Here is a 54,649-nt window from a genome sequence, read left to right on the forward strand (position 1 = left end):
CGGGTCGTTGAGCAGCGCCCCGCCCAGGCTGCGAAAGCGCAGCACGCCCTCGGGCAAGAAGCGGCCGTTCATCAGCGGCCACTCGTCCGTCACCAGCCCGGCGTTGAGCCCGGCGGTGAAGGCGCCGAACATCAGCTGGACGAGCAGCACCAGCCCGACCACCACGCCGGCGCCGGTGAGGCGGGCGGGGCGGGCGGCGGGATCGCGCGCCAGGTCGCGCAGGTCGAGCGCGGTCCACACCAGCCCGGCGAGAATGAACAGCGCGGTCAGCAGGTGAGTCGCGAGACGGAAGTGGCTGACGTCCGTCCGCTCGACCAGCCCCGAGGCGACCATCCACCAACCGATCGCACCCTGCAGCCCGCCGAGCGCGAGCAGCGCCACCAGTCGCCAGCCGTAGCCGCGCGGAATCGCCCGCCGCAGCGCGAACCACAGCAGCGGCAGCGCGAAGACGACGCCGATCAGCCGCCCGAGCAATCGGTGGAGATATTCCCAGAAGAAGATCGCCTGGAAGCCGGCGAGCGTCATCCCCTGGTTGAGCTGCTGATACTCTGGGATGCGCTTGTAGTTGTCGAACTCGGCCTGCCACTGTTCGGCGTTCAGCGGCGGCACGATGCCGGTCAGCGGCTTCCACTCGGTGATCGACAGCCCCGACTCGGTGAGCCGGGTGATGCCGCCCACCACCACCATCAGCACGATCAGCGCGGCCACGGCGAACAGCCATGCGGCGATGGCGGCGGGACGGGCGGGGCGGGGGGCGGTTGCCGCGACGGGCGCGATCAAGGGGCTTTGTGCCATGCGCCCGCTCTACGCCGCGCGGCGCCGCGCGTCGATGCTGTGGCGTGCCGACAGCGCCGCAGCAGAAATCGAAAAGGTGATGTTGTAACGTGTGTCCGACGGCGCTATCTGGCGATGCATGTCCGGCAGCATCTTCTTGCAGCGCGACTCCCTGCTCGATCGGTTCGCGATCGGGTTGTCGGGGCTGTGCGTGGTGCATTGCCTGGTGAGCGCTGTGCTGATCGGGCTGGCGGCATCCGCCGCGGGCGCGCTGATGAACCCGCTGTTCCACGAAGTCGGGCTGATGGTCGCGATCGGCTTCGGCGCGGTTGCGCTCGGCCGCGGCATGATGACGCACGGCTATATGATGCCGGCGGCGGTCGGCGGGCTCGGCCTGGGCGTGATGATGGGCGCGCTCCAGCTGCCGCACGGCGGCGGCGAGACGCTCTGGACGATGATCGGCGTCGGCCTGCTCGCGCTCGGCCACGATCTCAACCGCCGCGCGATCTCCTGACCGCCGACCCGCGTCGCGGGTTGCCGCAGGCCCGGCGGGGGCTTATTTCACCGCCATGCACACGCACGACCATCACGAACATCAGGGCGAGGCGCTGTCGCGCGTTGCGGAAGCCACGCTGGTCCGATCGGGCGAGCAGTGGACGGCGATGCGCGCGCGGATCTTCTCGGTCCTCGCCGGCTTCGACAAGCCGGCATCGGCCTACGACATCGCCGACGCGGTGTCGCAGGCGGAGGGGCGCCGTGTCGCGCCCAACAGCGTCTATCGCATCCTCGACCTGTTCGTGACCGCGAACCTGGCGCGGCGAGTCGAGAGCGCCAACGCCTATGTCGCGAACGCGCACCCAGACTGCGTGCACGACTGCATCTTCCTGGTGTGCGACAGCTGCGGCCAGACCACGCACATCGACGACGACCGGATCACCGGATCGGTGCGCTCGGCGGCGGAGCATGCCGGCTTCTCGCCGGTCCGCCCGGTGATCGAGGTGCGCGGCAAGTGCGCGGCCTGCGACTGAGGGGCGCCCGCCACTTTTATCCATAGCAATCGACACTTGGCGTGGGGCGCGCTAAGCCCCGCCGATGGTAGACGTACCCCATACGCCGCTGCTCGACACGGTCCGGACGCCGGAGGATCTGCGGGCGCTGAAGCCCGCGCAGCTGCGCCAGCTTGCCGACGAGCTCCGCCTGGAAACCATCTCCGCGGTCGGGACCACCGGTGGCCATCTGGGCTCCGGCCTCGGCGTCGTCGAGCTGACGACGGCGATCCACTATGTGTTCAATACGCCCGACGACCGGCTGATCTGGGACGTCGGCCATCAATGCTATCCGCACAAGATCCTGACCGGCCGCCGCGACCGCATCCGCACCATCCGCCAGGGCGGCGGGCTGTCGGGCTTCACCAAGCGTAGCGAGAGCGAGTACGACCCGTTCGGCGCCGCCCACAGCTCGACCTCGATCTCGGCGGCGCTCGGCTTCGCCATCGCCAACAAGCTGGCGGACCGCCCGGGCAAGGCGATCGCGGTGATCGGCGACGGATCGATGTCGGCGGGCATGGCCTATGAGGCGATGAACAACGCCGAGCAGGCGGGCAACCGGCTGGTCGTGATCCTCAACGACAACGACATGTCGATCGCGCCGCCGGTCGGCGGCCTTTCGGCCTATCTGTCGCGGATTGTCTCCAGTCGCGGCTTTCTGGGCCTGCGCGAGACGCTCAAGAAGGTCGCGCGCCGCCTGCCGCGGCCGCTGCACTCCGCCGCGCGAAAGACCGACGAGTTCGCCCGCGGCATGACGATGGGCGGGACGCTGTTCGAGGAGCTGGGCTTCTATTACGTCGGCCCGGTCGACGGCCACAACCTCGACCACCTCATTCCGGTGCTCGAGAACATCCGCGATGCGGAAGAAGGCCCGATCCTGCTCCACGTCGTCACGCAGAAGGGCAAGGGCTATGCCCCGGCTGAGGAGTCGGCGGACAAGTATCACGGCGTCCAGAAGTTCGACGTCATCACCGGCGCGCAGGCCAAGGCGCCGCCGGGACCGCCGAGCTATACCAGCGTCTTTGCCGAGGCGTTGATCGCGGAAGGCGGGCGCGACGAACGCATCTGCGCGATCACCGCGGCGATGCCGGCGGGCACCGGCCTCGACAAGTTCCAAGCGCGCTTCCCCAAGCGCAGCTTCGACGTCGGCATCGCCGAGCAGCATGCGGTGACCTTCGCCGCCGGGCTGGCGGCGCAGGGGATGCGTCCGTTCTGCGCGATCTATTCGACCTTTCTTCAGCGCGCCTACGATCAGGTGGTCCATGACGTCGCGATCCAGAACCTGCCGGTCCGCTTCGCGATCGATCGCGCCGGGCTGGTCGGTGCCGACGGCGCCACCCATGCCGGCAGCTTCGACGTCGCCTATCTCGCCACGCTGCCCAACATGGTGGTGATGGCGGCGGCGGACGAAGCCGAGCTGGTCCACATGACCCACACCGCCGCGCTGTATGACGACGGCCCGATCGCGCTGCGCTATCCGCGCGGCAACGGCACCGGCGTGCCGCTACCCGCCACGCCCGAACGGCTCGAGATCGGCAAGGGGCGGGTGGTCCGCGAGGGCAAGAAGGTCGTGATCCTGTCGCTCGGCACGCGGCTGGAGGAGGCGATGAAGGCCGCCGACCAGCTCGAGGCCAAGGGGCTGTCGACCACGGTCGCCGACCTGCGCTTCGCCAAGCCGCTCGACCAGGCGCTGATCCGCCGCCTGCTCACCACCCACGAGGTGGCGGTGACGGTGGAGGAGGGCGCGATCGGCGGCCTCGGCGCGCACGTCCTCACCTACGCCAGCGACGAGGGGCTGGTCGACGCGGGGCTCAAGCTGCGCACGATGCGCCTTCCCGACGTGTTCCAGGATCAGGACAAGCCCGACAAGCAGTATGACGAGGCGGGACTCAACGCGCCGCAGATCGTCGACACGGTGCTGAAGGCGCTGCGCTGGAACGAGCATGGCGCCGAGGAAGCGAGCGCCTGAAGCTTACATGAAGCCGTGCCCCTGCGCAGGCAGGGGCCCAGGGCGTCAGACGCCGGCGTTCGTGACTCTAGGCTCCTGCCTGCGCAGGAGCACGGCATTGGACAGAAAGGCGAGGGATCCCGCTACGCCGCCGCCTCCTCCACCCGCGGGATCATCGCATTGGCCATGCGCAGGAACGACTGCTGCATCTGCGCGCCCAAGGCCGGCTCGACCCGGTTCTCGACCAGCGCGCGACTCATCGCGTGGACCCATTGCGCGGCGGTGTCGCGGGTGATCGGCATCGCGCGGTGCATCGACATGATGCACGCGCCCGGACGCGCGACGAACCAGTCCCTGGGGCCGCCCAGCCACGCGGTGAGGAACTGGGTGAGCGACACACGCGTCGGCATCAGGTCCGCCTCGTGCATCGCGCGCAGCGGCGCGTAGCGCGGCTCGTGCTCCATCAGGTCGTAGAAGCGATCGACGACCAGCCGGACGCCGTCGCTGCCGCCGATCCGGTCGTACAGGCTCGGCGGCGTCTCGGCAGGAGCGGGGGCGGCGGTCATCGGCTTCTCCAGGCGCGGGCGGGCAGCGTCGACTCTGCCCGCCCGCGCGCCCAGCCGCCTTGATCCCGCGCAAACCCCGTGCGGGTCAGGGGCGCATCGACCCGGTGTCGAGGAACCGCTGGTGCCACGACAGCGCCTCACCCGGCAGCGACGGCGCGTGCAGGCCGTAACTGCCCTGCTGCGCGCGGGCGAAATAGTCCGCCAGCATCGGCTGATAGTCTGGGTGGGCGCAGTTCTCGATAATCAGCCGGGCGCGCTGCTTGGGGCTGAGCCCGCGCAGGTCGGCGAGACCCTGTTCGGTGACGATCACCTGCACGTCCTGGTTGATGTGATCGACATGGGCGACCTGCGGCACGATTGCCGAGATCTGGCCGTTCTTGGCGGTCGAGGGGGTCATGAAGATCGAGATATAGGCGTTGCGCGCGAAGTCGCCCGATCCGCCGATGCCGTTTTGGATGCGCGAGCCCATCACGTGCGTCGAGTTGACGTTGCCGTAGATGTCCGCCTCGATCAGCCCGTTCATCGCCAGGCAGCCGAGCCGGCGGATCAGTTCGGGATGGTTGCTCATCTCCTGCGGGCGCAGGATCATCTTGTCGCGGTAGCGGGCCATGTCCGCGTTGAGCCGCTCGGCGGCTTCGGGGCTCAGCGAGAACGCCGTCGCCGACGCCATCCGCAGCGTGCCGCTGTTGAGCAGGTCGAGCATGCCGTCCTGGATCACCTCGGTGAAGGCGGTCATGTTCTCGAACGGGCTGTCGACCAGGCCGGTCAGCACCGCGTTGGCGATGTTGCCGACGCCGGACTGGATCGGCAGCAGCGAGGTGGGAAGCCGCCCACGGCGCACCTCGTGCCGGAAGAAGTCGAGCAGATGCCCGGCGATCGCCCGCGCCGTCGCGTCGGGCGGGGTGAAGGGCAGGTTGCGGTCGGGGGAGTCGGTCTCGACGATCGCGACGATCTTGTTCGGGTCGCAGCGGAAATAGGGTTTGCCGATGCGGTCGTCGGGCCGCAGCAGCGGGATGGGCACGCGCGCCGGCGGCAGCGCCGTGCCGTAGTAGATGTCGTGCATCCCCTCCAGCGCGGGGTTTTGCCAGCGATTGACCTCCAGGATCACCTTGTCGGCGCGGTCGATCCACGTCTTGTTGTTGCCGACCGAGGAGGAGGGGATCAGCGACCCGTCCTCGCGGATGCCCGACACCTCGATCACCGCGACGTCGAGCGGGCCCAGGAAGCCCTCCCACGCCATCGGCGCCACCTGGCTCAGGTGCATGTCGAAATATTCCATCTCGCCCGCGTTGATCTTCTGCCGAGCGGTGGGATCGGAGTTGTAGGGCAGGCGGAACTCGATGCCGTCCGCCTTGGCGAGCGCACCGTCGAGCTCCGGGCCGGTCGAGGCGCCGGTCCAGATGCGGATGCGGAACGGGCGGCCGGCGGCGTGTTCGGCCTCGATCCGCTCGGCGAGCGCCACCGGCACGGCTTTGGGATAGCCGGATCCGGTAAACCCGCTCATGCCGACCGAGGTGCCGGAGGTGATGTGGGCCGCGGCTTCGGCGGCGGTGCAGATCTTGGGTCGAAGCGCCTGGCACGCGATACGATCGGACATGTCGGGTCGGGGTTCCTCGTTCAGCGCTGCATGAGCATGGCGGTGATCGCCTGTCGCGCGAGTGGCAGGCGGCTGCCCGCGCGCAGCGTCGCATGGCGGGCGATCCGGGCGCCGGGGCGCTCGTCGGTGTAGAGCCGCACCAGCCAGTTGGTCGCGGCGTAGATCGGCCGGCTGGCGAGCCGGTGCGTCATCTCGTAGCGGCGCAGCAGCGACGGCGCGGCGATGTCGCGGCCGCGCTGCGCCGCCGCGATCACCAGCTTCGCCAGCGTCGCCTGGCTTTGCAGTCCCAGGTTGAACCCGTGCGCGGTGACGGGGTGCATGCCCACCGCCGCGTCGCCGATCAGCGCCGCGCGCGTGGCCGCGAAATGGCGCGACCAGGTGGTGGCGAGCGGATAGACGTGCGCGGACGCGTCGACCTCCATCCGTCCGAGCTTGCCCTGATAGCGGCGGGTCAGCTCCGCCCCGAGCGCCGCTTCGTCGAGCGCGGCGATGCCGTCCATCTCGGCGGCCGGCAGCGTCAGCACCGCCGACGAGCGCCGGCCGTTGAGCGGCAGCATCGCCAGCGTCTGGTAGTGATCGAACCATTCGGTGGCGACGCCGTGGTGCTCGCCGTCGTGGCGGACGCGGCACACCATCATCGAACGGCCGAGCCGGTTGACCTCGGCGCCGATGCCGAGCCGATCGCGCACGCCGGAGAAGCGCGAATCCGCCGCGACCAGCAGCTTGGCCGACAGCGTGCGCCCGTCGTCGAGCGTCACCTCGGCGGCGCGGGCGCTGGTCTTGAGCGCGGCGACGCCCACGCCGGCGAGCAGGGTCAGGTTCGGCTGGTGTTCGACCGTGCGGAACAGCGCCTCGCGGATGCGATGGTTGGGGACAATGAGGCTGAGCGGCCCGCCGCCGTGACTGGCCGGATCGAACGACAGCGCGAAGGGCGAGGCGCCGTTGAGCACCCGCGCCTCGTCGAGCGGCGAGACGTCCTCGGGTGGCAGCAGGTCCCAGGCGCCGAGCGCCTTCAGCGTGCCGATCGAGCGGTGGGTGAGCGCGATCTCGCGCCCGTCGTACCCCGGCGCTTCGAGGGCGGCGTGCGGCTGTTTCTCCACCACGATCACGCGCAGCGGCGCGTCGGCCAGCGAGCGGGCCAGGCTCAGCCCCGCCGGGCCGCCGCCTACGATCAAAACGTCACAATCCATCGCCGAACCTCCCGTGGGATGGGCGCTATGCCGGGCCTGACTGCGGCGATCCTTGCGCAGGATCAAGCTGTCCGCGGCGAACGACGCCAGCCGCGCGGCCGCGCGCGGGAGGGGCGCCGGTCGCTGGGCTCGACTTTTCGGCGCCGGCGGGCCAGGGGGAGCGCCATGAACGGCACCGCACCTGCGCCGGCCCGGCGCGCTCCGCATCCGACAGGACCCCGCGCATGACGCTGATCGGGGTCGACTGGGGATCGAGCAATCTTCGCGCCTATCGGTTCGCCGCCGACGGCGCGGTGATCGACCGGCGGGAGTCGCCGCGCGGCGCCGCCCGACTGGCGCGCGCGGAGTTTCCGGACGTGCTGCGCGAGACGCTCGACGGCTGGCTGGAGGCGGATACGCTCGTGGTGCTCGCCGGCATGGTCGGCGCGCGGGCGGGCTGGCACGAGGCGCCCTATCTGCCGTGCCCGGCAGACCCCGCGGGACTGGCGGCGGCGGCGCTGCGGGTCGACGACGCGCCGGCGCGCTGCTTCATCGTTCCCGGCCTGTCGGCGCGCACCGCGGCCGGCGTCGCGAACGTGATGCGCGGCGAGGAAACCCAGATCCTCGGCAGCGGCCTGTCCGACGGGACGATCGTGCTGCCCGGCACGCATAGCAAATGGGCGCGGGTCGAGGGCGGCCGGATCACCGGTTTCTCGACGGTGATGACCGGCGAGCTCTACGCGCTGCTGCGCACCCAGTCGCTGCTCGGCCAGCTGGCCGAGGGCGACGAACCCGACGAGGCGGCGTTCACGCTCGGCGCCCAGCGCGCGCTCGACAACCCGGCGGGTCCGCTGCCTTTGCTGTTCTCGGCGCGCGCCGACGTGCTGCTCGGCAGCCTCGCGCCGACCGCGGTCGCCAGCTATCTCTCGGGCCTGCTGATCGGCGGCGAGGTCGCGGCAATGCGCGACGCGGCGAACGACGGGCTGGTGCTGATCTGCAACGCAGCGCTTGCGGCACGCTATCGGGTGGCGCTCGCGCTGGCCGGGGTTTCGGACGTGCGCGTGGTCGACGGCGCCGATGCGGTCGCCGAGGGGCTGTGGCGAATTGGAGAATTGCTGAAATGACGATCGAAACGCTGCTGAACGGCCTGCCGCTGGTCGCGATCCTGCGCGGGCTGACCCCGGACGAGGCGCCGGCGATCGCCGACGCGCTGTTCGACGTCGGCTTCCGCTGCCTGGAAGTGCCGCTCAACTCGCCCGATCCGTTCGACAGCATCCGCCGCATCGTCGACCGCGTCGGCGACCGCGCGCTGGTCGGTGCCGGCACCGTGCTGACCGTCGCGGACGTCGGCCGGGTCGCCGATGCCGGCGGGCGGATCGTGATTTCGCCCAACGCCGACGTCGAGGTGATCGCCGCGACCAAGGTCGCCGGGCTCCAATCGCTGCCGGCGTTCTTCACCCCCACCGAGGCGTTCCGCGCGATCGACGCGGGTGCCGACGCGCTCAAGCTGTTCCCGGCCGAACTGGCCGGCCCGGCAGGACTGAAGGCGGTGCGCGCGGTGCTGCCGAAGAGCTTTCCGGTGTTCCCGGTCGGCGGCGTCGATCCCGACACGATGGGCCCGTACCTGCAGGCGGGCGCCGCCGGCTTCGGCATCGGCTCGTCGCTCTACGCGCCGGGCCGCAGCGTCGAGGACGTGCGCGCGCGCGGCGAGGCGCTGGTCAAGGGCTATGAGGCCGCACGCGCGGGGTGAACGTTTATGGTCCCGCTGCCCGACGGCGGCGAGTCCGGAGCATGGTCACCCAAGCCAACCCGTTTGTGCTGAGTAGGGGCTGAGCCTAGCGAAGACCCGTATCGAAGTACCGCACGCGCGATCCTTCGATACGCCATTTCGACTTCGCTCAATGGCTACTCAGGACGAACGGGGGTTCGGAAGCTATTTTCCCTCAGCCCGCCTCGACCGAATCGAGGATGCGGCCGCCGGCCATGAACACGGCGATCGGGCAGACCGCGGCCATCGCCCATCCGCCGGCGCCGGGGTAGAGCTCGACATAGTGCACCCCGCGCTCGACCGCGCCCATGCTCAGGCCGTAGATCACCAGATAGGCCTCGAACTTGGTCTTGATGGCGAACAGGCGGGCGACGCGGTTCCACATGGCCGGTGACAAGCAAGCCGCGGGCCAGTGGCAGAATAGCGCGGATTCGCGCCAGCTAATCGTGGTTACCTGTCAATTAACCCGACAAGGTCGAGCGCCTCCAGCAGGGCAGTATGTGCCGCTTCGATGCGGCCGATCAGCGCCGCGTCGGCGATCGCGTCATGGGCGATCCGCTCCGGCCAATGTGCTTCGATGACGTCGGCGATGCAGTCGAGCTTGGCGGCGTCCACCAGGAAGCGGGGATCGACGGTGGCGGGATCGGCGACCACGCGCAGCCGCAGGCAGGCGGGGCCGCCGCCGTTCGCCATCGATTCGCGGACGTCGACCACCTCCAAGCGCCGGATCGGGCCGTTGCCGGCGACATGCTCCTCCAGCCAGCGCCACACCGAAGGTGTGGCCCGCGCTTCCCCGGGCACGACCAGCGCCATTGCGCCGCCGGGCAGCGTCACCAGCTGCGCGTTGAACAGGTAGGAGGCGATCGCGTCCTCGAGCGAGACGCGTGCGGCCGGCACCTCGACGATCTCGACCTCGGGCAGCAGCCGGCGCAAATCGGCGTGGAAGCCGGGCGCGTCGGCGAACGCCTGCTCGTGGGCGAACAGCACGCGCTCGTTGGCGACCGCGACCACGTCGTTGTGGAAGGCGCCGGCGGCGATCGCGGCGTCCGACTGCTGGACGAACAGCGTGCGTGCAGGATCGAGCCGGTGCGCGCGGGCGACGGCGGCGCTCGCCTCGCGATGCTGGCGCGCGGGGAAGGGGCCGCCGGCGACGCCGTAGACGAACACCTCGACGCCCGGCGTATCGTGGCTGGCGGCGAGCCGCATGTGGTTGGCCGCGCCCTCGTCGCCGAACGGCGCGGGCACGGGCGCATGCACCGCGAACCTTTCATGGGCGAAGGCGAGCCGCAGCTGCGCGAGCGTCGCCGGCCATTCGTGGCTGCGATGGGGCATGGTGACGAGGTTGGCGACCGTCAGGTGGCAGCGCCCGTCCGCGGCATCGGGCGCGGGCGAAACGGTGGCGGCGTTGGCCGCCCACATCGCCGAGGCCGACAGCGCCTGCGCCTGGAGGTGCGGCGCCGCCGCGGCATGGTCGGTCGCCAGCGTCGTCAGCCAGCGGTGGTCGGGACGCGGATGGGGAAGGAGGATGCCCTGTGCAAGCCCGAGCGCCAGATTGGCGCGCATCTTCGCGATCCCCTGCAGCGCCGCCGCGCGCGGGTGCGACACCGCGCCGGCGTTGCGCGTCGCCGCCAGGTTGCCGGGGCTGAGCCCGGCGTAGTTGTGGCTGGGGCCGACGATGCCGTCGAAGTTGATCTCGACCTGGCTCATCCCTCGCGCCCTACATAGCTGATCCGGTCGCCGGCATCGACGCCGAGCAACTGCGCGGTCGCGGGGTCGAGCTGCACCTCGCCGTCGTCGTCGGTACGCACCCGGCCCGTCGCGACGCGGAACTGGTCGAGCCGTCCGGCCGAGACCAGCACCGGATCGCCGCCGTCGGCGAGCGTGTGCACCCGGGCGTCGCGCGCGTTGCGGATCGTCGCGAGCTGGTCGGTGCGCGCGGTCATCGTCGGGCCGCCGTCGAAGATGTCGACGTAGTTCTCATAGTGAAAGCCCTCGTGCTCCAGCATCCGCATTGCCGCGCGGCCGGAGGGGTGAGGCAGGCCGATCACCGCGCGCGCGCCCTCCGGCAGCATCGCGATATAGACCGGATGCTTGGGCATCAGGTCGGCGATGAACTGGTTGCCGTGGATCGCGTTGAACTGATCCGCCTCCTGGAAGCTCATCCCGAAGAAGCGCCCGGCGACGCCGTCCCAAAAGGGCGAACCCCCGGCCTCGTCGATGATCCCGCGCAGCTCGGCGAGGATGCGGTCGGCGAAGCGGCGGCGGTGGGCGCGGATGAACAGATAGCGGCTGCGCGCGAGCAGCAGCCCCAGCCCGCCGGCGCGCTCGCCGGGGTGGAGGAACAGCCCGCCGACCTCGCTGGCCCCCTCCAGGTCGTTGACCAGATTGAGGATCTCGGCGCGGAAGGTGCGCCGCAGCGCCTCGCTGTGCTTGGTGAGGGTCGCGACGCGGTACGAGTAGAAGGGCCAGTGCTGTCCCACCTGGGTGAAGATCTGGCAGGTGCCGCGCACCTCGCCGGTTTCGGCATTCTCCAGCACCAGCACGAACAGCTCGTCTTCCAGGCTGTCCTCGGCGCGCGCGAAGGCGGCGTGGCTGCGCTCCAGCTTGGCGCGCAGCGCCGGCCGGTCCGGGGGCAGGTTGGTGAACCCCCCGCCGGTCAGCTTCGCCATTTCGTAGAGATGCTGCAGGTCCTCGTCGCGGGCGGCTCGGATGCGGAAGCTCATGCGGTACCCCGCTCGATCAGGCGGAGGATGGCGAGCGCCGACAGCGCGGCGCGTTCGGGCAGGCTCTCGGGCACCATGAACTCCTCGGACGAATGGATGGCACCGCCACGCACGCCCATCGTGTCGACCACGGGCACGCCGCAGGCGGCGATGTTGTTGCCGTCGCACACCCCACCGGTGTCGCGCCAGGCGACCGCGATTCCCAGGCTCTCGCCGGCATCGCGGACCAGCCCGAACAGCCGTTCGGCGGCGGTGTCGATCGGCTTGGCCGGACGGTTGAAGTCGCCGTGACAGGTGACGCGGACGTCGTGCGCGGCGGCGACCGCCTTGGCGGCGGCATCGATCGCGGCGCGGGCCCGCCCTGCGGCTTCGGCGGAGGCGGGGCGGAAGTTGATGCGCAGCACCGCGCTGGCCGGCACGACGTTGTTGGGGCCGCCGCCGTCGATCCGGGCCGGGTTGACCGTGAGGCCATCGCCGCCGGCCTGCGACAGGCGCAGCGCCAGCTCGGCGGCGGCGACCAGGGCGTTGCGGCCGTCCTCCGGGTTGCGCCCGGCGTGGGCGCTGCGCCCGGTGACCGCGAGCGAGAAGTTGCCGGTGCCGCCGCGCACGCCTGCCAGCGTTCCGTCGGCGAGCGCGGGCTCGTAGACGAACGCCGCCGCCTTGCCGCGCGCGACGCGGGCGATCAGCGGCGCGGAGGACAGCGATCCGGTTTCTTCGTCCGAGTTGATGAGCACCTGATAGCCCAGCCGGTTGGCATAGGCGGACCGCTCGATCGCGCCGAGCGCGGCGAGCATCGCCGCCAGCCCGCCCTTCATGTCGGCGGCGCCAGGGCCGTTGAGCATGCCGTCGTCGCGGACGCGCATCGTCTGGAACGGGTGGTCGGCCGGGTAGACCGTGTCCATGTGCCCCGCGAACATCAGCTGGACCGGCGCCTGCGGTCGCACCGTCAGCAGCAGGTGGCGGCCGTGATCGAGCGGTTCGAGCCGGCCGTCGGCGGCGACCGCCTCGACCAGATCGGGCTTGATCAGCGCGACTCCGCCGGGCAGCGCGGCAAAGGCGTCGGCGAGCAGCCTGGCCATCTGCTTCAGCCCGGCGAGGTTGCGGGTGCCGCTGTTTACCGCCACCCAGCGTTCGAGATTGGCCAGCATCGGCGCGGCGCGCGCGCGTTCGACGACGGCCGCTTCCACGGTGGTGAGAACATCCATGCGCCCAAGGCTAGCGCGGTTCCGCCCCGGAAGGAACCGGCGAGGCTAGAAGGAATAGACCAGCGAGGCGCGCGTCGTGGTGTCGGTGTTGACGTTCCCCTCCGGCGGACGGCTTTCGTAGCGGACCGCATAGGAGAATTGCGCCGACAGCGGCCCGAGCAGCTTGGCGTCGATCGCGGTGGTGCTGCTCGCGGTGCTGTTGGCGTCGCCGACGACATAGGCGGAGGCGTCCTGGCGCAGCGTCAGCGTCGGCGACAGCCGCCAGTCGAAGTCGACCGATCCGCGCGCGGCGAGGTTGCTCTCGACGGTGTCGTCGGTGAAATCGGTGTGGCGGAAAGCCGGGCCGAGTTCGAGGTCGAGCGTCAGGTTTGGCCGCTTGATCGCGCTGTAGCCGGCCCCCGTCGAGGCCGAATAGCGGTTGTGATAGCCGATGAATCGGTCGCTTTCGTACTGCGTCGCGCCGTAGATGTAGAGTCGGTCGTCGACCTTGTAGTTCGGCTCGAACGCGGCGAGGTAATATTCGCGGCTCGTGACCTTGTTCGCCTGTTGATAGTCCAGCTGGAGGCGCAGCTTGTGGCGCCAGCGGAAGCCTTCGCGCGACATGTCGAGCACGCCCGTCACGCCGACGTTGTCGCTGTTGCCGCTGTTGGCGAAGCCGCCCAGTTCGGCGCGCCCCTTCACCAGCGTGAAGAACGAGGATTCCTGCAGCACCAGGATGCGCTGCGCGGCGCGATCGGCGAGCCACTTGTTGGTCACCTCGCGCACCAGGTCGATGCTGTCCGGCGCGGCGATGCGCGAGTATTTCACCAGCGTCGCGACTTCCCCCTCGTTGCCCGACGCCATCGCGGCGTCGAGCATCATCTTGAGCTGCTCGGGGATCGGCGCGTCCTTCTTCGCGGCTGCGGCGGCAGTCGCGGGCGCATCGGCGAGCAGGAGCGGGGCGGCAAGGAGGAGGAACGCGGCCTTGGTCACGCACGAATCCTTAGCTGCATTGCAGCGGGAGGTGAACCCGCGCATGCCTCGGTCCGTCGCGTCAGCGCGCGCTTCGGCCCAGCGGCTCGGCGAACAGCTCGAGCAGCCTCTCGTACAGCGCGCGCTTGAAGCCGACGATCGCATGCGGCAGCTCGTCGGGCTCGGCCCAGCGCCAGGCGCGGAACTCGGGTTCGGGCGTCGCGATGTCGATGTCGCGCTCCTCGCCCTCGAAGCGGAAGGCGAACCAGCGCTGGCGCTGCCCGCGATACTTGCCGCCCCACACCTTGCCGATCATGTCCTCGGGCAGGTCGTAGAGCAGTTCCTCGGGCGCCTCGCCGATTAGCGACACCTTGTCGGGCCGCACGCCGGTTTCCTCGCGCAGCTCGCGCAGCGCCGCGGCGAGCGCGTCCTCGCCGGGATCAATGCCGCCCTGGGGCATCTGCCACGCCTCCAGCGTCGAATCGATGCGCTGACCGACGAACACGCGGCCGTCGCGGTTGATCAGCATCACGCCCGCGCAGGGCCGGTAGGGGAGCTCGTTCATGCGGTCTCTCCTACGCCTGCCGCCGGCGAAGTCGAGAGTCCCGCCGCCTGCGCCATCACGCGATCGGCTTCCGCCTCGGTGACGATCTGCCGCAGCGCGACCAGCGCCCCGGCCAGGTCGCCCTGGCTCGACGGGATCGCACGGCGCAGGTTGAGGAAGCCGTGGACGTTGCCGCGCGCCTCGCGGAACACCACCGGCACGCCTGCTTCGGCGAGTGCGGCGGCATAGGCGCGGCCCTGATCGCGCAATGGATCGAGCCCGGCGGTGAGCACCAGCGCCGGCGGCATCCCCGCCATGTCGCCCAGCAACGGCGAGGCGCGCAGATGCGCGGACTCGGCCCGATAGGCTGCGCCGAACCAGGCGATCGACTCGCGGGTGAGCAGATAGCCGTCGGCGAACTGCGCGAACGACGGATAGTCGCGGGTCGTATCGGTGAGCGGATAGAGCGGCCAATGCGCGAGCACCGGCACCGCCGCGGGCCGGTCGCGCAGCGCCATCGCCGTGACGATCGCGAGCGTGCCGCCCGCGCTGTCGCCGGCGAGCACCAGCCCGGTGATGCCGTGGCCGAGCGTCTCGCCCGCCTCCGCCAGCCAGCGCGCGGCGGTCTCCGCATCTTCGGGTGCGGCGGGCCAGGGGTGCTCGGGGGCGAGGCGATAGTCGAGCGCCACCACCGGCAGGTCGAGCATCCGCGCGATCTCGGCGCAGGCGCTCGCATGCGAATCGAGATCGCCGATGACGAACCCGCCGCCGTGGAGGAACAGCAGCGCCGGTCCCGGCTCGCGCTGCGGCCGCGGATCGAACAGCCGCGCGGCGAGCGTGCCGTGGGGCGAGGGGATGGCGAGGTCGCGGATCACCGCCAGCGTGCCGAGCGGCAGGTCGGCGACGTCTTTCGTCGCGTTGAGGTGCGCGCGCGCCGCGGCCGGCTCCAGCTCGTGGATCCGCGGCCCCGGCATCGTTTCCAGATAGCCGAGGAAGGCGCGGACGTCGGGGCGGACGAAGACTTCGGACATGCACGGCTCCTGGGGGCGCGGCGTTGCGGCGGCGCGGGCTGCGCCTACCTATGGAGCGTGATCCGCGTCGTCCACCATCCCGACTATGTGGCGCCGGCCCCGGCGCGCAGCACCTATCAATGGAACAAGAACGGACTGGTCCGCGACCTGCTGCGCCAGCACGACGCCGCGATCGAGTGGCACGTGCCCCAGCCGATGCCGCGCCGCTGGATCGAGGAGGTGCATACGCCGGGCTATGTCGCGGAGGTGTTCGACCTCGCCGTGCCGGCGGACAAGACGCGGCGGATCGGCTTTCCGGTCACGGCCGAGGTGGCGCGCCGCGCGCAGGCGGTGCCGGGCGGGACCTATTGCGCCGCGCTGCTCGCGTTGCGGCACGGCTTCGCCGCCAACACCGCGGGCGGCAGCCACCATGCGCTTGCCGATACCGGCGCGGGCTTCTGCGTGTTCAACGATCTCGCCATCGCCGCCAACCGGCTGGTCGCGGAGGGGACGGCGGCGCGCGTGCTGGTGGTGGATTGCGACGTCCACCAAGGCGACGGCACCGCCGCGCTGCTCGCCGGACGCACGGGCCTCGCCACCTATTCGATCCACGCCGACAAGAACTTCCCCGTCCGCAAGGCGACCTCGACGCTGGACGTGCCGCTGCCCGACGGGGTCGAGGACGACGCCTATCTCGCGACGCTTGCCGAGACGCTGGTGCCGCTGGTCGACGCCTTCGCTCCCGACCTGATCCTCTACCAGGCGGGGGTGGACCCGTTCGTAGGCGACCGGCTCGGTCGGCTGGCACTGACCCGAGAGGGGCTGGTGCGCCGCGACCGCTGGATCGCGACGCTCGCGCGCGACCGTGGCGTGCCGCTCGCGAGCGCGCTCGGCGGCGGCTATGGCGACGACGCGATGGAGGTCTCGCACCGCCATGTCGCCTCCATCCTGGCGTTGGGCGGGGTGTTCGGCTGAGCGCACGCGTCGCGATGGCTTGCGGGAAGGCGAAGGAGGTGCATGTAGGCGCGATGCACGCTCCCCGCGCTTCCGCCGCCGTTTCCGTTCCGCGCGATCCGCTTCGCTGGTTCGCGCCGCTGTTCGCGCGCATGCTCGACCGCATCGACGGCGCGCTTGCCGAGGGAGCGATCGAGGCGACGCTGCCCGACGGAAGCAAGCGGCGGCTGGGCGGACACGGGCAGGGCCCCGTGGCGGTGGTGGTGCTCCATCGCTGGCGCGCGATGCTGCGGCTGGCGACCGGCGGCTCGGTCGGCTGGTACGAGGGCTGGGTGGCGGGCGACTGGTCGAGCCCGGATCCGGTGCCGCTGTTCGACCTGTTCATGCGCAACGGCCGCGCGCTCGGCAGCGTGGGGCGGGCGGGGCGGCTGACCGGGCTGGCGCGGCGCGTCGCCCATTGGTCGCGGCGCAACCACCGCGCCAATGCCCGCCGCAACATCCAGTTCCACTATGATCTGGGCAACGACTTCTACCGCGCCTGGCTCGACCCGAGCATGACCTATTCGAGCGCGATCTTCGCCGAGCCGCAGGAGCCGCTGGAGACTGCGCAGGATCGCAAGCTGCAGGAGATCCTCGACCGCACCGCCACCATGCCCGGCGACACCATCCTCGAGATCGGCTGCGGCTGGGGCTCCTTCGCCGAACGGGCTGCGCGGGCGGGGCGGCGGGTGCACGGCCTTACCCTGTCGGCCGAGCAGAAGCGCTTCGTCGAGCAGCGCGTCGCCGCTGCGGGGATCGAGGGAGTCGAGGTCTCGCTCACCGATTATCGCGATGCGACCGGCCGCTACGACGCGATCGCCAGCATCGAGATGGTCGAGGCGGTGGGGCGCGAATATTGGCCCTCCTACCTCGACACGATCGCCGCGCGCCTGAAGCCCGGCGGCCGCGCCGCGCTCCAGTACATCGCGATCGACGATGCGCTGTTCGACGCCTATGCGAACGGCGTCGACTTCATCCAGGCCTATGTGTTTCCCGGCGGGCTGCTGCTGTCGAGCGAGCGCTTCCGCAGGCTCGCCGAGGCGCGGGGGCTTCGCTGGCAGGATGAGCATCGCTTCGGGATCGACTATGCCGAGACGCTCAAGCGCTGGCGCGACGCGTTCGATGCGGCGGTGGCGGCAGGCACGCTTCCCGGCGACTTCCCGGCCGGCTTCGTCGAGCTGTGGCGCTATTACCTGATGTACTGCGAAGGCGGCTTCCGCGGCGGCGGCATCCACGTCGCGCAGGTCACGCTGGTGAAGGAGGGGTAGCCTCGCGCGCAGGCGCGGAACGGGATCGCTCAGCCAAATGGCATGCCGTCATGCCAGCGAAGGCTGGCATCCATTCGCGCGGCGCCCGCGCTTCCAGCCGGTGCGGCAATGGATCCTGACTTCCGTCAGGATGACGATCGGGAGCCGTCAGTCGACGCGTTCGAAGTGCCCGGTCTCGAACCCCGCTTCCATCAGCGCGGCGATGCGGTCGGCGACCACTTCGGGCGGCTTGACGCTGTCGGGGGCCTCGCCCGGATAGGCGCGCGCGCGCATCTTGGTGCGGGTGGCGCCCGGATCGACGATCGCGGTGCGGATGGCGGTGAGTTGGCGCACTTCCTCGCCGAACGCGGCGAGCAGGTTCTCGAACGCCGCCTTGGACGACCCGTACAGCCCCCAATAGGCGCGGGGATTGCGCCCGACGCTGGAGGTGAGGCCGATCACCCGCGCCGCCTTCGCCTGGCGCAGCATCGGCCCGAACGCACCCAGCAGCGCCGCCTGCGCGGTCACGTTGAGCGTGAACAGCTTCGACATTTCCTTGAAATCGATCGAGTTGACCGGCCCCAGCGTGCCGAGCATCGCCGCGTTGAGCACCAGCATGTCGAGCGCCTGCCAGCGCTCGCCGATCGCGGCGGCAAGGCGCACGACGCCGTCGGGCTCGGCCAGGTCGAGCGGCGCGATCGTCGCGCTGCCGCCGGCGGCGTGGATCGCCTCCTCGACTTCCTCCAGCCCGCCCGGCGTACGCGCGGTGAGCACGACGTGCGCCCCCTTGGCGGCCAGCGCCAGCGCGGTCGCCGCGCCGATGCCGCGGCTGGCCCCCGTCACGAGCGCGAGCTGGTCGGCGAACGGCTTGTCGGTCATCGCAGGTCCTGTGTCGGGAAGAGGGGCAGGGCGCGCCGGCGATCAGCCGACGCGTTCCTCCAGCATGGCGAGCTGGTCGACCGAGCGGGTCTCGTCCTGGTCGGTGAGCGGCGTCGGATAGTCGCCGGTAAAGCAGGCATCGCAATACTTCGGCCGCACCGCCGCGCGCTCGGCCTCGCCCAGCGCCTTGTAGAGGCCGTCGATCGACACGAACGCCAGGCTGTCCGCCTGGATATATTCGGTCATGCCGCCCAGATCGAGCTTGGCGGCGAGCAGTTTGGCGCGCTCCGGCGTGTCGACGCCGTAGAAGCAGCTGTGCCGGGTCGGCGGGCTGGCGATGCGCATGTGCACCTCGGCCGCGCCGGCATCGCGCATCATCTGCACGATCTTGAGGCTGGTGGTGCCGCGCACGATCGAGTCGTCGATCAGCACGATCCGCTTGCCCTGGATCAGCGCGCGGTTGGCATTGTGCTTGAGCTTCACGCCCAGATGGCGGACCGCGTCGGCAGGCTGGATGAAGGTGCGCCCGACATAGTGCGAGCGGATGATACCTAGCTCGAACGGGATGCCCGACTGCTGGGCATAGCCGATCGCCGCGGGCACGCCCGAATCGGGCACCGGGATCACCAGATCGGCGTCGACCGGGTTCTCGATCGCGAGTTCGGCGCCGATCGCCTTGCGCACCGAATAGACGGAGTTGCCGCCGGAGATCGAGTCGGGGCGTGAGAAATAGACGTATTCGAAGATGCACGGCCGCGCCGCATTCGGCGTGAACGGGCGGATCGAGCGCATCTCGGTGCCCTTGACGATCACCAGCTCGCCCGGCTCGACGTCGCGGACGTACTCGGCGCCGACTACGTCGAGCGCGACCGTCTCCGACGCGAAGATCACCGAGTCGCCCAGCTTGCCCATCACCAGCGGACGGATGCCGAGCGGATCGCGGCAGGCGATCATGCCCTCCGGGGTCATGCAGATCAGCGAATAGGCGCCCTCGACCTGCTTCAGCGCGTCGATGAACCGATCGAGCAGCGTCCGATAGTTGGACGTGGCGACCAGGTGGATGATCACCTCGGTATCCGACGTCGACTGGAAGATGGAGCCGGTCCGCACCAGGTCCTTGCGCAGCCGCAGCGCGTTGGAAAGGTTGCCGTTGTGCGCCACCGCGAAGCCGCCGCTTGCCAGCTCGGCATAGAGCGGCTGCACGTTGCGCAGCGCGGTCTCGCCGGAGGTGGAGTAGCGGACGTGGCCGACGGCAGTGGACCCCGGCAGCGCCTCGATCACCTCGGGCCGGTCGAAGTTGCCGGCGACATGCCCCATCGCGCGGTGCGTGTGGAACTGCACCCCGTCGAAGCTGGAGATGCCGGCGGCCTCCTGGCCGCGGTGCTGCAGCGCGTGGAGGCCGAGCGCCACCAGTGCCGCGGCGCCGTCCGAACCGGAAACGCCAAAGATGCCGCACTCTTCGCGCAGCTTGTCATCGTCGAAAGGATTGGTGCTGAACATCGGCCCCACGGGGTTCGCTGATATGCGAGCGCCATATAGGGATCGGAATTGCGGTTGTCGCCCTTTTGTCACGAAGAATGTGTCGCAGCCCGCGATTGCGGCCCCGTCGAGCCCCCGGTAAGCCGCCAGCATGAGCGCGCGCGACACCGGCTTCACCCTCGATCCCAACTACGATGCGGCGGGGCTCGTCACCGCGGTCGCGACCGATGCCGCGACCGGCGAGCTGCTGATGGTCGCGCATATGAATGCCGAGGCGCTTGCGGCCACGCTGGCGAGCGGCGAGGCCACCTTCTGGTCGCGCAGCCGGGCGAAGCTGTGGAAGAAGGGGGAGACCTCCGGCAACGTCCTGCGCGTCGTCGAGGTGCGGATCGATTGCGATCAGGACGCGCTGTGGCTGCGAGTCGAGCCTGCCGGTCCCGCCTGCCACACCGGCGCGCGCAGCTGTTTCTTCCGCCGAATCGAGGACGGCCGGCTGGTCGCGGCCGAATGAGGCGCGCGGCGCTTGCGCTCGCGCTGGTGCTCGCCGGATGCTCGGGAAGCGAGGACACGCCGAACGTGGTGGCGCCCGACCTGGAGAGCGTCGCGATCGAGCGGGGGGTGGTGCGCGATCCCGACAGCCGCGAGGTTGCGGGCCTCTATGCCCGCGACGGCGACCGGCTCTGCCTCGTGCCTGCCGGCGAGCGGCTGCGGATCGGCGCCTTCCTGCTCGACGAGGGCCGGCTCGCGTGCAGCGCGAGCGGCACCGCGGAGCGTACGCGCGACGGACTGCGCATCGACTTCGGCGAGGGGTGCCGCCTGGAGGCGCGAGTGGACGACGGCGCGATCGCCTTTCCGGCCAAGCTGCCGCCGGAATGTGCCCGGCGATGCGCTCCGCGCGTATCGTTCGCCGGTCTCCGGGTCGAGCGGTTGAGCGACGCGGTATCGGAGGCCGGCGCGCTCCGCGATCCGCGCGGCCGCGCGCTCTGCGGGGGCTAGGAGGCGGCGGGTGTCGGCGACGCCGCGGCGGTCGGTCGCGATGCCGGCTTGCGGCGCACGCCCTCCAGCACCGCGGGGCCGGCTTCGGCCGAGAGTGCAGGTCGGGCGGTCGCGATGGGCTGCGGTGCGCGGCGCATGCACTGGCTGCGCGGACGCTCGAACTCGGTGCAGTTCCATAAGGTGCGCTCGAGGTTGCGCGGTCGGTCGCGAAGGTAGCTGAACGACATCGACGCGAGCTGCGGCGCCGACAGCGCGCCGCGCGCGCTCGCCGGCAGGTCGTCGCGGTCGGTCCAGCCCATGAACTTGCAATAGGGCCGCGCGCCGCACGCCCGCGCCGCGAGCAGCGGGAAGGTCGCGGCATCCTTGGCATCGACGTGGATCAGGAAGGCGTTGGGATCGTCGGCCGAGGCGCGGATCGCCGATTCGGGCAGTGCCATCGCCTTCTGCATCGCCAGCGCCTGCTGCTCGGCGGCGAGTACCTCCGGCAGCTTGTGCGCGTCGAAATGCGCGGCGAGTTGCGTCACGCGCGGCTCGCTGCCCGTCGCGGCGAAGCGGAAGGCGGGCGGGGTGCCCCACCAGCCGGTCCAGCGGAAGAACAGGTGGGTGTGGACCGCGGCCAGCTTGTCGAGGCTGGAGCTCCAATAGGGCACCACCCAGTCGGTGTGATAATGCGTCGCCCAGCCGACCGGCTTGTAGACGCTGCCCGACAGTGCCGCGTCGGCCACTTTGCGCGCGCGGGTCCAGAAGGGTTCGGAATACCAGCGGGTGAGCGCGCCGTCGCAGGTGAAGGTGAACTGGCAGCCGGTGCTGCGCTCCGATCCCTGGAACACCACGCCGCAGACCGTCTTGGGAAAGGCGGGGTGGCGGACGCGGTTGAGCACCACCTGCGCCACCGCCTGCTGCCCCGCCGGATCGTCGCCCGCCTCGTAGAGCACCGCGGCGGCAAGGCAGTCGCTCGCCCGCGCGCGATCCTCGGCGCTGCCGGAGAAGCGGAACGGCCGTGCCGCCGGGTTCGGGCCGCCGACGAAAGGGATGGTGGCGTTGAACGCGCGGGCGTCGTCCGCGGGCAGGTCCCGCAGCGCGATCGGCTCGACCGGCGGCAGCTCGGCCGGGGTCAGCACGCGCTGGGGCGCCGTGGCGCGGGGCTGCCGCGGATCGGAGTGCGGCGGCAGCGGCGGGGCGTGCTCGACCAGCCATGCCGGCACCAGCACCGCCGCCAGCGCCAGCGCGACGAGCCCTGCGTCGAGCGCGCGCGACCCCGTGCCCAGCGGCGCCTGCACGCCTGAGACCTCAGGCGCTGCGGCGCCGCCGGATACCACCGGGCGTATGGCTCAGCTTTCCGGCAGGAAGTCCGGCACGGAGAGATAGCGCTCGCCCGTGTCGTAGTTGAAGCCGAGCACGCGGGTGCCCTCGGGCAAGTCGGACAGCTTCTGGAGGATCGCGGCGAGCGTCGCGCCCGACGAGATGCCGACCAGCAGCCCCTCTTCGCTGGCCGAGCGACGCGCCATGTCCTTGGCGACGCCGGCGTCGACCTTGATCACGCCGTCGATCGCCTGGGTATGGAGGTTGGCCGGGATGAACCCCGCGCCGATGCCCTGGATCGGGTGCGGACCCGGCTGGCCGCCCGAGATCACCGGCGAGAGCTCGGGCTCGACCGCATAGACCTTGAGCTTGGGCCAGCGCTGCTTGAGCGTCTCGGCCACGCCGGTGATGTGGCCGCCGGTGCCGACGCCGGTGATCAGCACGTCGATGGGGCTGTCGGCGAAGTCCTCCAGGATTTCCCGCGCAGTGGTGCGGACATGGACGTCGACGTTCGCGGGGTTCTCGAACTGCTGGGGAATCCAGGCGCCCGGCGTCTGCTCGGCGAGCTCCTGCGCGCGCTCGATCGCGCCCTTCATGCCCTTCTCGCGCGGGGTGAGATCGAAGGTCGCGCCATAGGCGAGCATCAGCCGGCGGCGCTCGATCGACATGCTCTCGGGCATGACCAGTACGAGCTTGTAGCCCTTGACCGCGGCGACCATCGCCAGCCCGACGCCGGTGTTGCCGCTGGTCGGCTCGATGATGGTGCCGCCCGGCTGCAGGTCGCCCGAGGCTTCCGCCGCTTCGACCATCGCCAGCGCGATGCGGTCCTTGATCGACCCGCCGGGGTTGGACCGCTCCGACTTGATCCACACCTCGGCGTCGCCGAACAGCCGCCGGATGCGGATGTGGGGGGTGTTGCCGATCGTCTCCAGGATGGTGTTGGCCTTCATGCTGCCTTCTCCTTGACGGGGGTGAACTCGAGCGTCTCGGGCGGGTCGAAGGTGCGCGCCCGGCGAAGCTCGGGGAAGATGCGGGCCCACAGGGCCGTGACCAATATGGCGCCGATGCCGCCGGCGACAACCGCGGCGACCGGGCCCACGGCGGCGGCGAGGAAGCCGGACTCGGCCTCGCCCAGCTCGTTCGACCCCGACACGAACAGCGTCGACACCGCGCCGACGCGGCCGCGCATGTCGTCGGGCGTGTAGAGCTGGATCAGCGACTGGCGGACGTAGACCGACACCATATCGGCCCCGCCCAGCACGAACAGCGCGGCAAGCGCCAGCAGCACGGCCGGCGCGGTGTCGTGCCCGATCGCCTCCTGCCCGAACAGCGGCAGCAGCGCCGGTGCGCTCAAGCCGAAGGCGACGGTCGCGCTGCCGAAGATCGCCACCGCCAGCAGCATCTTCACGCCGACGTTGGTGGTCAGCGGCCGCCACGAGAACCACAGCGCCACCGCGATCGCGCCGACCGCCGGCGCTGCGCGGAGATGGCCTAGGCCGTCCGCGCCCACCTGCAGGATGTCGCGCGCATAGACCGGCAGCATCGCCGTCGCGCCGCCGAGCAGCACCGCGAACAGATCGAGCGAGATCGCCCCCAGCACCAGCCGGTTCTGGCGGACGTAGGACAGGCCCTGCAGCATCTGCCGGAACGGATTGGCCGCGCCGCGCACCGCGGTGCGGGGTACCTTGCCGATCAGCGACAGCATCAGGAAGGCGAAGCTGAACAGGCAGGCTGAGACGGTGTAGGGTAGCCAGTGGCTGGCCGCGTAGAGATAGCCGCCCATCGTCGGGCCGAGAACGGTGCCGGCCTGCCAGGCGATGGAGCTCATCGCGATCGCGGTCGGCAGCACCGCCTTGGGCACCAGATTGGGGGCGAGTGCCTGGAGCGAGGGGCCGGCGTAGGCGCGTGCGACGCCGAGCAGCGCCGCGACCAGGAACAGCAGCGGCAGGGTGACGTGCTCGTGGTAGCTCGCGACCGCCAGCGTGATCGCGCATCCCGCCTCGATCGCGACCGATCCGCGCGCGATCCAGCGGCGATCGACCCGGTCGGCGACCCAGCCGGCGACCAGCGACAGCGCGAGCAGCGGCAGGAACTGCGCGACGCCGATCAGCCCCAGGTAGAAGGCGGATTCCCGCACCCCCATCGACTGGCGCGCGAGGTCGTAGACCTGCCAGCCGATGACGATGACCATCGACATCTGCGCGAGCGTCGTCGACAGCCGGGCGAGGAAATACGCCCGGAAGTTGTGGATGGAGAACGGGTGGGGAGTGGCGGCCATGTCCCGGCCTCTATGCGGGGGCGTGGCCGCGGGCAATCAAGCTTTGCTTGGGGTCCCCCGGGGCGGACGCGCGGCGGGATGCCGCCGCGCGTCGCGCGTCAGAAGTTGCCGATGCCCGGCGTGGCCGCTGCAATCGCCGGATCGCCGAGAAAGGCGAGCAGGTCGTCGGTCAGGCGATCCTGCTCGGTCGCGAACAGGCCGTGGGGCGCGCCGTCATATTCGATCAGCTTGGCACCCGGGATCGCCGCTGCCGCGGCGCGACCGGTGGCGTCGATCGGCACGGTGTTGTCCGAGGTGCCGTGGATGACCAGCGTCGGCACGGTGAACGACGCGAGGTCGGGGCGGAAGTCGGTGAAGCCGAACGCCTCCGCGCACGCCAGCGTCGGCTTTAGACCCGCCTGCTGGGTGAGGTTCCACGCCCATTGCAGCCGTTCCTCGCTCACCGGGCTGGTGATGAAGCCCACGCCGAAGAACTGGTCGAGGAAGGTCGCCATGAACTTCGGGCGGTCCTCCTGCATCTGCTCGGCCATGTCCTCCAGCTGCGACTGGGGAACGCCTTCGGGATTGTCGTCGGTCTGGAGCATGTAGGGCACGACCGAGCTCACCAGCACCGCCTTCGCGACGCCCTTGCCGCCGTGGCGCGACATGTAGCGCGCGACCTCGCCGCCGCCCATCGAGAAGCCTACCAGCGTCGCGCCCGAGGTGACTCCCGTCGCTTCGAGCACGTCGGCGAGGTCGTCCGACAGCGTGTCATAGTCGTAGCCCGACCAGGGCTGCTCCGACCGGCCGAAGCCGCGGCGGTCGTAGGCGATCACGCGATAGCCGGCGTTGGCGAGTGCGAACGCCTGCGGGTCCCAGCTGTCCGACGACAGTGGCCATCCGTGGATCAGCACCACCGCGGGGCCGCTGCCCCAATCCTTCACGTACAGCTTCGTCCCGTCGCGGGTCTCGATCATCGGCATGGGCGAATCCTTTTTGCACAAGCGGCCGGCGCGGACGCCGGCGGGAGGGAGATCAGGCGAGCGGGACGTCGGCGACCTTGTCGGCGTAGTCCGCCTTCGGATCGGCACCGAGCAGGATCTTCACGCCCGCGAACAGGCTCGACTCGTCGAGCCAGATCTTGGCGTGCTCGGTGTCGAGGCGGATCAGTTCCAGCTTGGGATCGTCCTTGCCGCCTTCGAACCAGGCAGCGACGAAGCGATTCCACAGCCTGTCGATCATCGCGCGGTTCTGCTCGACGACCAGATTGCCGTGGATGCTCGCGAAGACCTCGTGATTCTTCGACGCGAAGTGCGCGGTCGCGCGCGTGCCCTCGCGCATTTCCTTGACCAGCGTGTTGTCCTTGGTGGTGAAGAACCAGATCGGCCCATGATCGACGTCGCCGTCGGTCTGGCCGGTCATCGGCTGGGCGTGCCCGTCGCCGACGCCGTCGATGCCGAGCATCAGCGTGCGGTCGGACTTGAGGGCCTTCCAGAACTTGGCTTCGATTTCCTGGGGGGTCGGCATTCGGCTCTCCTGAGGTTCGCCGCGCCAACGGCCGGAACGGCTGCCGGTTCCGGCGAGGCATGGGGAGGCGGGGCCGGCGCCCGGCCGGCAGATGGAGAGTGTGCGGAAGGTGCGCCAATTCTCGCTGCGGTGGCGTTGTCGCAGGGGCCGAGACAGCTTGCCGCGGGTTTTCGATCGCCCAGCGCGGCAACTAAAAGGCGGGCTCGACGTTCTCCAGCCGTAACGAAAGAGGGACGGTACGATGAAGCGAGGGTGTCTGCTGTGGGTGTTGGGCGTGCCGCTGCCGGTGGTGCTGATCCTCTACTTCCTGTTCTTCCGCTGACGCTACCGCCGCCGGTCCCTGCAAGGGCCGGCGGTGTCGTATGGGGCGTGAAGTGGTTGGTCCTGACCGACATCGGCCGCACGGCGACTCTTCCGGCCCGCGGCATGTTACCGGAGTTCTCCCATGTCCTTTGCCGTCTTCGACCGCCGCGTCGCGCGCTTTGCCACGGCGCTCTCCCTGACGCTGGCGATCGCCGCCTGCGGGACCGAGCCAGCCCCCGTGGCCGACAACGAGACAGCGGGGGTAACGCCGACGGCGCACTGGTCGCCGCGGGCGCGGACGCCGGAGCCGGAGGGCGTGGATCCACCCTCCGCGACCCTGGCGGAACTCGGCGACGATCTGGACGGTGTGGAGACACCGGGCATGGAGATCCCCGGTACCCAGGCGTACGGCCGGTGGATGGTGGTCGACGCGGCGGGACCGGCGAGCGGGCGCGCCATGATCGGCCGTACGCTGACCTTCACGGAAGAAAAGCTCGGCTGGACGGACGCAAGCGGGAAGGTAGAGGCTGGCTGTCCCGACCACGTGTATCATATCGCTTGGTTGGCCGCGCATGTGAAGCAAGCCGCGCCGCTGTTCCGGCCGGGTTGGGCCAAGTTCCGGTTGCCGCCCGGCGACGTCGGACCAATGCACGTGTGGGAGTGCGGCGCCACCGAAAGCCTGTTCGGCCCGGCGGAGACGAGTGGCTCCGTCTTCTTCCCGGTCGGCACCGACCGGCTGGTGATGAACTGGATGGACGGCGCGGTGCTGCTGCTCCGCAAAGAGGGCAAAAAGGCCTGAGCGGCGTCGAGCCGGCTCAGGCCTTTCTCCCGTCGGGGGAGCGCAGCGGCACAGCGTCTTAGGACGCCTTCGGTGCAGGCAGACCGGCGCGCTGTTCGGGCAGCGGCGCGGTTCCCAGTTCGCGATGCTGCGGCTCGAAGATCGCCCGGCGTGCCGCCCACGCGCCGGCCCGTGCGCTGGCGGTCCATTGCACCAGCAGCGGCGAGGCGAGCAGCCCGATGGTCACCGGCAACAGCCATAGCGCGGTCACCGGCATCAGCGGCGACAGCAGCACCAGCACGGCCCCGAGCGCCAGGTGCCAGCGATAGCGCGGCAGGATCTCGCGCATCGGAAGGCCGTCGCGTTCGCGGCTCTGCGGGTCCCAGGCGGAGCGTTTGCCCGCGGCGATTCCCATGAGGTCAATCGTCTGGGTGAGCGCGATGGCGGGTGCGGCGAGCATCGACAGCGGTACGTCGACCGCGACCGACCGCCAGATCGTCCGCCATCCGCCCAGCGCCTGTCGGCGGTCGCGGTCGGCGGTCGCCCAGATGACGCTCAGCGCCTTGGGGCCGAACAGCAGCAGCAGCGTCACCGCGAGCACCGCGGCGGAGGTGCCGCGGTTCATCAGGCTCGGCTCGCCGACCAGCGCCTGGACGATGCTGGTGAGGATCAGCAGCAGCCACAGCGGCGAGGCAATGTAGGCCGAGGCGCCGAGCAGCAGTTGCAACCGGTTGATCCAGTGGAATCCCGAAGCGCCGAGCAGCCGCAGGTGCTGGATGTTGCCCTGTGCCCAGCGCCGGTCGCGTACCGCCGCGTCGATCAGCGTCGGCGGATATTCCTCGAACGTGGCGTCGGTCAGCACCATGTGCACCTTCCAGCCGCGCCGGCGCAGCAGCGCCGCCTCGACCATGTCGTGGCTCATGATCGTGCCGCCGAACGGCGGGCCGCCGGGCAGGTCGGGCAGGCCGCAGGAATCGGCGAACGCCTCGAGGCGGATCAGCGCATTATGCCCCCAGAAGGTCGCCTCCGATCCCGACCACCATACCAGTCCGGCGGTGGAGATCGGGCCGTACAAGCGGCTGGCGAACTGCATCCAGTGCTGGAACAGCGTGCTCGCGCCGATCACCATCGGCACCGTCTGGAGCAGCGCCACCGACGGCCGCCGGTCGAGCACCTGCGCCATGCCGATGATGGTGTCGCCACCCATCAGGCTGTCGGCGTCCAGCATCAGCATATAGTCGTAGGCGCTGCCGAAGCGGCGGATCCATTCGGCGACGTTGCCGGGCTTGCGCCCGACGTTCTGCGTGCGCCGACGATAGTAGAGCGCGCAGTCGAGCCGGCGGGCGAGGCCGTCGCGTGCGGCGACTTCCGCGGCCTCCGCCTCGGCGGCGGAATCGCTCAGGATGAAGAAGTCGAAATGCGCCGCCATGCCGTCGCGCGCGATCGCCTCCGCCATTTGCGCGATGCGGCCGTAGACCGCGTCCACGTCCTCGTTGTGGACCGGCATCAGGATCGCGGTGCGGCCCTTGAGCGGCGAGGCCCAACGCGGCGTCGGCATGAAGCCGGGGCGCAGTCCGGTGATCAGCAGCAGGAAACCGACCGCAGCGTTGATGAAGCCGAACGAGATCAGCGCGAAGAGCGGGAAGAAGATCACCAGCAGCACCGCGTCGGTCACGCTCCAGCCGTCGGCGACCAGCGATTCCTTGAGCGCGGTCGAGGCGGCGGTGGCGAGCATCGCGGTGAGCAGCACCAGCAGCACCCGCCGCGCCAGCAGATCGCCCGATCCCTCGCCGATGTCCGACCAGGGCTCGGGCACGCGCCGGGGCGGCGGCGGGCCGTCGAAGCGCTGCACCGGCATCTCGATCGGCGCCTCCGGCGGGAGGCGATCGGCCTCGCTCACGCGCCGAACACCGGGAAGAGCATCGTCTCGCTGAGCGCGCGGTCGCCGCGCCTCAGGAACAGCCGCACGTCGGTGGGGCCGTCGCCTTCGGGCGCGATGTCGGCGGTGACGCGCCAGCGGTTGCGCTGGCCGACTACCGGATAGGCCGCGCTCGCGAGCAGCTTCCCGCGGGCGAGATCGATCGCCGCTTCGACGCCGCTCGACCGGTCCAGCCCGCCGAGTGCCTCGCCCTCGAAATCGGCCACCAGCTTGCGCGCGCCGGCGGTCGGGGCATCGCCCGGCCGGCCGGCGACGCCCGTCCAGCTGTCGACGACGTGCGCCGCCGCAGGCGCGACCGTCGGATCGTCCGATCCCCAGCGCAGGCCGTAGTCGAACTGGAGCCGCTGTCCGGCCTTCGCGGGCGCGGCGGGCACCCAGAAAGAGACGATGTTGTCGACCGTCTCGGCAGCGGTGGGGAAGGCGAACAGCATCACGCTGCCCCGGCCCCATTGCCCGCGCGGCTCGACCCACAGGTTCGGACGGCGATCGTAGAAGGCGCCGTCGTCCTGATAATGATCGAAGGCGCGATCGCGTTGGAGCAGACCAAAGCCGCGCGGGTTCTCGTCGGCGAAGCTGTCGAGGGTTTCATGCGGCGGGTTGGCGAGCGGCCGCCAGATGCGCTCGCCGCTGCCGGTCAGCAGCGCCAAGCCATCGGAATCGTGGATCTCCGGCCGCCAGTCGACCGCCGCGGCGCGATTACCCTCGCCGTACCAGAACATGCTGGTCGCCGGCGCGATGCCCAGCCGTTCGACGTCGCGGCGCAGGTGGAGCACCGCCGACACGTCCTGCTGCACGCCGTTGGCGTGGCGGCCGGCGATGCGATAGGCGCCGGTGACGCTTTCGCCGTCCATCAGCGCGTAGACGGTGTAGGCGTCGTCGGCGATCCGCTCGATCCAGAACTCGGTGAAGTCGGGGAATTCCTCGCGACCCGAGATGCCGGTGTTGATCGCGAGGCCGCGGGCGGACAGCCCGTACTGGTCCTGCGAACCGGCGGTGCGGAAATAGGACGCGCCCTGGAACGCCATCCAGTCGCTCTCCTTGCCCGGCACCATCGCGCGGAAGCCGGCGATGCCGAGCGGCGGCGCGTGGCCCGACACCGCCTGGAACAGGTCGCGGGAGAAGGGAACGGCGCGCGCCTGGCCGTTCTCGACCAGGTTGATCTTGACCGGCATCGGTGCGTAGCGGCCGAGCGGGAACAGCCGGATGCCGCCGGCCAGCGTTGCTTCGGCACGGTAGCGGATCGAGCCGACCGCGTCATAGTCGATCGCTGCGGCGGCGGCGACCTTCGCGGGGACGCGATAGGGCTGGGTCGCGAGGGTGGCGGCGCGCTGTTGCAGCGCCTCCCACGAAAAGGGAACGGCGGGCGCTTGCGTCTTGCGTGCCATCGCCGCCAACGGCCCGCCGAACAGGGCGGCGAGGCCGGCAGTGGCGACGATTTCGCGTCGGGTCGGGTGTCGCATGCGGGCTCCAAGCCATGAACGGGCATTTTGTTGCATCGCAACAGAAGCCTTATGGCAAGTAGCGGAAGCGGCCGGCCGTGCAGTGGGAGCGGGCAGCGGCGCCGCGCTGCCCCATTGCTGCCGCTCAGCCGAGGGTGACGAAGCTGTCGAGCACCCGCTTGCGACCCGCGCTTTCGAAATCGATCTCCAGCTTGTTGCCTTCGATCTCGGCGATGGTGCCATAGCCGAACTTCTGGTGGAACACGCGTAGGCCGACGCTCACGTCGCTGCGCCCCTTGCTCCCCAGACTGACCGCACTCGCCCGGCTCTCGATCACGCGCGGTGCGTCGCGGGTGAAGCTGGAGCCGCTGCTCGCCGCGCGCTGCCAGCCGGGCCCGCGGCCGGTGCCCCGGCCGACATCGGCGAAGGGATCGGCACGCTCGGACCAGTTGGCGCGCCACAGGCTCTCGCCGCCCGACATGGTCGTCTCCGCCTCGATATGTTCGGCCGGCAGTTCGCCGACGAAGCGGCTGGGGAGCGACGAGGTCCACTGGCCATAGATGCGGCGGTTGGCGGCATGCAGGATCACCGCGAGCCGGCGGGCGCGGGTGATCGCGACATAGGCGAGGCGGCGTTCCTCCTCCAGGCTGGCGAGCCCGCCCTCGTCCAGCGAGCGCTGCGAGGGGAACAGCCCTTCCTCCCAGCCGGCCAGGAACACCGTGTCGAACTCCAGCCCCTTGGCGGCGTGGATCGTCATGATGGTGACCTGCGGCTCCTGCGTGGCGCCTTCGTTGTCCATCACCAGGCTGACATGCTCCAGGAACGCGCCCAGGCTGTCGTACTCCTCCATCGCGCGGACGAGCTCGTTGAGGTTCTCCAGTCGCCCGGCAGCTTCCGCCGACTTCTCCGCCTGCCACATCGCCGTGTAGCCGCTCTCGTCGAGCAGCTGGCGGGCGAGTTCGGGGTGGGGCAGGTCGCGCGCCCTCTCGCGCCAGCGGGCGATATCGCCGACCAGCCGGCCGAGCGACTTGCGCGCCGCGCCGGTCAGCTCGTCGGTGTCCAGGATCCGCGCCGCCGCCGTCATCAGCGGGCTGCCGGTCGCGCGCGCGTAGCGGTGGACGGTCGACACCGCCTTGTCGCCGAGCCCGCGCTTGGGCACGTTGACGATGCGCTCGAACGCCAGGTCGTCGGCCGGCTGGTTGACGACGCGGAGATAGGCGATGGCGTCGCGGATCTCCATGCGCTCGTAGAAGCGCTGGCCGCCGACGATGCGATAGGGCAGGCCGATCGCGATGAACCGGTCCTCGAACTCGCGGGTCTGGTGCTGGGCGCGGACCAGGATCGCCATCTCGTCGTAGGATTTGCCCGACCGGCGGCAGGCCTCCATCTCGTCGCCGACGCGGCGTGCTTCCTCGGGGCCGTCCCACACCCCGATCACGCGGACCTTCTCGCCCGCGTCCAACTCGGTCCACAGCTGCTTGCCCAGCCGCCCGCTGTTGTTGGCGATCACGCCGCCGGCCGCGCCCAGGATATGCGGCGTGGAGCGATAATTCTGCTCCAGCCGGATCACCTTGGCGCCCGGGAAGTCGCGTTCGAAGCGCAGGATGTTCTCCACCTGCGCGCCGCGCCACGAATAAATCGACTGGTCGTCGTCGCCGACGCAGCACAGGTTCTTGCGCTCCTGCGCCAGCAGCCGCAGCCAGAGATACTGGACCGAGTTGGTGTCCTGATACTCGTCGACCATGACGTAGCGGAAGCGCTGCTGATACTGCTCCAGCACCTCGCGGTGGGTGCGCAGGATGGTGAGGACATGGAGCAGCAGGTCGCCGAAGTCGCACGCGTTCACCGCCTTCAAGCGGTCCTGATACTGCTGGTACAGCTCGCCGCCGCGGCCGTTGGCGAAGCGCTCGCTCTCGCCGGCATCGACGTCGGCGGGCGTCATGCCCTTGTTCTTCCAGCTGTCGATCACCCCGGCGAGCTGGCGCGCGGGAAAGCGCTTCTCGTCGATGTCCGCAGCGACGATCAGCTGCTTGAGCAACCGCAGCTGGTCGTCGGTGTCGAGGATGGTGAAGTTCGACTGCAGCCCCACCAGCTCGGCATGGCGGCGGAGCATCTTGGCGCCGATCGCGTGAAAGGTGCCGAGCCACGGCATCCCTTCGACCGCATCGCCGACCAGCCGGCCGACACGCTCGCGCATCTCCCGCGCCGCCTTGTTGGTGAAGGTGACCGACAGGATCTCCGACGGCCATGCCTTGCGCGTGTAGAGCAGGTGCGCGAGCCGCGCGGTCAGCGCCGCGGTCTTGCCCGTGCCCGCGCCCGCCAGCACCAGCACCGGCCCCTCGGTGGTGAGCACCGCGTCGCGTTGCGGGTCGTTGAGCCCACGCAGGTAGGGTGGGTCCTGGTTCGGGGCGGCGGCAGGCAGAGTCATGCGCGAACAGCTAGGGAACGAAGCGGCGCGGGGCAAGGCTTGAGCAGCGCCGTCGATGGCGCGTCTGCGCGGCCCTTTCCGATTAACTTCATTCCGTCATCTTGACGAAAAGCAGGATCCATTACCGCTCCGCTCGATCCTCTGGCGGAGCGCGTCTGGATGCTGACTTCCGTCAGCATGACGGCGGCGAGAGCGGAGTATCTCCAAGGAAAGGATGCTGCGCTTGAGCCGGTCGTCTCGGCAATTAACAAACGTGCGCGGTTGACCTGACGCAACCTGTCCGCCACCCGGCGCCCATGAACGCCCATCCTTCCGCCTCGGCACAGATTCCTGCCGCCGTGCTGCCCCCTGCGGGCGGCCCCTCGAGCCGCCGCATCCTGCTCGCCAGCCTCGTCGGCACCTCGGTGGAATTCTACGACTTCTACATCTACGCGACCGCGGCGGCCTTGGTGTTCCCGGCGCTGTTCTTCCCGGCCGAGTCCGCATCGGCGCGGCTGATGCTGAGCTATGCGAGCCTGGGTCTGGCCTTCGTCGCGCGCCCGCTCGGCGCCGCGCTGTTCGGCCATTTCGGCGACCGGCTGGGGCGCAAGTCGACGCTGGTCGCCTCGCTGATGCTGATGGGCGGCTCGACGCTCGCGATCGCCTTCCTGCCGACCTATGCGCAGGTCGGGGTGATCGCCCCGTTCCTGCTGTGCCTGCTGCGCTTCGCCCAAGGGCTCGGACTGGGCGGCGAGTGGGGCGGGGCGGCGCTGCTCGCGGTCGAGAATGCCCCCAAAGGCTGGGCGGGCCGGTTCGGATCGGTGCCGCAGTTGGGCGCGCCGGTCGGCTTCATCGCCGCCAACGGCCTGTTCCTGCTGCTGGGGCTCGGGCTCGACGATGCGGCGTTCCGCGACTGGGGGTGGCGGCTGCCATTCCTCGCCAGCGCGCTGCTGGTCGGGCTGGGGCTGTGGGTGCGCCTGAAGCTCACCGAGACGCCCGAGTTCCGCGCCGCACTGGCGCAAGAGGCGCCGGCGACGGTGCCGCTCGCCGAGCTGTTCCGCAGCCACCTGCGCGGCACGCTCGCCGGCAACTTCGGCGCGGTGGCCTGCTTCGCGCTCTATTATATCGCCACCGCCTTCGCGCTCGGCCACGGCACCACGCGGCTGGGCTTCTCGCGCGACGCGTTCCTGGCGATGCAGCTGGTCGCGATCCTGTTCATGGCCGCCGGCATCGCGCTCGCCGGCTGGTGGTCGGATCGCAGCAGCACCGGACGGGTGCTCGCCTTCGGCTGCGGCGGGGTGGTGCTCGCGGGTCTGTTGATGCAGCCGCTGATGGGCGGCGGCGGCGCGGGTGCGGTCACCGCCTGGCTGGCGATCGCGCTGTTCGCGATGGGCTTCGTCTACGGGCCGCTCGGTGCGTGGCTGCCGGGGTTGTTCCCCGCGCGCGTGCGCTACACCGGCGCGTCGATTGCGTTCAACGTGGGCGGGGTGATCGGCGGCGCCCTGACGCCGCTGGCCGCCGAGGCGCTGGCGCAGCGCGGGGGACTGGCGCCGGTCGGCCTCTATCTGGCGGTAGCGGGGCTGTTCAGTCTTGCGGGTCTGTGGCTGGTGCCGCGCGCCGCAGCAAGGTGAGCTTCGCCTTGCCGTGGACGCGCTCGGCGTCGACGGTGAAGCCGGACGCGTCGACATCCTCGGTCCGCCCCGTCTCGACGCTGACCCAGGTCGCGGGGCCGATCCAGCCGAGCCGCGCGAGCTTGTCCGCGGCCACCCAGCCGGCGCCGCTGGCATAGGGTGGGTCCATCATCACCAGGTCGAGCGGCGTCGCGGTCGGCCCCAGCGCGAGCACCGACTGCGCCCGCACCTGCGCACCCTTGGCGCCGAGCTTCTCGATATTGGCGCGCAGTGCGTCGAGGGCGTGGCGGTCCTGCTCGACGAACAGGCACGAGGCGGCGCCGCGCGACAGCGCCTCGATCCCGAGCGCGCCCGATCCGGCGAACAGGTCCGCGACCGCCAGCCCTTCGAAGCTGCCGACGCGGCTCTGCAGCATCGAGAACAGCGCCTCGCGCGTGCGGTCGGCGGTGGGGCGGGTGGCGTCGCCCTTCGGCGCGGCGAGCGGGCGGCCGCGCCATTGCCCGGCGATGACGCGCATCAGCGCTTGCCCTTCGGACGGCCGGCACCGCGCGGCGGGCCTGCGGGCCGGTCGCTCCGCGGGCCGTTGCGCGCAGGCCGCGCCGGTCCGTCGCCGCGGGGCGGGCGCGGCGGGAAATCGCCGCGCGGGCGGCGTTCGCTGGCGTCGCTGCGCACCGGACGTTCGCCGTCGCGGGATGGGCGCGCCGGGCGCTCGCCGCGAGCGGGCCGCTGGCCTGCATCACCGCGCGTTGGACGCTCGCCGCGTGCGGGGCGATCGTCGCGCTGCGGCCGGTCGCGGCCGGCGCCGCGCCCTTCCGGACGTCGCGCGCCGCGCGTGTCCTCTGCTGCGTCGGACCGTTCGCCGCGCCCGTAGCTGGGGGAGAGCGTCCGTCCCGGCTTGCCGCCACGCGCGGGCCCGCGATCGGCGCGATCTTCCGTAGCGGGACGCCCGGCGCGGCCGGTGCGCTCGGCGAAGGCGGCGGCGCGAGCACCGCGCGGCGTGCGGGGAGCGTCGTCGCTCCGCGGCGCGCGATCGCCAGCGCGCGGACGCTTGGCGAAGCCGCGCGGCGCCTCGGCGTCGCCCTCCGGCGTGGTGCGGCGGAATGCCTGCGGATGCGGCTGGACCTCGCGCTCGCGGGGGGCGCCGGTCGACACGGGGCGCGGGCGGGGCGCGGCGCGGTCGCGCGACGGCTCGCGGCGCCACGCCTTCAGCGCCTTGGGATCGGCGCCCTCCGGCGTCGGCCGGCTGCTCGGCCGTCCGCTCAGCGTCTTGCGGAACGCGACCAGGTCGTGCTGGCGGATCTCGTCGACCTCGGCGGTCGGCATGTCCTCCAGATAGAAGGGGCCGTAGCGGGTGCGGATCAGCCGCGACACCTGCAGCCCGAGATATTCGAGCACGCGCCGAACCTCGCGGTTCTTGCCCTCGGTCAGCGTCATCTCGATCCAGGTGTTGGTGCCGGTGCGGCGTTCGAGATTGGCGTTGATCGGGCCGTAGCGGACGCCGTCGACCTCGATGCCGAGCATCAGCTCCTCGAGCTGTGCCTGACTGACGTCGCCATAGGCGCGGGCGCGATAGGTGCGCTCCACCCCGGTCGCGGGCAGCTCCAGCTGGCGCTTGAGCTCGCCGTCGGTGGTGAGCAGCAGCAGCCCCTCGGTATTGAGGTCGAGCCGGCCGACCGGCATCAACCGCGGCAGCCCGCCGGGCATGCGGTCGTAGATCGTCGGCCGTCCGTGCGGATCGCGCGCGGCGGTGAGCACGCCTGACGGCTTGTGATAGCGGAACAGCCGGGTGGGGGCGGCCGCCTGCACCGGCTGGCCGTCCACGGTGATGCCGCGCAGCGAGGTGAGCAGCGTCGCCGGCGTCTCGATCGGCACGCCGTCGAGCGCGACGCGCCCCGCCTCGATCAGCCGCTCGACATCGCGGCGCGAAGCCACGCCAGCGCGGGCGAGCAGCTTGGCGATGCGCTGCGACTCTGGGTTCTTAGGCGTCGACACGATGAGAAATGCTATCCTGTTACGCCTGCGCGACGAAATCGTGCGGCAGCGGTGATCGTTCGATCGGTTCGGGTGTTGATACGCTATAGGGCAGACCCCGGAGAGAGGGAAGCGAGCGGCGGATGTTGTTTGGACGGAAGAAACGGCGGATCGTGCGCATCCTCGTGGTGGAGGACGAACCTCTGGTGGCGTTCGATACCGAGCATTTCCTCACCGACAACGGGTTCGAGATCGTCGCCACCACCGACCTGGTGAGCGAGGGGTTGGCGCTGGTGAACGGCGACGCCGCGATCGATCTGGTGCTGGTTGACGTCAACCTTGCCGACGGTAGCGGCATCGACGTCGCGCGCGCGGCGAAGGAGCGCGGCATGCCCGTGCTGTTCGTCACCGGCACCTGCCCGGACGGCGGGCGCGAGGTCGCGAGCGGGTGCCTGGGCAAGCCCTATCCGCAGCGCGATCTGGTCGCGGCGATCGAGGCGATCGAGACGGTGCTGGAAGGCAAGACGCCGCGCAAGCTGCCCGCGAGCTTCAACCTGTTCGCGACGGTGGGGTGATCGGCCGCCGCCACGCCGTTTGAGGTTCGGAGGGCGTGCGGATGTCCCGACATCCCGCACGCGCAGGTTGCTGTCCGTAGGCGCGCGGGATGTCGGGCGACGCGAAACCCTTGCAGGCGCGTCGTCCACACGCGCCCGCTACGCCGAAGAAGATTAACACCAGCCGAATAGATTGTTTGACCGCGGACAAGCTCGACGCGCCGCGATCCCCGCCACTCGCCCCTTCAAAAGCGCGGAGAGCGCGCTAGGGTGCGCGCGGTTGGGGGCCGGGTACGGCGTATCGAGGGAAGTGCAATGGAGCAGGTCGCCAGTGGGCGAGAGGGCGGCAAGCGCCGGATGGCGGCGATGGCGTCCTATCTGCGGCCGATGCCGCTCGTCGCATTCCTGCTCGGCATCGCCAGCGGCTTTCCGCTCACGCTGCTGCTCGGCACGATGGGCTTCTGGCTCGCCAAAGTCGGTATCGACAAGAAGACGATCGGCTTCGCGATCGGGCTGACCACCCCCTACACGCTCAAGTTCCTGTGGGCGCCGCTGATCGACCGGCTGCGCCTGCCGCTGCTGACCGGCTGGTTCGGCCAGCGCCGTGCCTGGCTGTTCTTCATCCAGGCGCTGCTGTTCGGATCGGTGTGGATGCTCGGCGCCAGCCAGCCCGAGCTGCACCTGGGCGTCTTCGCCTTCTGGGCGATCGTCACCGCCTTCCTGTCCGCCACGCAGGACATCGTCATCGACGCCTATCGCATCGAGATCCTGTCCGACGACGAGCTGCCGCACGGCACCGCCAACAACCAGTTCGGCTATCGCGTCGGAAACGTGATCGCCGGCGTCGGGACGATCGCGATCGCCTCGCCCGAGGGGCTGGGGCTCGGCTGGGCGCTGGGCTACGGCCTCACCGCGCTGTGCGTGGTGCCGGCGATGCTGGGCGCGCTCTACGCCGGGCCGGGGCGGCACGACCGCACCGTCGCCAGGGCGGCGCCGCACGGCCAGTGGCTGCGCGACACGGTAATCGGGCCCTTCCGCGAGTTCCTGCGCCGGCGCGGCGCGGTGCTGATCCTGCTGTTCGTGCTCATCTACAAGCTGGGCGACGCGATGGGGCAGGCGATGCTCAATCCGATGATCGTCGAGCTCGGCTTCTCCGACACCGAGTTCATCGCGATCAACAAGGTCGTGGGCTTCTGGGGGCTGATCGCCGGCACCGCGCTCGCCGCGCCGTTCATGGCGTGGCTCGGCATGGGCCGCGCGCTGATCGTCTCGGGCGTGCTGATGATGCTCAGCAACCTGACCTTCGCGATCCTGGCGATGCACGGCCATTCGGTGACATGGCTGACGATCGCCGTCGCCACCGAGCAGGTGACGAGCGGCATCGGCCTGACCGTGTTCGTGACCTATCTCTCCGGGCTCTCGAACCTCGCCTACACCGCCACCCAGTTCGCGCTGCTATCATCGTTCGCGGCGGTCGGGCGGACGTGGCTGGCGACGCCGGCGGGGATCGCCGCCGACTCGCTCGGCTGGGTCGGCTTCTGGCTGCTGACGATGGTGGTGGCGCTGCCGGGCCTGCTGCTGCTGGGGCTGCTGTGGCGCCGCGGCTTCGTCGTCCAGAACATCCGCCAGCCAGGGGCGGAGGACGGCGAGGGGGCCGCCGCCGCCTAGTCCAGCGGCATCCCCCCGTCGCGGAACGCCAGCGCGAGCAAATGCGCGGTCGCGGTCGAGCCGCCGGCGTGGCGGATGCCGAGCAGGTCGCCGAGCAGCAGTTGCGCACGCTCGGGGTGCGCCTCGACCGAGGCGACGATCTCGACCAGCGCGGCCTCACCCGCGGTCATCCGCGGGCAGCACCACGGCGCGATCTGGATCGGGTTGGCCGACACCTTCGACACCTCCGCCATCAGCGCGCGCAGCAGCAGCAGCGGGCGGCGGAAATCCTTGCCGAACGCGGTCATGAACGCGTGGGCGGCGGCGGCGTCGTTGAGGCCGTGCGCGCCGGTGCGGCGGATGCCGAACAGCAGCAGGCGTTGGGCGGAGCACGCCGGCCGCGCGTGCGGCAGCGTTTCGGCCAGGGTCGCCGTAAGGGGCTGGGCGGTGGTCATGCGAGTCTCCTGCCGCGATGTAGGGCGACAGGTTCGCGCGCTATCTATTGCAAGTCAATATCAATAAGGCGCGTCAATCCGGCAGTTCGTCGTTCGCTTCCAGAACCTTGCCGGCGAGGTAGAGCGACCCCAGGATCAGCACCACCGGCGGCTCGGCAGCGGTGGCAGTGCGTGCGGCGAGCAGGCGCAGCGCGGTTGGCACGTCCGGGGCGGTGGCGGTGTCGGCGATTTCCAGCCGATGTGCCGCCTCGACCAGTGCGGCCCGACTGTGGTGGGCATGGCCCGGCACCGGAACGGCGGTGAGGCTGGTCGCCAGCGGCGCGAGCGGCGCCAGAAGCCCGGCGGCATCCTTGTTCTCGAGCATGCCGAGCACGAGATGCACTGGCCGTCCCTGCGCCACGCGCTCGATGGTGTCGGCGACCGCGTCGGCGGCGGCGGGGTTGTGACCGCCGTCGAGCCACAGCTCGGTGCCGGCGGGGAGCGGTGCGTGGAGCGGTCCGACGCGCAGCTGCTGCATGCGCGCCGGCCAGCGGGCGGTGGCTGCTGCGGCGGCGAAGGCGCTGTCCGGGACGGAGACGACGTCTTGGTGGCGGAGCGTTGCGATGGCGAGCGCGAGATTGGCCGGCTGGTGCGGCCCGGCAAGCGCGGGCAGCGGCGTCTCCACCGTCCCGCGCGCGTCGCTGTAGCACAGATGCTCGCCCTCGATGCGGAAGGTCCAGTCGCTGCCGCGCGGGTGGAGCGGCGCGCCCGCCTGGGCGGCGATGCCTGCGACCGCCTCCGCCACTGCCGGCGGATAGGCCATCGTCACCAGCGGCACGCCCGGCTTGGCGATGCCGGCCTTTTCGCGCGCGATCGCCTCGGCGGTGTCGCCCAGGAACGCCTGATGGTCGATGCCGAGCTGCGCTATCGCGGTCGCGGCGGGAGCGGGAAGCACGTTGGTCGCATCCAGCCTGCCGCCGAGCCCGACCTCGACGATGCACGCATCGGCGGGTGTGCGCGCGAAGGCGAGGAAGGCGACGGCGGTCGTCACCTCGAAGAAGCTGGCGCCGACGTCCGCGCCGGCATCGAGCACTTCCTCGAGCAGGGCGGCGAGCAGCGCGTCGTCGATCAGCGTACCGGCCACGCGGATCCGCTCGTTGAAGCGGACGAGGTGCGGGCTGGTGTAGACGTGCGCGCTCCGCCCCGACGCCTCGATCGCGGCGCGCAGGAAGGCGCAGGTCGATCCCTTGCCGTTGGTGCCCGCGACATGGAGTACCGGCGGCAGTCGGCGCTGGGGATCGCCGACCGCGGCGAGCAGCCGCGTGATCCGTTCCAGCCCGAGCACGTCGGCGCCGGGCCCCAGCGCCATCAGGCGGTCGAGCTGGCGTTGCACGGCGGGATCGGCGGATGAGGCGTGGTCGGGCATCAGGCGCCGGTAACCAGATATTGATTGTAGTAATAGACCTCGCGCAGCAGGAAGCCCGAGCGCGCCGTGAGGCCGCGGTAGCGCGTCGTCGGCGTCGGCGCGGGCTGGGCGGCGATGCCCAGATCGGCCGCCATGCGCAGCGATCGCTTGAGGTGGAGCGGGTCGCTGACGATCAGCGCCGACCGCAACCGATGGGCGCGGAGCAGCGCCGCCGCCTCGATCAGATTCTCGCGGGTGGTACGCGACCGCGTCTCGACCAGGATCGCCGAGGCGGGCACGCCGCGCCGCAGCGCATAGGCGCGCGCCACCTCGGACTCCGCACGAGACAGGCCCGTGCCGTAGCCGCCGGTGAAGATCAGCCGGCGCACTCTGCCGTTCCGGTAGAGCGTCAGGCCGTGGTCGATGCGCGCGGCGAACACCGGCGAGGGCTGATCGCCGCGGATGGCGGCACCCAGCACGATCGCCGCATCGGCCGGGCCGGCCGGCGCGCTGTTTCCCACCCGGACGATCTGCACCGCGACCAGCACCAGCCACGCGACCAGCAGCAGGACAATCCCGCCGGCGATCCGCCTCGGCCAACGGCGGCACATCGCGCGCGCGTTACGCCGCCTTCTTCCCTGCGCAGAGGAAGTCGATCAGCTGTGCGAGCGTTGCGCGTAGCTCCTTGCGGTGGGTGACCATGTCGATCAGGCCGTGGTCGCGATAATATTCCGACGTCTGGAAATCGTCGGGCAGCTTCTCGCGGATCGTGCTCTCGATCACGCGGCGGCCGGTGAAGGCCAGCGTCGCCTTGGGCTCGGCGATCTGCACGTCGCCCAGCATCGCGTAGGCCGCCATGACGCCGCCGGAGGTCGGGTCGGTCAGCACGACGATGTAGGGGAGCCCCGCGTCGTGCAGCATCTCGATCGCGACAGTGGTGCGCGGCATCTGCATCAGGCTGAGGATGCCCTCCTGCATGCGCGCGCCGCCCGAGGCGGTGAAGACGATGAACGGGCAGTTGCGCTCGATCGCGTTCTCGACGCCGCGGATGAACGCCTCGCCCACGGCCTGTCCCATCGATCCGCCCATGAAGCCGAAGTTCTGGACGCCGACCACCGCCTGGTGGCCCTCAATCGTGCCGACCGCGTTGATCCAGGCATCGCTGTCGCCGGTGCTGGCGCGTGCCGCCTTCAGCCGGTCGGCATAGCGCTTGGAATCGCGGAACTTGAGCGGATCCTCGGGCACGGTCGGGCTCGGCAGCGTCGTGCAGCTGCCTTCGTCGAAGAGGTATTCGAACCGCTGTTTGGGGCCGATGCGCTCGTGGTGGTCGCACATCGGGCAGACGTACTGGTTCTCCTCCAGCTCCTTGGTGAAGACCATCTGCCCGCAGCCCTTGCACTTGTGCCACAGGTTGTCGGGGGTCTGCCGCGGGGCGACGAAGGGGAGCGCGTTGCGAACGCGGGTGATCCAGCTCATGCGAATTCCTTCCGGGCGCTCGCCACGGCGGCGGCGAGCGACTGAATATAGGTGCGGACGGGGTCCGCGGCGGCGGCGCCGTGGGTGCCGACGATCTCGACGATCGCCGATCCTACCACCACGCCGTCGGCGACCCGGCCGATCGCTGCCGCCTGTTCGGGGGTGCGGACGCCGAAGCCGACCGCGACGGGCAGATCGGTCGACGCCTTGAGCCGCGCGACCGCGTCCTCGATCGAGGCCTGCGCCGCCTGCTGCTTGCCGGTGATGCCGGCGACCGAGACATAGTAGAGGAAGCCCGCGGCGCCATCGAGCACCGCCGGCAGGCGGACGGCGTCGGTGGTCGGGGTAGCGAGCCGGATCGGCGCGATGCCGTGCGCGCGCAGCGCCGGCCCGAGCGCGCCGTCTTCCTCCGGCGGGATGTCGACGCAGATCACGCCGTCCACGCCGGCGTCAGCGGCGGCCTGCGCGAACCAGTCGGCGCCGCGCCGCACCATCGGGTTGGCATAGCCCATCAGCACCAGCGGCACGTGCGGGTGGCGGCTGCGGAAGTCGCGCACGATCGCGAGAATGTCGGCGGTGGTGGTGCCCGCACCCAGGCTGCGGATGTTCGCGAGCTGGATCGCCGGACCGTCCGCCATCGGGTCGGTAAACGGCATGCCCAGTTCGATGACGTCGGCGCCGCCCGCGACCAGTGCGTCGAGGATCTCGCCCGTGGCACCCGGCGTCGGATCGCCTGCGGTGACGAAGGTCACCAGCGCCGCACGGCCGTCACTACGGCAGCGCGCGAACGCCGCGTCGAACCGGCTCATATTGCCACTCCGAGCGCGGAGGCGACGGTAAAGATGTCCTTGTCGCCGCGTCCGCACAGGTTGGCGAGGATGATCTGATCCTCGCGCATTTCCCGTGCCTTGCGCGCCACCGCTGCGATCGCATGCGAAGGCTCGAGCGCGGGGATGATGCCTTCGGTCCGGCACAGCATCTGGAAGGCGTCGAGCGCTTCGACGTCGGTCACCGCTTCGTATTGTACGCGGCCGATCTCGTGCAGCCAGCTGTGCTCGGGGCCGATGCCGGGATAGTCGAGCCCGGCCGAGATCGAATGCGCCTCGGCGATCTGGCCGTCCTCGTCCTGCAGCAGATAGGTCTTGTTGCCGTGGAGGACGCCCGGCGCGCCGCCGGCCAGGCTCGCCGCATGCTGCTTGTCGAGGCCGTGGCCCGCCGCCTCGATGCCCAGCATCGCCACATCGGCATCGTCGAGGAACGGGTGGAACAGCCCGATCGCGTTCGATCCGCCGCCGATGGCCGCGACCAGCAGGTCGGGCAGCCGATCGATCCGCGCCAGCATCTGCGCGCGCGCCTCGCGGCCGATCACCGACTGGAAGTCGCGCACCAGCTCTGGATAGGGGTGCGGGCCGGCGGCGGTGCCGATGATGTAGAAGGTGTCGTGGACGTTCGCGACCCAGTCGCGCAGCGCCTCGTTCATCGCGTCCTTCAGCGTCGCGGCGCCGCTCGCCACCGGGCGGACTTCGGCGCCGAGGAGCTTCATGCGAAAGACGTTGGGTTGCTGCCGCTCGACGTCCTTGGCGCCCATGAAGATGGTGCAGGGCAGGCCGAAGCGTGCGCAGACGGTCGCGGTGGCGACGCCGTGCTGGCCGGCGCCGGTCTCCGCGATGATCCGCGTCTTGCCCATGCGCATCGCCAGCAGGATCTGGCCGATGCAGTTGTTGATCTTGTGCGCGCCCGTGTGGTTGAGCTCGTCGCGCTTGAACCAGACCTGCGCGCCCATGCCCGGCGCGGCGCTTTCGCGCAGCGTCTCGGTCAGCCGCTCGGCATAGTAGAGCGGGCTCGGGCGGCCGACATAATGTTCGAGCAGATCGTCGAACTGCGCCTGGAACGCCGGATCGGCCTTGGCGGCGCGATATTCGCGCTCCAGGTCGAGGATCAGCGGCATCAGCGTCTCGGCGACGTAGCGGCCGCCGAACTGGCCGAAATGGCCGCGCTCGTCGGGCTGGGCGCGGAAGGTGTTGGGCGCGTTCATGGCGCCGGCTTTAGCAGGGGCGGGGGCGCCCTCAACCCCTTTTGCTTGCGGTGCCCGTGACCGCGGCGAGGAAGGCGGCGATGCGATCGGCGTCCTTTATGCCGGGGGATCGCTCCACGCCCGAGGAGACGTCGACCAGCGCGGCGCCGGTCCGCGCGATCGCCTCGGCGACGTTGGCCGGATCGAGCCCGCCCGACAGTGCCCAGGGGAGCGGGTGACGGAATCCGTCGAGCAGCGCCCAGTCGAACCGCAGCCCCATGCCCCCCGGCAGCGCCGCGCCCGGCGGGGTCTTGGCGTCGTAGAGGATGCGGTCGGCGGCCCCGACATAGTCTGCCGTCCTGTCCAGATCGGCACGCGTCTTGATCGCGACCGCCGCCCAGGTCTCGCGGGCATGGCGGCTGCGGATCGCGGCGACGCGCGCCGGCGGCGTCTTGTGCAGCTGGAGCGCGTCGAGCCGGCCGGCCGCGACCGCCGCGTCGAGCAGCGCGTCGTCGGGGTCGACGAACACGCCGACGCGCCGCACCTGCGCCGGCATGCGCGCGGCGAGCCCGGCCGCACGATCGAAATCTACATTGCGGGGCGAGGCGGCGAAGAACACGAAGCCGACATGGCTCGCGCCGCCGGCGATCGCCGCGTCGAGCGTCGCCGCGGTGGAGAGACCACAGATCTTGGCGGAAGCAGGCATGGCCGCGCGATAGAACAGCGCGGGGATGCAGGCGAGCGGAAAGCGGCGGCGCTCAGCGCACGCTGGGGACGATCACGTAATCGGCGTAGTTCGGGTGCGGATCGCGGCAGCTGCGCTTCTTGCGCAGGCAGCGTTCGCGCTTCTTCTCCCACACCGCCACCGCACGTTCGTAGCGCGATGGCTGGCGCTGCGCCTGCGGTCGCTTCGCCACGGGGCCCGGGACGGGACGGTAGCGCGTGGCGGATGCCGGCGCGTCCGGCGCAGGATGGCCGCCGACGAACTGTGCCGATGCCGGCGACGCCACGAACATCAGCATCGAAATGGCTGCCACCAGCATCACGTTCTCCTTCGCGCCGCGCAATGGAGCGAAGGTGCGATGAACCGGTGCTGAAGAACGGTGCTGGACTTCGCGGCTGCGAACGGGTGAAACATCTTCCGTACGACTTGGTGGCGCCTGGTGCCGCCCGGGGGGATCGGGGAACGGCGGGCGCTGCTTTGCGCCATGGCGGGGTGGAGAACCGGGTCGATGACGAGCGGGCGCTGATGTTCGGAACCACGCTCGTCCTCGCGCTGCGGTCGATCCGGCGGCATCTGTTGCGATCGTGCCTGACGACGCTCGGCCTCGTCATCGGCGTGGCCGCGGTGGTGACGATGGTGACGCTCGGCAACGCCACCGCGGCGGCGGTACAGGCGCAGATCGCCAACCTGGGTACCAACGTGCTCCATCTCCACCCGACCGGGGGCTTCGCACGCGGCGGCGGGGGCCCGCCGCCGCCCGCGTTCAAGCCGGCCGACGTGATCGCGATCGAGCGGCAGATCGCCGGTGTGACCGCGGTCGCCCCGCAGGCGCAGGCGAGCGCAGTCGCGGTCAGGGACGGCAACAACTGGTCGACGACGATCTTCGGCATGAGCAACGCCTATTTCACGGTGCAGCCCTGGCCGCTCGCCGACGGGCGTATCTTCACCCGCGACGAGGAGGAGGGCGGCAAGGCGGTGTGCATCGTCGGCAACACCGTCCGCACCAAGCTGTTCGGCGAGGAGAGCCCGATCGGCCGCCGCTTCCGGCTGGGCGGCGTCTCGTGCCAGGTGGTCGGGCTGCTGACGCCCAAGGGGCAGGCGGGGTTCGGCGGCGGCGACCAGGACGATCACGTCATCATGCCGGTCAAGACGGTCGCGCGCCGCTTCGTCGGCACCCCCGACATTCGCGCGATGCTGGTCGGCGTCGACGCGGCCTATGACAGCGATCAGGTCAAGGATTCGCTCTCCGGCCTGTTGCGCGAGCGGCGGCTGGTGCAGCCGGGGCAGGAGGACAATTTCCTCATCGTCGATCCGAAACAGGTGTCGGAGACGCTGGCCGGCGCCACGACGCTGCTGACGGGCGTCGTCACCGCGGTCGCGGCGATCAGCCTGATCGTCGGCGGCATCGGCATCATGAACATCATGCTGGTTTCGGTGACCGAGCGTACCCGCGAGATCGGTATCCGCCTGGCGATCGGTGCGCTCGCGCACGAGGTGCGGATGCAGTTCCTGGTCGAGGCGGTGGTGCTGTCGTGCCTCGGCGGCGTCATTGGGCTGGTGGTGGCGCAGCTCGCGGTGCTGGCGATCGCACCGGTGATGCAGGTTTCGTGGCGGTTCGATCCTGCGATCAACCTCGTCGCCTTTGTGGTGGCGGCGGCGATCGGCGTGATCTTCGGCTTCGTCCCTGCGCGCCGCGCCGCTGCGCTCAACCCGATCGACGCGCTACGCCACGAGTGAGCGTGCGAGGGGCCTCAGGAGCCCTTCGGACGGGGTGCCGGCGCGGACTTCTGCTCCGGCTGGTCGGCGGGGCGGCAGATCCGCTTCGTCGGCTGGCAGGCGATGCCGATGGTGGAGCATTGCTGCCGACCGGCGACGACCGTGCAGGCACGGCATTGTTGCGGCACGTCGGTGCAGTGTTGCGGGTTGGCCGCGAGCGCGAGAAGCAGGGCGAGCATCGTGACAGGCTGGGCCGCGGCCATCGGCGAGTCAATCGCCGGGGGACGGGGTGCGGCCGTCCGCCGGCTCTTACAGCGTCGCGCCGATCGCGCGGGCGGCCTCGTCGGGATCTTCGGCCTGGGTAATCGGGCGGCCGATCACCAGGATCGAGGCGCCGGCATCCATCGCGGCGCGCGGGGTGACGACGCGCTTCTGGTCGCCGGCCTTGCCCTGCGCGGGGCGGACGCCCGGCACCACGAAGAAGCCGTCGCGCCAGGCGGCGTGCGCCGCGCGCACTTCCTCGCCCGAGCAGACGATGCCGTCGACACCCGCCGACTTGGCGAGTTCGGTGAGCCGGACGACCTGCTCGTGCGGGTCGGCCGGCAGCCCGATCGAGCGCAGGTCGTCGCCGTCCAGGCTGGTGAGCATCGTCACCGCGACCACCTTCGTCCCGGTCGGCGCCGCCGCCTTCGCGTCCTCCAGCATCGCGCGGCCGCCGGCGGCGTGCACGGTCAGGATCGCCGGGTTGAGCGGACGCACCGCCTGGATCGCCTTCGCCACGGTGTTGGGGATGTCGTGGAACTTGAGGTCGAGGAAGATCGGCAGGCCGATCTCCGCCATCTCGCGCACGCCGTGGCGGCCGTTGGCCATGAAGAACTCGAGGCCCAGCTTGATCCCGCCGGCATGGCGGCGGACGCGGGTGGCGATCGCCTTGGTGCGTTCGAGGTCGGGGGTGTCGAGGGCGACGTAGATCGGAGAGGTCATGGATTTCCCTGGGCAGGCGCGGCCGGCACGACGGGGTGCTCGCCCAGCGCATTGTCGGTGACGGGCGTCTCGGCCGCGGGCGTTGCCGGCGCGACCCGCGCGGGCGGGAGGTCGCCGGGCGCGAGCGCGACGGGCGCGGCGGCCTGAGCGGCGCGCAGGTCAGCGAGCGCGCGATCGGTCGCCGCGAGCCGCTGACGCATCCGCCAGCGCGTGGTGACGAGCGCGAGATAGGCCGGCAGGAAGCCGAGCAGGAAGGTGACGATCAGGAGCAGCGGCAGGTTCACGTCCGCCACCACGCTGCCCCACAGCCGCACCGGCACCATCGTCATGTTGTTGAGGCTGAACGCCACCACCACCCCGACGAGCAGCGCCCAGAACAGGGTCTTGAGGAATTGCATGGCCGTGGCCCCCTGGTTGCGGTCGCCGTCTGCTTAAGCGGCGCGCGCGACGCGGGCAAGGGTGGCGCGGCCGGTCGCCCCGGCGGCGACCGGCACCCGGATCAGGCGCGCTCGACCGTCGCCCAGATCGGCAGATGGTCGGACGCGGTCCGCGCCGCGGCGGTGTCGTGGACGCCGGCATCGACGATCTTGAGCTCGGGCGAGGCCATGATCCGGTCGAGCCGACCCACCGGGCGCCGCGCATGGAAGCTGGGGCCCGTCGTGGCGAAGTGGTGATGCCGCGCGAAATCGCGCAGGCAGCCCGACGCCGCGCTCCATTCGTTGAGGTCGCCCATCAGCACCGTCGGCATCTTCTGCGCGGCATTGTCGCAGTGGCTGAGGATCGCCGCCGCCTGCTTGCGCCGCCACAGCCCCGACAGGTCTAGGTGCATTCCCACGACGCGCAGCAGCATGCCGTCGATGCGGATGTCGGCCGACACCGCGCCGCGCGGCTCCAGCGCCGGCAGCTCGATGCGCTCGCAGTCGAGCAGCTGTGCCGACTTGCGGATCAGCAGCCCGTTGCCGTGCCAGCCCATGCTCTGCGCCCGTGCCGCGACCGGCACCGAGCACCAGTCGGTATGCTCCTCCAGCATGTGCGCGGGGATCACCCCCATCCGCTGGCCGAAGCGCCGGTCGCATTCCTGCAGGGCGATCACGTCCGCGTCGATCTCGCGCAGCACCTCCAGCGTGCGCTCGGGGCGGCGGCGCCGGTCGGTGCCGATCGCCTTGCGCATGTTGTAGCTCGCGATCTTGATCATGCAGGGCGCCTGTGAGGAACGGATGTCGGAAAGAAGTCCGGGGGCGCCGAACTGGTTCCGCGTGCGAACCGGATGCGCCTCAGCCGCGCGGCAGGGTGATGGTGGCGAGCAGGCCCCCGCCTTCGCGGTTGGCGAGCGTGATTTCGCCGCCAGCCTCGCGCACGATCGCCTGCGCGAGCGCGAGCCCCAGGCCGATTCCGCCGGTCTCCCGGTTGCGCGAGCTTTCCACCCGCGTGAACGGCTGGAACACCGCCGCCAGCTGCTCTGGCGGGATGCCGGGGCCGCGGTCCGCCACCTCGATGCGGACGCGTGCGGGATCGGCGACCAGCCGGACCTCGGTGGCGCCGGCGTATTTGACGGCGTTCTCGATCAGATTGCGGACGGCGCGGCGCATCAGCGTCGGGCGGATGCGCAGGCGCTGGCGCTCGGCCTCTTCGAACGCCACGTCGGCGCCAAGATCGCGGAAGTCCTCGACCACCGCGTCGACCAGCGCCGCCAGGTCGACGTCGGTCGGCGGCTCGCTCGGCCGCCCGAGCCGCGCGAGCGAGAGGATGTCTTCCAGCGTACGGCTCATCTCGTCGATCGTCTCGGCCATGCGGGTGCGGTCCGCCTCGTCCTCGACCGATTCGATCCGCACCCGCAGTGCGGCGAGCGGCGTGCGCAGGTCATGGCCGATCGCGCCGAGCATCCGGTCCTTTTCCTCCAGCATCGCGCCGACCCGGATGCTCATGCCGTTGAAGGCGCCGATCACCGCGCGCACGTCGCCGGGGCCGGACTCCTCGACCGTGTTGGCGGCCGATCCGGGGCGATAGTCGTGCGCGGCGCGGGTCAGCGCGCGCAGCGGCTTGGAAATGCGGCGGGCAACCCACAGCACCGGCAGCAGCACGAAGCCGTAGAGGATCAGCGTCTGCGCGATCAGCTGCCACACCAGCCCCTGTTGGGTGTTGGGCCAGGGGGTCTCGAGCACCAGCCAGCCGCGCCCCGGAATCTCGGCAGCGACCTGCAGCACCGCGCCGAAGCGACGCAGCCGCTCGGCATAGCCGCGGTCCATCTTCGCCCGCATCCGGGTGCCCGGGACGATGCGGTGGATCGAGGTTTCGATCCGGCCGACGCGAAGCCCGGCATCGGCGAAGGCGCCGCGCACCGCCGCTTCGAACTCGGCATCGCTGGGTGCGGCGTGATCGAGCGGGTTGGCGGAGACGAGGCGTACGCCACGCGGCCGCTCGCCGCGTTGCGCCCGCGGGTCCGGCGTCCGCCCGTCCCGCAGCCGCTCGGCGCCGTCGACCAGCCGGGTCACCGCCGGCACCGTCACCTGTGCGAAGCGCACCGCGTGCCGCTCACGCAGCAGCAGTGCGAAGTTGATCGCCTGCGCCACGAACAGCGCGATCGCGACCAGCAGCGCGATCTGCCCCGAAAGGCTGCGCGGCCACAGCCGGTTCAAAGCCGCGTCACCTCGGTCGCGAGCGTGTAGCCGCCGCCCCACACCGTCTTGATGATCTCCGGGTTCTTGGGGTCGGTCTCGATCTTCTTGCGCAAGCGGCTGATCTGGTTGTCGATCGCGCGGTCGAACGCCGCCGCCTCGCGGCCCTGCGTCAGATCGAGCAGCTGGTCGCGGGTCAGCACCTGGCGCGGGCGGGTGACCAGCGCGTGGAGCAGGTTGTACTCGCCGGTCGATAGCGGCACCGACACGCCTTCACGGTCGACCAGGCTGCGCTCGCCGCTCTTGAGCACCCAGCCGGAGAAGGCGAAGGAGCCGCTCTCGGGTGCATGCTGGCGCACGCCGCCCGATGCCATCCGCCGCAGCACCACCTTGATCCGCGCGGCGAGCTCGCGCGGGGAAAAGGGTTTCACGACATAGTCGTCGGCGCCCATCTCCAGCCCGACGATGCGGTCGGTCTCTTCGGCGCGGGCGGTCAGCAGGATCACCGGCGTGTCGCTGGTCTCGCGCACGTGCCGGCACAGCGACAACCCGTCCTCGCCCGGCATCATGATGTCGAGCACGATGAGGTCGATCGCATAGGCGGCGAGGCGCGCGCGGGCACCCTCGGCATCGCCGGCCTGGGTGACGCGGAAGCCCTGCTTGGTGAGATACTGGGCGAGCGGCTCGCGGATCGAGCGTTCGTCGTCGACGAGCAGCAGATGGGGGATGTCGGCCATGACTGCGGACCTATCACGCTCGGGCACCGGGGCGACAGTGCAGGAGAAGACCGGGCAGGCGCCCCCCCGCCCGGCCGGTGGTTCAAGCGATCACTTACGCGCGCCGTCCGTCGGGGCCGGCGGAGCGCCCTTGTGCCCGGCCCGCGCGCCCATTCGCGCCTTCATCGCCTCGCGCTCGGCGGCATCGATGCGGCCGTCGCGATTGGCGTCGACCCGATCGAAGTGCGCGAGCGCCGCGGCCCGGAACTCGGCGCGATCGACGGCGCCGTCCCGGTTGGCGTCGGCCCGTGCCAGCATGCGCGCGCCCATGCCCATCCGCATGCCGCCGGCGCGCTTGCCGCGTGCGGGCTTGTCGATGCGGCCGTCGCGGTCGGTCTGGAGCGGCTGGACGGCGCCGGGAGGGGGCGGCGGCGGTGTCTCGCCGGACGCGGCGCCCGGGCCGCGGCGGTGCCGCGGGCGCACCTCGTCCTTGTCGATGCGGCCGTTCCGGTTGCGGTCGATACGGTCGAAATGTCGATCGGCGGCGGCGGTCGCTTCCTCGCGGGTGACGACGCCGTCGTTGTTCGCATCCAGCATCGCCATCGGACCGGGGCGACGCTGGGGCTGGTTGTCCTGCGCACCGGCGTGCGCGACGCCGGTCAGCATGGTGGCACCGAGCGCGGCGGCAACTACGAACTTCTTCATCTGAGAGCCTTTTGCGTTCCTGGCCGCGGCGCGATGCCGCGGCGATGCTGTGCTTTTGCGCGCCGGCTGTCGCAACGCTGTGTCGTCGGCGGAGAGAAGTGTCGCAATTTGTCGCCCGCGGCTTAGCGCCGTCCGGTCGCCGCGGTCTGGCCGAACAGGTGGCGGCGGGTTTCCTCGCTCATCTCGGTGCCGGCGCTCACCTGCTCGCCGATCGCATAGGCGCGCTCGGTCGCTGGGCGGGCGCGGATCGCCTCGAACCAGCGCTGGAGGTTGGGGAAGTCGGCGAGCTTCTGCCCCTGCGCCTCGTGCGGCACGATCCAGGGATAAGCGGCCATGTCCGCCACCGAATAGTCTCCGGCGATGAAGTCGCGTCCCGCCAGGCGCCGGTCGAGCACGCCGTAGAGCCGGTTGGTCTCGTTGACGTAGCGATCGATCGCATAGGGAATCTTCTCGGGCGCGTAGCGGCTGAAATGATGGTTCTGGCCGAGCATCGGCCCGAGACCGCCCATCTGCCACATCAGCCACTGCGTCTGCTCGACCCGCGTGCGCAGGTCCGGCCCGAGGAAGCGGCCGGTCTTCTCGGCCAGGTACAGCAGGATCGCGCCCGATTCGAAGAGGCTGATCGGCGCACCGCCGTCGGCCGGGTCGCCGTCGACGATGGCCGGCATGCGGTTGTTGGGCGCGATCTTGAGGAAATCGGGGGCGAACTGCTCGCCCTTGCCGATGTTCACCGGGTGGATCGTGTAGGGGAGGCCGGTCTCCTCCAAGAACAGCGTGATCTTGTGCCCGTTCGGGGTGGGCCAATAGTGAAGGTCGATCATCGGCGGGGCTCCTTTGCGGACGTGGTCCGGGAGATGGGCGGGCAGGGGAGGGCGCGCAACCCGGGGAACAGCCCGGCGCCGAGCGCGTATGGGATGCATGCGGCCGTGGTCGCGACCCTGCCACGGGAGAACGCCATGACCCCCGATACGTCGCAGATGCTGGGCACCCGGCCCGCCGACGATCTCGACGGCGCGGCGCTCGAACGCTGGATGCGGCAGGCGGTCGGCGACTTCGAAGGGCCGCTCGGCTACGTCCGCTTCGCCGGCGGCCACCGCAATCCAACCTACCGTATCGACGCCCCGCACGCCGCCTGGGTGCTGCGCCGCCGCCCCTCGGCAGCGGAAGACGCCGTCCCGTCGCTGGCGCGCGAATACCGGCTGCTCCAAGCGCTGACGGCGGCCGGCTACCCCGTGCCGCGCCCGATGGCGCTGTGCGAGGACCCGGAGGTGCTCGGCGAGCCCTTCCTCCTGATGGAGCTGATCGAGGGGCGGACGCTGTGGGACGAGTCGATGCCCGGCATGACCCCTGCGCATCGCCGCGAGCATTTCGACGCTTGGATCGACGCGCTCGCCGCGCTGCACGCGATCGACCCGGCACCGCTTGCGCTGGAGACCGCCGGCTTCGCCGAGTGCCGGCTGGAGAAAAAGCTCGCCCATTGGACCCGCAAGGCCGAGGGGACGGCCAGCACCGAGCTGGCGCGGCTCGCATCCTGGCTGCCCGCGGCGATGCCCGAGCGGGAGGAGCCGGCGATCGTCCACGGCGACTTCCGCCTCCAGAACCTGGTGTTCGCGCCCGAGGGCCCGTGCGTTGCCGCCGTTCTCGACTGGGACAAGGCGGGGCTCGGCGACCTGCGCATCGACCTCGCCTATGTGCTCGCGCGCTGGACGACGGGGAGCGAGGCGAACCCCGCGCTGGAGGAACTGGCCGACCCCGAGTGCGGCATCCCAACCGCCGACGAACTGGTCGCACGCTATTGCCGGTCGAGCGGGCGCGACGGGGTGGCGGGCCTGGATTGGCACCTGGCCTACACGCTGTTCCGGCTCGCGCTGGTCGCGCAGAAGCGCGATCCGGCAGCGGTGGCGACGCTGGCGCGGACCGGCTGGCACCACGCCGAGCGTGCCGGCGCCTAGCCGCGCTTGCGGATCAGCCCCTCCTGCGCGACGCTCGCCACCAGCCGGCCGTCGCGCGTGAAGATCCGCCCGCGGTTGAACCCGCGCCCGTGCCCCGCCCAGGGGCTGTCGGTGGCGTAGAGCAGCCAGTCGTCGAAGCGGAACGGCTCGTGCAGCCACAGAGCGTGGTCGAGGCTCGCCGTCTGCATCCGCGGATCGCCCAGCCGCACCGAATGCGGCATCATCGAGGTGCCGAGCAGCAGCATGTCGCTGGCATAGGCGAGCACCGCGCGGTGCAGCACCGGATCGTCGGGCAGGGGCGCGACGGTGCGGAACCAGGCGTGCTGCACCGGCGGACGCGGTTCTGAGCGCAGCCAGTCGCCCGGCGCCACCGGCCGCACCTCGATCGGCCGCGGCTGCGCGAGGAAGCGGCGCACCGGGTCCGACAGCTCGCCCGCCATCGATTGCTGGACCTCCGCTTCGGAGCCGAGCGCCTCGGGCGCGGGGACGTCGGGCATGTCGTCCTGATGGTGCAGCCCGTCCTCGGCGTGCTGGAACGAAGCGGCGAGCACCAGGATCGGCTGTCCCCGCTGGAGCGCTAGCACGCGGCGGGTGGCGAAGCTGCGTCCCTCGAAATCGCGCGTCACCTGGAAGACGATGGGATGCTCGGCGTCGCCGGCGCGCATGAAATAGGCGTGGAGCGAGTGCGCGACCTTGTCCTCGACCGAGCGCTGCGCCGCCTGCAGCGCCTGGCCGATCACTTGGCCGCCGAACACGCGGCCGGTGCCGCCGGGCTGGCGCGCGCCGCGATAGAGATCGGTGTCGAGTTGTTCGAGATCGAGCAGCGCGACGAGCTGGTCGACCAGCAATTGGGGCGTGAGCGTCATCGGGAGACCGTTCCTTCCTGTCCGCCCCAATAGGCACGCGCTTGACGTATTCGGCAAGCACCAATCCGCCCGCGTGCCTTGACGCTGGGCCGCGTGCCGGCTTCAAGCCGCGGCGTGGGGACAGGACAACCGATCGACGCGGCGCACGGATCCGGCTGGCCGCGCTGCACGCTTGCCGAGGCGACGGCGCAGCTCACCGCGCCGGGCGCGCGGTTCGAGATGGAGACGGTGGCGATCGGCGGCGTGCCGACCCGCACCTGGAAGCACGCGCCGCGCAGCCTTGCGGCGCTCGCCGCGGCATCGCGCGCGCATGGCGAGCGGACGTTCCTGATCCACGAGGGCGATCGCGTCAGCTTCGAGGCGAGCTATCGCGCGGTAACGGTGCTCGCCGC

At 70.8% G+C, this 54,649-nt stretch carries 56 protein-coding genes (2 of these 56 running past the window's edge); 16 read left to right on the forward strand and 40 right to left on the reverse strand.

Features of this window, described 5'->3' with window-relative positions; translation table 11 throughout:
* Nucleotides 1-795 carry the 5' portion of a COX15/CtaA family protein gene (locus ACBY01_RS03605; protein ID WP_416459400.1) on the reverse strand. The gene continues 264 nt to the left of window position 1, outside the view, so the window shows 795 of its 1,059 coding nt (coding positions 1-795); it begins with the start codon at nt 793-795; its stop codon lies off the left edge, out of view.
* 118 nt (nt 796-913) lie between these two features.
* Here ACBY01_RS03605 and ACBY01_RS03610 point away from each other — a divergent pair, with 118 nt between their 5' ends.
* From ACBY01_RS03610 to dxs, 3 genes are all read left to right on the forward strand, one after another.
* A complete protein-coding gene (locus tag ACBY01_RS03610) occupies nt 914-1,288 on the forward strand; it encodes a MerC domain-containing protein (RefSeq protein ID WP_416459401.1) in 375 nt (124 codons plus the stop codon).
* 55 nt (nt 1,289-1,343) lie between these two features.
* Entirely contained in the window at nt 1,344-1,802 is a 459-nt protein-coding gene (locus ACBY01_RS03615) for a Fur family transcriptional regulator (RefSeq protein ID WP_416459402.1), read from the forward strand.
* Nucleotides 1,803-1,866: 64 nt separating this feature from the next.
* Entirely contained in the window at nt 1,867-3,789 is a 1,923-nt protein-coding gene (gene dxs, locus ACBY01_RS03620; RefSeq protein WP_416459403.1) for a 1-deoxy-D-xylulose-5-phosphate synthase, read from the forward strand.
* A 122-nt stretch (nt 3,790-3,911) separates the two neighbouring features.
* Here the strand turns inward: dxs and ACBY01_RS03625 are convergent, their stop codons facing one another.
* The 3 genes from ACBY01_RS03625 to ubiM form a co-directional block, all read right to left on the reverse strand.
* Nucleotides 3,912-4,334 carry a group II truncated hemoglobin gene (locus tag ACBY01_RS03625; protein ID WP_416459404.1) on the reverse strand — a complete coding sequence of 141 codons (423 nt, stop codon included), beginning with the start codon at nt 4,332-4,334 and terminating at the stop codon, nt 3,912-3,914.
* A gap of 85 nt (nt 4,335-4,419) precedes the next feature.
* On the reverse strand, nt 4,420-5,931 hold the full coding sequence (gene scpC, locus ACBY01_RS03630; RefSeq protein WP_416459405.1) for a succinyl-CoA:acetate CoA-transferase ScpC: 1,512 nt from the start codon (nt 5,929-5,931) through the stop codon (nt 4,420-4,422).
* Nucleotides 5,932-5,951: 20 nt separating this feature from the next.
* On the reverse strand, nt 5,952-7,121 hold the full coding sequence (gene ubiM / locus ACBY01_RS03635; protein ID WP_416459406.1) for a 5-demethoxyubiquinol-8 5-hydroxylase UbiM: 1,170 nt from the start codon (nt 7,119-7,121) through the stop codon (nt 5,952-5,954).
* A gap of 224 nt (nt 7,122-7,345) precedes the next feature.
* Between ubiM and ACBY01_RS03640 the strand changes: the two genes are divergently transcribed.
* Nucleotides 7,346-8,224, forward strand: a complete 879-nt coding sequence (locus ACBY01_RS03640) for a 2-dehydro-3-deoxygalactonokinase (protein WP_416459407.1) — start codon at nt 7,346-7,348, stop codon at nt 8,222-8,224.
* Nucleotides 8,221-8,850, forward strand: coding sequence for a 2-dehydro-3-deoxy-6-phosphogalactonate aldolase (locus ACBY01_RS03645; protein ID WP_416459408.1), 630 nt, complete (start codon nt 8,221-8,223; stop codon nt 8,848-8,850). Before ACBY01_RS03640 ends, ACBY01_RS03645 begins: the two co-directional genes overlap by 4 nt.
* A 193-nt stretch (nt 8,851-9,043) precedes the next feature.
* Here the strand turns inward: ACBY01_RS03645 and ACBY01_RS03650 are convergent, their stop codons facing one another.
* The 7 genes from ACBY01_RS03650 to ACBY01_RS03680 form a co-directional block, all read right to left on the reverse strand.
* Complete coding sequence (locus tag ACBY01_RS03650) at nt 9,044-9,253, reverse strand: hypothetical protein (RefSeq protein ID WP_416459409.1); 210 nt, start codon at nt 9,251-9,253, stop codon at nt 9,044-9,046.
* Nucleotides 9,254-9,318: 65 nt separating this feature from the next.
* Nucleotides 9,319-10,575, reverse strand: coding sequence for an N-succinylarginine dihydrolase (locus tag ACBY01_RS03655; protein WP_416459410.1), 1,257 nt, complete (start codon nt 10,573-10,575; stop codon nt 9,319-9,321).
* Nucleotides 10,572-11,591, reverse strand: coding sequence for an arginine N-succinyltransferase (locus ACBY01_RS03660; protein WP_416459411.1), 1,020 nt, complete (start codon nt 11,589-11,591; stop codon nt 10,572-10,574). The genes ACBY01_RS03655 and ACBY01_RS03660 overlap by 4 nt, the downstream gene beginning before the upstream one ends.
* Nucleotides 11,588-12,796: a hydrolase gene (locus ACBY01_RS03665; RefSeq protein ID WP_416459412.1), complete on the reverse strand. Its 1,209-nt coding sequence runs from the start codon at nt 12,794-12,796 to the stop codon at nt 11,588-11,590. The genes ACBY01_RS03660 and ACBY01_RS03665 overlap by 4 nt, the downstream gene beginning before the upstream one ends.
* A gap of 45 nt (nt 12,797-12,841) precedes the next feature.
* Nucleotides 12,842-13,768 (reverse strand): DUF481 domain-containing protein, encoded by a 927-nt coding sequence (locus ACBY01_RS03670; RefSeq protein WP_416459413.1) that lies wholly within the window; start codon nt 13,766-13,768, stop codon nt 12,842-12,844.
* Nucleotides 13,769-13,829: 61 nt separating this feature from the next.
* On the reverse strand, nt 13,830-14,312 hold the full coding sequence (locus ACBY01_RS03675) for an RNA pyrophosphohydrolase (RefSeq protein ID WP_416459414.1): 483 nt from the start codon (nt 14,310-14,312) through the stop codon (nt 13,830-13,832).
* Nucleotides 14,309-15,322 (reverse strand): alpha/beta hydrolase, encoded by a 1,014-nt coding sequence (locus ACBY01_RS03680; RefSeq protein ID WP_416459415.1) that lies wholly within the window; start codon nt 15,320-15,322, stop codon nt 14,309-14,311. The genes ACBY01_RS03675 and ACBY01_RS03680 overlap by 4 nt, the downstream gene beginning before the upstream one ends.
* Before the next feature lie 57 nt (nt 15,323-15,379).
* On the opposite strand from ACBY01_RS03680, the gene ACBY01_RS03685 reads away from it, so the two are divergent.
* Both ACBY01_RS03685 and ACBY01_RS03690 read left to right on the forward strand, forming a co-directional pair.
* The gene (locus ACBY01_RS03685) at nt 15,380-16,276 is read left to right on the forward strand and encodes a histone deacetylase family protein (RefSeq protein WP_416459416.1); all 897 of its coding nucleotides are present in this window, start codon (nt 15,380-15,382) and stop codon (nt 16,274-16,276) included.
* A gap of 53 nt (nt 16,277-16,329) precedes the next feature.
* Entirely contained in the window at nt 16,330-17,562 is a 1,233-nt protein-coding gene (locus tag ACBY01_RS03690; RefSeq protein ID WP_416459417.1) for a class I SAM-dependent methyltransferase, read from the forward strand.
* Nucleotides 17,563-17,709: 147 nt separating this feature from the next.
* Here ACBY01_RS03690 and ACBY01_RS03695 read toward each other — a convergent pair whose 3' ends face one another.
* Together ACBY01_RS03695 and purF are read right to left on the reverse strand one after the other, a co-directional pair.
* Nucleotides 17,710-18,420: an SDR family NAD(P)-dependent oxidoreductase gene (locus ACBY01_RS03695; protein ID WP_416459418.1), complete on the reverse strand. Its 711-nt coding sequence runs from the start codon at nt 18,418-18,420 to the stop codon at nt 17,710-17,712.
* 42 nt (nt 18,421-18,462) lie between these two features.
* On the reverse strand, nt 18,463-19,920 hold the full coding sequence (gene purF / locus ACBY01_RS03700; RefSeq protein WP_416459419.1) for an amidophosphoribosyltransferase: 1,458 nt from the start codon (nt 19,918-19,920) through the stop codon (nt 18,463-18,465).
* A gap of 130 nt (nt 19,921-20,050) precedes the next feature.
* On the opposite strand from purF, the gene hisI reads away from it, so the two are divergent.
* Nucleotides 20,051-20,410, forward strand: a complete 360-nt coding sequence (gene hisI, locus ACBY01_RS03705) for a phosphoribosyl-AMP cyclohydrolase (protein ID WP_416459420.1) — start codon at nt 20,051-20,053, stop codon at nt 20,408-20,410.
* The gene (locus ACBY01_RS03710; protein ID WP_416459421.1) at nt 20,407-20,895 is read left to right on the forward strand and encodes a hypothetical protein; all 489 of its coding nucleotides are present in this window, start codon (nt 20,407-20,409) and stop codon (nt 20,893-20,895) included. The genes hisI and ACBY01_RS03710 overlap by 4 nt, the downstream gene beginning before the upstream one ends.
* Here the strand turns inward: ACBY01_RS03710 and ACBY01_RS03715 are convergent.
* The 5 genes from ACBY01_RS03715 to ACBY01_RS03735 all read right to left on the reverse strand — a co-directional run bounded on the left by ACBY01_RS03715 (nt 20,892) and on the right by ACBY01_RS03735 (nt 25,981).
* Nucleotides 20,892-22,175 carry a cell wall hydrolase gene (locus ACBY01_RS03715; RefSeq protein ID WP_416459422.1) on the reverse strand — a complete coding sequence of 428 codons (1,284 nt, stop codon included), beginning with the start codon at nt 22,173-22,175 and terminating at the stop codon, nt 20,892-20,894. The genes ACBY01_RS03710 and ACBY01_RS03715 overlap by 4 nt on opposite strands.
* Before the next feature lie 51 nt (nt 22,176-22,226).
* A complete protein-coding gene (gene cysK, locus ACBY01_RS03720; RefSeq protein ID WP_416459423.1) occupies nt 22,227-23,147 on the reverse strand; it encodes a cysteine synthase A in 921 nt (306 codons plus the stop codon).
* Nucleotides 23,144-24,475, reverse strand: a complete 1,332-nt coding sequence (locus ACBY01_RS03725) for an MFS transporter (RefSeq protein WP_416459424.1) — start codon at nt 24,473-24,475, stop codon at nt 23,144-23,146. Before ACBY01_RS03725 ends, cysK begins: the two co-directional genes overlap by 4 nt.
* A gap of 98 nt (nt 24,476-24,573) precedes the next feature.
* Nucleotides 24,574-25,437, reverse strand: coding sequence for an alpha/beta fold hydrolase (locus ACBY01_RS03730; RefSeq protein ID WP_416459425.1), 864 nt, complete (start codon nt 25,435-25,437; stop codon nt 24,574-24,576).
* A gap of 52 nt (nt 25,438-25,489) precedes the next feature.
* The gene (locus ACBY01_RS03735; RefSeq protein WP_416459426.1) at nt 25,490-25,981 is read right to left on the reverse strand and encodes a pyridoxamine 5'-phosphate oxidase family protein; all 492 of its coding nucleotides are present in this window, start codon (nt 25,979-25,981) and stop codon (nt 25,490-25,492) included.
* 445 nt (nt 25,982-26,426) lie between these two features.
* Here ACBY01_RS03735 and ACBY01_RS03740 point away from each other — a divergent pair, with 445 nt between their 5' ends.
* Entirely contained in the window at nt 26,427-27,083 is a 657-nt protein-coding gene (locus ACBY01_RS03740; RefSeq protein ID WP_416459427.1) for a hypothetical protein, read from the forward strand.
* 58 nt (nt 27,084-27,141) lie between these two features.
* On the opposite strand, the gene mdoH is transcribed toward ACBY01_RS03740, so the two are convergent.
* From mdoH to ACBY01_RS03755, 3 genes are all read right to left on the reverse strand, one after another.
* Nucleotides 27,142-28,962, reverse strand: a complete 1,821-nt coding sequence (gene mdoH / locus ACBY01_RS03745; RefSeq protein ID WP_416459428.1) for a glucans biosynthesis glucosyltransferase MdoH — start codon at nt 28,960-28,962, stop codon at nt 27,142-27,144.
* Nucleotides 28,959-30,461 (reverse strand): OpgD/OpgG family glucan biosynthesis protein, encoded by a 1,503-nt coding sequence (locus ACBY01_RS03750; protein WP_416459429.1) that lies wholly within the window; start codon nt 30,459-30,461, stop codon nt 28,959-28,961. The genes mdoH and ACBY01_RS03750 overlap by 4 nt, the downstream gene beginning before the upstream one ends.
* 124 nt (nt 30,462-30,585) lie before the next feature.
* The gene (locus tag ACBY01_RS03755) at nt 30,586-32,868 is read right to left on the reverse strand and encodes an ATP-dependent helicase (RefSeq protein ID WP_416459430.1); all 2,283 of its coding nucleotides are present in this window, start codon (nt 32,866-32,868) and stop codon (nt 30,586-30,588) included.
* A gap of 296 nt (nt 32,869-33,164) precedes the next feature.
* Here ACBY01_RS03755 and ACBY01_RS03760 point away from each other — a divergent pair, with 296 nt between their 5' ends.
* Nucleotides 33,165-34,478, forward strand: coding sequence for an MFS transporter (locus ACBY01_RS03760; protein ID WP_416459431.1), 1,314 nt, complete (start codon nt 33,165-33,167; stop codon nt 34,476-34,478).
* Here ACBY01_RS03760 and rsmD read toward each other — a convergent pair.
* Both rsmD and ACBY01_RS03770 read right to left on the reverse strand, forming a co-directional pair.
* On the reverse strand, nt 34,432-34,995 hold the full coding sequence (gene rsmD, locus ACBY01_RS03765) for a 16S rRNA (guanine(966)-N(2))-methyltransferase RsmD (RefSeq protein WP_416459432.1): 564 nt from the start codon (nt 34,993-34,995) through the stop codon (nt 34,432-34,434). The two genes, ACBY01_RS03760 and rsmD, sit on opposite strands and share 47 nt — an antisense overlap.
* Entirely contained in the window at nt 34,995-36,470 is a 1,476-nt protein-coding gene (locus ACBY01_RS03770; protein WP_416459433.1) for a pseudouridine synthase, read from the reverse strand. The genes rsmD and ACBY01_RS03770 overlap by 1 nt, the downstream gene beginning before the upstream one ends.
* A 122-nt stretch (nt 36,471-36,592) precedes the next feature.
* Between ACBY01_RS03770 and ACBY01_RS03775 the strand changes: the two genes are divergently transcribed.
* Both ACBY01_RS03775 and ACBY01_RS03780 read left to right on the forward strand, forming a co-directional pair.
* Entirely contained in the window at nt 36,593-37,024 is a 432-nt protein-coding gene (locus tag ACBY01_RS03775) for a response regulator (protein WP_416459434.1), read from the forward strand.
* A gap of 294 nt (nt 37,025-37,318) precedes the next feature.
* The gene (locus tag ACBY01_RS03780) at nt 37,319-38,671 is read left to right on the forward strand and encodes an AmpG family muropeptide MFS transporter (RefSeq protein WP_416459435.1); all 1,353 of its coding nucleotides are present in this window, start codon (nt 37,319-37,321) and stop codon (nt 38,669-38,671) included.
* Here ACBY01_RS03780 and ACBY01_RS03785 read toward each other — a convergent pair.
* From ACBY01_RS03785 to ACBY01_RS03820, 8 genes are all read right to left on the reverse strand, one after another.
* Complete coding sequence (locus ACBY01_RS03785) at nt 38,668-39,105, reverse strand: DUF6628 family protein (protein ID WP_416459436.1); 438 nt, start codon at nt 39,103-39,105, stop codon at nt 38,668-38,670. The two genes, ACBY01_RS03780 and ACBY01_RS03785, sit on opposite strands and share 4 nt — an antisense overlap.
* 73 nt (nt 39,106-39,178) lie before the next feature.
* Nucleotides 39,179-40,510, reverse strand: coding sequence for a bifunctional folylpolyglutamate synthase/dihydrofolate synthase (locus ACBY01_RS03790; protein WP_416459437.1), 1,332 nt, complete (start codon nt 40,508-40,510; stop codon nt 39,179-39,181).
* Nucleotides 40,510-41,100, reverse strand: coding sequence for a YdcF family protein (locus ACBY01_RS03795; protein WP_416459438.1), 591 nt, complete (start codon nt 41,098-41,100; stop codon nt 40,510-40,512). The genes ACBY01_RS03790 and ACBY01_RS03795 overlap by 1 nt, the downstream gene beginning before the upstream one ends.
* Before the next feature lie 10 nt (nt 41,101-41,110).
* Nucleotides 41,111-41,965 (reverse strand): acetyl-CoA carboxylase, carboxyltransferase subunit beta, encoded by an 855-nt coding sequence (gene accD, locus ACBY01_RS03800; RefSeq protein WP_416459439.1) that lies wholly within the window; start codon nt 41,963-41,965, stop codon nt 41,111-41,113.
* Complete coding sequence (gene trpA / locus ACBY01_RS03805) at nt 41,962-42,774, reverse strand: tryptophan synthase subunit alpha (protein ID WP_416459440.1); 813 nt, start codon at nt 42,772-42,774, stop codon at nt 41,962-41,964. The genes accD and trpA overlap by 4 nt, the downstream gene beginning before the upstream one ends.
* Nucleotides 42,771-44,000, reverse strand: coding sequence for a tryptophan synthase subunit beta (gene trpB, locus ACBY01_RS03810; protein ID WP_416459441.1), 1,230 nt, complete (start codon nt 43,998-44,000; stop codon nt 42,771-42,773). Before trpB ends, trpA begins: the two co-directional genes overlap by 4 nt.
* A gap of 31 nt (nt 44,001-44,031) precedes the next feature.
* The gene (locus tag ACBY01_RS03815) at nt 44,032-44,685 is read right to left on the reverse strand and encodes a phosphoribosylanthranilate isomerase (RefSeq protein WP_416459442.1); all 654 of its coding nucleotides are present in this window, start codon (nt 44,683-44,685) and stop codon (nt 44,032-44,034) included.
* Between the two features lie 52 nt (nt 44,686-44,737).
* Nucleotides 44,738-45,022 carry a hypothetical protein gene (locus ACBY01_RS03820; RefSeq protein ID WP_416459443.1) on the reverse strand — a complete coding sequence of 95 codons (285 nt, stop codon included), beginning with the start codon at nt 45,020-45,022 and terminating at the stop codon, nt 44,738-44,740.
* Between the two features lie 206 nt (nt 45,023-45,228).
* Here ACBY01_RS03820 and ACBY01_RS03825 point away from each other — a divergent pair, with 206 nt between their 5' ends.
* The gene (locus ACBY01_RS03825; protein ID WP_416459444.1) at nt 45,229-46,440 is read left to right on the forward strand and encodes an ABC transporter permease; all 1,212 of its coding nucleotides are present in this window, start codon (nt 45,229-45,231) and stop codon (nt 46,438-46,440) included.
* A gap of 14 nt (nt 46,441-46,454) precedes the next feature.
* Here the strand turns inward: ACBY01_RS03825 and ACBY01_RS03830 are convergent, their stop codons facing one another.
* From ACBY01_RS03830 to ACBY01_RS03865, 8 genes are all read right to left on the reverse strand, one after another.
* Complete coding sequence (locus ACBY01_RS03830; RefSeq protein WP_416459445.1) at nt 46,455-46,682, reverse strand: hypothetical protein; 228 nt, start codon at nt 46,680-46,682, stop codon at nt 46,455-46,457.
* Nucleotides 46,683-46,728: 46 nt separating this feature from the next.
* The gene (pyrF, locus tag ACBY01_RS03835) at nt 46,729-47,403 is read right to left on the reverse strand and encodes an orotidine-5'-phosphate decarboxylase (RefSeq protein WP_416459446.1); all 675 of its coding nucleotides are present in this window, start codon (nt 47,401-47,403) and stop codon (nt 46,729-46,731) included.
* Entirely contained in the window at nt 47,400-47,801 is a 402-nt protein-coding gene (locus ACBY01_RS03840) for a LapA family protein (RefSeq protein WP_416459447.1), read from the reverse strand. The genes pyrF and ACBY01_RS03840 overlap by 4 nt, the downstream gene beginning before the upstream one ends.
* A 101-nt stretch (nt 47,802-47,902) precedes the next feature.
* Complete coding sequence (locus ACBY01_RS03845) at nt 47,903-48,598, reverse strand: endonuclease/exonuclease/phosphatase family protein (RefSeq protein ID WP_416459448.1); 696 nt, start codon at nt 48,596-48,598, stop codon at nt 47,903-47,905.
* Between the two features lie 79 nt (nt 48,599-48,677).
* Nucleotides 48,678-50,039 (reverse strand): sensor histidine kinase, encoded by a 1,362-nt coding sequence (locus ACBY01_RS03850; RefSeq protein ID WP_416459449.1) that lies wholly within the window; start codon nt 50,037-50,039, stop codon nt 48,678-48,680.
* Nucleotides 50,036-50,755 carry a response regulator gene (locus ACBY01_RS03855; protein ID WP_416459450.1) on the reverse strand — a complete coding sequence of 240 codons (720 nt, stop codon included), beginning with the start codon at nt 50,753-50,755 and terminating at the stop codon, nt 50,036-50,038. The genes ACBY01_RS03850 and ACBY01_RS03855 overlap by 4 nt, the downstream gene beginning before the upstream one ends.
* 90 nt (nt 50,756-50,845) lie before the next feature.
* Entirely contained in the window at nt 50,846-51,439 is a 594-nt protein-coding gene (locus ACBY01_RS03860; protein ID WP_416459451.1) for an EF-hand domain-containing protein, read from the reverse strand.
* Between the two features lie 122 nt (nt 51,440-51,561).
* Complete coding sequence (locus tag ACBY01_RS03865) at nt 51,562-52,260, reverse strand: glutathione S-transferase N-terminal domain-containing protein (protein WP_416459452.1); 699 nt, start codon at nt 52,258-52,260, stop codon at nt 51,562-51,564.
* A gap of 135 nt (nt 52,261-52,395) precedes the next feature.
* Between ACBY01_RS03865 and ACBY01_RS03870 the strand changes: the two genes are divergently transcribed.
* Nucleotides 52,396-53,391 carry a phosphotransferase family protein gene (locus ACBY01_RS03870; protein WP_416459453.1) on the forward strand — a complete coding sequence of 332 codons (996 nt, stop codon included), beginning with the start codon at nt 52,396-52,398 and terminating at the stop codon, nt 53,389-53,391.
* Here ACBY01_RS03870 and ACBY01_RS03875 read toward each other — a convergent pair.
* Nucleotides 53,388-54,257 carry an acyl-CoA thioesterase gene (locus ACBY01_RS03875; RefSeq protein ID WP_416459454.1) on the reverse strand — a complete coding sequence of 290 codons (870 nt, stop codon included), beginning with the start codon at nt 54,255-54,257 and terminating at the stop codon, nt 53,388-53,390. The two genes, ACBY01_RS03870 and ACBY01_RS03875, sit on opposite strands and share 4 nt — an antisense overlap.
* Nucleotides 54,258-54,371: 114 nt before the next feature.
* Between ACBY01_RS03875 and ACBY01_RS03880 the strand changes: the two genes are divergently transcribed.
* A protein-coding gene (locus ACBY01_RS03880) for a class I adenylate-forming enzyme family protein (protein WP_416459455.1) crosses the window boundary here: on the forward strand, nt 54,372-54,649 show its start. The gene runs 1,489 nt beyond the window's last position; the window shows 278 of its 1,767 coding nt (coding positions 1-278); the start codon lies at nt 54,372-54,374; its stop codon lies beyond the right edge, outside the window.

It is taken from the genome of Sphingomonas mangrovi (assembly GCF_047975845.1).
Lineage (GTDB): Bacteria > Pseudomonadota > Alphaproteobacteria > Sphingomonadales > Sphingomonadaceae > Sphingomonas.

Coding starts and splice junctions, on each gene's coding strand:
- trpA (WP_416459440.1), bottom strand. CDS start 42,774: ATGAGCCGGTTCGACGCGGCGTTCGCGCGCTGCCGTAGTGACGGCCGT.
- ACBY01_RS03760 (WP_416459431.1), top strand. CDS start 33,165: ATGAACGCCCATCCTTCCGCCTCGGCACAGATTCCTGCCGCCGTGCTG.
- ACBY01_RS03860 (WP_416459451.1), bottom strand. CDS start 51,439: ATGAAGAAGTTCGTAGTTGCCGCCGCGCTCGGTGCCACCATGCTGACC.
- ACBY01_RS03735 (WP_416459426.1), bottom strand. CDS start 25,981: ATGCCGACCCCCCAGGAAATCGAAGCCAAGTTCTGGAAGGCCCTCAAG.
- ACBY01_RS03795 (WP_416459438.1), bottom strand. CDS start 41,100: ATGTGCCGCCGTTGGCCGAGGCGGATCGCCGGCGGGATTGTCCTGCTG.
- ACBY01_RS03755 (WP_416459430.1), bottom strand. CDS start 32,868: ATGACTCTGCCTGCCGCCGCCCCGAACCAGGACCCACCCTACCTGCGT.
- ACBY01_RS03725 (WP_416459424.1), bottom strand. CDS start 24,475: ATGGCCGCCACTCCCCACCCGTTCTCCATCCACAACTTCCGGGCGTAT.
- ACBY01_RS03710 (WP_416459421.1), top strand. CDS start 20,407: ATGAGGCGCGCGGCGCTTGCGCTCGCGCTGGTGCTCGCCGGATGCTCG.
- hisI (WP_416459420.1), top strand. CDS start 20,051: ATGAGCGCGCGCGACACCGGCTTCACCCTCGATCCCAACTACGATGCG.
- ACBY01_RS03655 (WP_416459410.1), bottom strand. CDS start 10,575: ATGAGCCAGGTCGAGATCAACTTCGACGGCATCGTCGGCCCCAGCCAC.
- trpB (WP_416459441.1), bottom strand. CDS start 44,000: ATGAACGCGCCCAACACCTTCCGCGCCCAGCCCGACGAGCGCGGCCAT.
- cysK (WP_416459423.1), bottom strand. CDS start 23,147: ATGAAGGCCAACACCATCCTGGAGACGATCGGCAACACCCCCCACATC.
- rsmD (WP_416459432.1), bottom strand. CDS start 34,995: ATGCGCGTCATCGCCGGGCAATGGCGCGGCCGCCCGCTCGCCGCGCCG.
- ACBY01_RS03660 (WP_416459411.1), bottom strand. CDS start 11,591: ATGAGCTTCCGCATCCGAGCCGCCCGCGACGAGGACCTGCAGCATCTC.
- ACBY01_RS03645 (WP_416459408.1), top strand. CDS start 8,221: ATGACGATCGAAACGCTGCTGAACGGCCTGCCGCTGGTCGCGATCCTG.
- ACBY01_RS03815 (WP_416459442.1), bottom strand. CDS start 44,685: ATGCCTGCTTCCGCCAAGATCTGTGGTCTCTCCACCGCGGCGACGCTC.
- ACBY01_RS03775 (WP_416459434.1), top strand. CDS start 36,593: ATGTTGTTTGGACGGAAGAAACGGCGGATCGTGCGCATCCTCGTGGTG.
- ACBY01_RS03625 (WP_416459404.1), bottom strand. CDS start 4,334: ATGACCGCCGCCCCCGCTCCTGCCGAGACGCCGCCGAGCCTGTACGAC.
- ACBY01_RS03615 (WP_416459402.1), top strand. CDS start 1,344: ATGCACACGCACGACCATCACGAACATCAGGGCGAGGCGCTGTCGCGC.
- ACBY01_RS03785 (WP_416459436.1), bottom strand. CDS start 39,105: ATGACCACCGCCCAGCCCCTTACGGCGACCCTGGCCGAAACGCTGCCG.
- purF (WP_416459419.1), bottom strand. CDS start 19,920: ATGTTCAGCACCAATCCTTTCGACGATGACAAGCTGCGCGAAGAGTGC.
- ACBY01_RS03610 (WP_416459401.1), top strand. CDS start 914: ATGTCCGGCAGCATCTTCTTGCAGCGCGACTCCCTGCTCGATCGGTTC.
- ACBY01_RS03865 (WP_416459452.1), bottom strand. CDS start 52,260: ATGATCGACCTTCACTATTGGCCCACCCCGAACGGGCACAAGATCACG.
- dxs (WP_416459403.1), top strand. CDS start 1,867: ATGGTAGACGTACCCCATACGCCGCTGCTCGACACGGTCCGGACGCCG.
- ACBY01_RS03830 (WP_416459445.1), bottom strand. CDS start 46,682: ATGGCCGCGGCCCAGCCTGTCACGATGCTCGCCCTGCTTCTCGCGCTC.
- scpC (WP_416459405.1), bottom strand. CDS start 5,931: ATGTCCGATCGTATCGCGTGCCAGGCGCTTCGACCCAAGATCTGCACC.
- ACBY01_RS03845 (WP_416459448.1), bottom strand. CDS start 48,598: ATGATCAAGATCGCGAGCTACAACATGCGCAAGGCGATCGGCACCGAC.
- ACBY01_RS03650 (WP_416459409.1), bottom strand. CDS start 9,253: ATGTGGAACCGCGTCGCCCGCCTGTTCGCCATCAAGACCAAGTTCGAG.
- ACBY01_RS03665 (WP_416459412.1), bottom strand. CDS start 12,796: ATGGATGTTCTCACCACCGTGGAAGCGGCCGTCGTCGAACGCGCGCGC.
- ACBY01_RS03855 (WP_416459450.1), bottom strand. CDS start 50,755: ATGGCCGACATCCCCCATCTGCTGCTCGTCGACGACGAACGCTCGATC.
- ubiM (WP_416459406.1), bottom strand. CDS start 7,121: ATGGATTGTGACGTTTTGATCGTAGGCGGCGGCCCGGCGGGGCTGAGC.
- ACBY01_RS03680 (WP_416459415.1), bottom strand. CDS start 15,322: ATGTCCGAAGTCTTCGTCCGCCCCGACGTCCGCGCCTTCCTCGGCTAT.
- ACBY01_RS03690 (WP_416459417.1), top strand. CDS start 16,330: ATGCACGCTCCCCGCGCTTCCGCCGCCGTTTCCGTTCCGCGCGATCCG.
- ACBY01_RS03870 (WP_416459453.1), top strand. CDS start 52,396: ATGACCCCCGATACGTCGCAGATGCTGGGCACCCGGCCCGCCGACGAT.
- ACBY01_RS03875 (WP_416459454.1), bottom strand. CDS start 54,257: ATGACGCTCACGCCCCAATTGCTGGTCGACCAGCTCGTCGCGCTGCTC.
- ACBY01_RS03820 (WP_416459443.1), bottom strand. CDS start 45,022: ATGCTGGTGGCAGCCATTTCGATGCTGATGTTCGTGGCGTCGCCGGCA.
- ACBY01_RS03750 (WP_416459429.1), bottom strand. CDS start 30,461: ATGCGACACCCGACCCGACGCGAAATCGTCGCCACTGCCGGCCTCGCC.
- ACBY01_RS03675 (WP_416459414.1), bottom strand. CDS start 14,312: ATGAACGAGCTCCCCTACCGGCCCTGCGCGGGCGTGATGCTGATCAAC.
- ACBY01_RS03825 (WP_416459444.1), top strand. CDS start 45,229: ATGTTCGGAACCACGCTCGTCCTCGCGCTGCGGTCGATCCGGCGGCAT.
- ACBY01_RS03730 (WP_416459425.1), bottom strand. CDS start 25,437: ATGCCGATGATCGAGACCCGCGACGGGACGAAGCTGTACGTGAAGGAT.
- pyrF (WP_416459446.1), bottom strand. CDS start 47,403: ATGACCTCTCCGATCTACGTCGCCCTCGACACCCCCGACCTCGAACGC.
- ACBY01_RS03780 (WP_416459435.1), top strand. CDS start 37,319: ATGGAGCAGGTCGCCAGTGGGCGAGAGGGCGGCAAGCGCCGGATGGCG.
- ACBY01_RS03640 (WP_416459407.1), top strand. CDS start 7,346: ATGACGCTGATCGGGGTCGACTGGGGATCGAGCAATCTTCGCGCCTAT.
- ACBY01_RS03840 (WP_416459447.1), bottom strand. CDS start 47,801: ATGCAATTCCTCAAGACCCTGTTCTGGGCGCTGCTCGTCGGGGTGGTG.
- ACBY01_RS03790 (WP_416459437.1), bottom strand. CDS start 40,510: ATGCCCGACCACGCCTCATCCGCCGATCCCGCCGTGCAACGCCAGCTC.
- accD (WP_416459439.1), bottom strand. CDS start 41,965: ATGAGCTGGATCACCCGCGTTCGCAACGCGCTCCCCTTCGTCGCCCCG.
- ACBY01_RS03740 (WP_416459427.1), top strand. CDS start 26,427: ATGTCCTTTGCCGTCTTCGACCGCCGCGTCGCGCGCTTTGCCACGGCG.
- ACBY01_RS03695 (WP_416459418.1), bottom strand. CDS start 18,420: ATGACCGACAAGCCGTTCGCCGACCAGCTCGCGCTCGTGACGGGGGCC.